At 72.0% G+C, this 57201-nt stretch carries 48 protein-coding genes, 1 tRNA gene, 1 rRNA gene and 1 pseudogene; 23 read left to right on the top strand and 28 right to left on the bottom strand.

Annotation, left to right across the window (positions count from 1 at the left end; genetic code table 11):
- Positions 1-430 precede the first annotated feature (430 nt).
- Both IH25_RS0114750 and IH25_RS0114745 read left to right on the top strand, forming a co-directional pair.
- Positions 431-952 (top strand): regulator component, encoded by a 522-nt coding sequence (locus tag IH25_RS0114750; RefSeq protein ID WP_030608948.1) that lies wholly within the window; start codon positions 431-433, stop codon positions 950-952.
- The gene (locus IH25_RS0114745; RefSeq protein ID WP_245172792.1) at positions 939-2111 is read left to right on the top strand and encodes an MAB_1171c family putative transporter; all 1173 of its coding nucleotides are present in this window, start codon (positions 939-941) and stop codon (positions 2109-2111) included. The genes IH25_RS0114750 and IH25_RS0114745 overlap by 14 nt, the downstream gene beginning before the upstream one ends.
- A gap of 90 nt (positions 2112-2201) precedes the next feature.
- On the opposite strand, the gene IH25_RS0114740 is transcribed toward IH25_RS0114745, so the two are convergent.
- Positions 2202-3020, bottom strand: coding sequence for an SDR family NAD(P)-dependent oxidoreductase (locus tag IH25_RS0114740; RefSeq protein ID WP_030608941.1), 819 nt, complete (start codon positions 3018-3020; stop codon positions 2202-2204).
- Positions 3021-3561: 541 nt separating this feature from the next.
- Between IH25_RS0114740 and IH25_RS0114735 the strand changes: the two genes are divergently transcribed.
- The 4 genes from IH25_RS0114735 (at position 3562) to IH25_RS0114720 (ending at position 8880) form a co-directional block, all read left to right on the top strand.
- A complete protein-coding gene (locus tag IH25_RS0114735) occupies positions 3562-4584 on the top strand; it encodes a LacI family DNA-binding transcriptional regulator (protein ID WP_030608937.1) in 1023 nt (340 codons plus the stop codon).
- 438 nt (positions 4585-5022) lie between these two features.
- Positions 5023-6150, top strand: a complete 1128-nt coding sequence (locus IH25_RS0114730; RefSeq protein ID WP_030608936.1) for a GH12 family glycosyl hydrolase domain-containing protein — start codon at positions 5023-5025, stop codon at positions 6148-6150.
- Positions 6151-6271: 121 nt separating this feature from the next.
- Complete coding sequence (locus tag IH25_RS0114725; protein ID WP_030608933.1) at positions 6272-7396, top strand: lytic polysaccharide monooxygenase; 1125 nt, start codon at positions 6272-6274, stop codon at positions 7394-7396.
- Positions 7397-7620: 224 nt separating this feature from the next.
- Entirely contained in the window at positions 7621-8880 is a 1260-nt protein-coding gene (locus IH25_RS0114720; RefSeq protein WP_030608930.1) for a cation:proton antiporter domain-containing protein, read from the top strand.
- A 36-nt stretch (positions 8881-8916) separates the two neighbouring features.
- Here IH25_RS0114720 and IH25_RS0114715 read toward each other — a convergent pair whose 3' ends face one another.
- Entirely contained in the window at positions 8917-9459 is a 543-nt protein-coding gene (locus tag IH25_RS0114715) for a hypothetical protein (protein ID WP_030608927.1), read from the bottom strand.
- 266 nt (positions 9460-9725) lie between these two features.
- Between IH25_RS0114715 and IH25_RS0114710 the strand changes: the two genes are divergently transcribed.
- Together IH25_RS0114710 and IH25_RS0114705 are read left to right on the top strand one after the other, a co-directional pair.
- Positions 9726-10085: a DUF6204 family protein gene (locus tag IH25_RS0114710; RefSeq protein ID WP_030608924.1), complete on the top strand. Its 360-nt coding sequence runs from the start codon at positions 9726-9728 to the stop codon at positions 10083-10085.
- Between the two features lie 53 nt (positions 10086-10138).
- Positions 10139-10585: a MarR family winged helix-turn-helix transcriptional regulator gene (locus tag IH25_RS0114705; protein ID WP_030608921.1), complete on the top strand. Its 447-nt coding sequence runs from the start codon at positions 10139-10141 to the stop codon at positions 10583-10585.
- Positions 10586-10791: 206 nt separating this feature from the next.
- Here the strand turns inward: IH25_RS0114705 and IH25_RS0114700 are convergent, their stop codons facing one another.
- The gene (locus IH25_RS0114700; RefSeq protein WP_030608918.1) at positions 10792-11202 is read right to left on the bottom strand and encodes a pyrophosphohydrolase domain-containing protein; all 411 of its coding nucleotides are present in this window, start codon (positions 11200-11202) and stop codon (positions 10792-10794) included.
- 99 nt (positions 11203-11301) lie between these two features.
- On the opposite strand from IH25_RS0114700, the gene IH25_RS0114695 reads away from it, so the two are divergent.
- The gene (locus IH25_RS0114695; protein WP_030608914.1) at positions 11302-12300 is read left to right on the top strand and encodes a TAXI family TRAP transporter solute-binding subunit; all 999 of its coding nucleotides are present in this window, start codon (positions 11302-11304) and stop codon (positions 12298-12300) included.
- Between the two features lie 28 nt (positions 12301-12328).
- Here the strand turns inward: IH25_RS0114695 and IH25_RS0114690 are convergent, their stop codons facing one another.
- Entirely contained in the window at positions 12329-13759 is a 1431-nt protein-coding gene (locus tag IH25_RS0114690; RefSeq protein WP_030608911.1) for a sensor histidine kinase, read from the bottom strand.
- A gap of 9 nt (positions 13760-13768) precedes the next feature.
- Entirely contained in the window at positions 13769-14455 is a 687-nt protein-coding gene (locus IH25_RS0114685) for a response regulator transcription factor (RefSeq protein ID WP_030608908.1), read from the bottom strand.
- A 295-nt stretch (positions 14456-14750) separates the two neighbouring features.
- Here IH25_RS0114685 and IH25_RS0114680 point away from each other — a divergent pair, with 295 nt between their 5' ends.
- The 4 genes from IH25_RS0114680 to IH25_RS0114665 all read left to right on the top strand — a co-directional run bounded on the left by IH25_RS0114680 (position 14751) and on the right by IH25_RS0114665 (position 18274).
- Positions 14751-15527 (top strand): amino acid ABC transporter ATP-binding protein, encoded by a 777-nt coding sequence (locus tag IH25_RS0114680; protein ID WP_030608906.1) that lies wholly within the window; start codon positions 14751-14753, stop codon positions 15525-15527.
- A 74-nt stretch (positions 15528-15601) separates the two neighbouring features.
- On the top strand, positions 15602-16519 hold the full coding sequence (locus IH25_RS0114675) for a glutamate ABC transporter substrate-binding protein (protein ID WP_030608903.1): 918 nt from the start codon (positions 15602-15604) through the stop codon (positions 16517-16519).
- A 166-nt stretch (positions 16520-16685) separates the two neighbouring features.
- Positions 16686-17333, top strand: a complete 648-nt coding sequence (locus tag IH25_RS0114670; RefSeq protein WP_030608901.1) for an amino acid ABC transporter permease — start codon at positions 16686-16688, stop codon at positions 17331-17333.
- Positions 17330-18274, top strand: coding sequence for an amino acid ABC transporter permease (locus tag IH25_RS0114665; RefSeq protein WP_030608899.1), 945 nt, complete (start codon positions 17330-17332; stop codon positions 18272-18274). The genes IH25_RS0114670 and IH25_RS0114665 overlap by 4 nt, the downstream gene beginning before the upstream one ends.
- 114 nt (positions 18275-18388) lie before the next feature.
- Here the strand turns inward: IH25_RS0114665 and IH25_RS0114660 are convergent, their stop codons facing one another.
- The gene (locus tag IH25_RS0114660) at positions 18389-18802 is read right to left on the bottom strand and encodes a hypothetical protein (protein ID WP_030608897.1); all 414 of its coding nucleotides are present in this window, start codon (positions 18800-18802) and stop codon (positions 18389-18391) included.
- A 94-nt stretch (positions 18803-18896) separates the two neighbouring features.
- Entirely contained in the window at positions 18897-19382 is a 486-nt protein-coding gene (locus tag IH25_RS41185) for a hypothetical protein (protein ID WP_157846974.1), read from the bottom strand.
- 426 nt (positions 19383-19808) lie between these two features.
- Between IH25_RS41185 and IH25_RS0114655 the strand changes: the two genes are divergently transcribed.
- The 5 genes from IH25_RS0114655 to IH25_RS0114640 all read left to right on the top strand — a co-directional run bounded on the left by IH25_RS0114655 (position 19809) and on the right by IH25_RS0114640 (position 23596).
- On the top strand, positions 19809-20327 hold the full coding sequence (locus IH25_RS0114655) for a response regulator transcription factor (protein ID WP_157846973.1): 519 nt from the start codon (positions 19809-19811) through the stop codon (positions 20325-20327).
- 202 nt (positions 20328-20529) lie between these two features.
- Entirely contained in the window at positions 20530-22206 is a 1677-nt protein-coding gene (locus IH25_RS0114650) for an FAD-dependent monooxygenase (protein WP_030608891.1), read from the top strand.
- 232 nt (positions 22207-22438) lie between these two features.
- Complete coding sequence (locus IH25_RS43085; protein ID WP_358262244.1) at positions 22439-22552, top strand: putative leader peptide; 114 nt, start codon at positions 22439-22441, stop codon at positions 22550-22552.
- Between the two features lie 67 nt (positions 22553-22619).
- Positions 22620-23159, top strand: a complete 540-nt coding sequence (locus IH25_RS0114645) for a cupin domain-containing protein (protein ID WP_078844244.1) — start codon at positions 22620-22622, stop codon at positions 23157-23159.
- Complete coding sequence (locus tag IH25_RS0114640) at positions 23156-23596, top strand: rhodanese-like domain-containing protein (protein WP_037654952.1); 441 nt, start codon at positions 23156-23158, stop codon at positions 23594-23596. Before IH25_RS0114645 ends, IH25_RS0114640 begins: the two co-directional genes overlap by 4 nt.
- Positions 23597-23644: 48 nt before the next feature.
- Here IH25_RS0114640 and IH25_RS39405 read toward each other — a convergent pair whose 3' ends face one another.
- The 5 genes from IH25_RS39405 to IH25_RS0114610 form a co-directional block, all read right to left on the bottom strand.
- Positions 23645-23818, bottom strand: coding sequence for a hypothetical protein (locus IH25_RS39405; protein WP_394298431.1), 174 nt, complete (start codon positions 23816-23818; stop codon positions 23645-23647).
- Positions 23819-24031: 213 nt separating this feature from the next.
- Complete coding sequence (gene recX, locus IH25_RS0114630) at positions 24032-24967, bottom strand: recombination regulator RecX (protein ID WP_030608885.1); 936 nt, start codon at positions 24965-24967, stop codon at positions 24032-24034.
- A gap of 3 nt (positions 24968-24970) precedes the next feature.
- Entirely contained in the window at positions 24971-26101 is a 1131-nt protein-coding gene (gene recA / locus IH25_RS0114625) for a recombinase RecA (RefSeq protein ID WP_030608882.1), read from the bottom strand.
- A gap of 538 nt (positions 26102-26639) precedes the next feature.
- A complete protein-coding gene (locus tag IH25_RS0114615) occupies positions 26640-27890 on the bottom strand; it encodes an AI-2E family transporter (RefSeq protein ID WP_209445317.1) in 1251 nt (416 codons plus the stop codon).
- 188 nt (positions 27891-28078) lie between these two features.
- Positions 28079-28273 carry a DUF3046 domain-containing protein gene (locus IH25_RS0114610; RefSeq protein WP_030608876.1) on the bottom strand — a complete coding sequence of 65 codons (195 nt, stop codon included), beginning with the start codon at positions 28271-28273 and terminating at the stop codon, positions 28079-28081.
- A gap of 80 nt (positions 28274-28353) precedes the next feature.
- On the opposite strand from IH25_RS0114610, the gene IH25_RS0114605 reads away from it, so the two are divergent.
- Complete coding sequence (locus tag IH25_RS0114605) at positions 28354-29298, top strand: hypothetical protein (RefSeq protein WP_030608873.1); 945 nt, start codon at positions 28354-28356, stop codon at positions 29296-29298.
- Between the two features lie 49 nt (positions 29299-29347).
- On the opposite strand, the gene IH25_RS0114600 is transcribed toward IH25_RS0114605, so the two are convergent.
- Genes IH25_RS0114600 through IH25_RS0114590 form a run of 3 tightly spaced genes read right to left on the bottom strand, consistent with a single transcriptional unit; the run spans position 29348 to position 31364 of the window.
- The gene (locus IH25_RS0114600) at positions 29348-29656 is read right to left on the bottom strand and encodes an AzlD domain-containing protein (protein ID WP_030608870.1); all 309 of its coding nucleotides are present in this window, start codon (positions 29654-29656) and stop codon (positions 29348-29350) included.
- Complete coding sequence (locus IH25_RS0114595) at positions 29653-30462, bottom strand: AzlC family ABC transporter permease (RefSeq protein WP_051753930.1); 810 nt, start codon at positions 30460-30462, stop codon at positions 29653-29655. The genes IH25_RS0114600 and IH25_RS0114595 overlap by 4 nt, the downstream gene beginning before the upstream one ends.
- Positions 30459-31364 carry an AraC family transcriptional regulator gene (locus tag IH25_RS0114590; protein WP_030608863.1) on the bottom strand — a complete coding sequence of 302 codons (906 nt, stop codon included), beginning with the start codon at positions 31362-31364 and terminating at the stop codon, positions 30459-30461. The genes IH25_RS0114595 and IH25_RS0114590 overlap by 4 nt, the downstream gene beginning before the upstream one ends.
- Before the next feature lie 137 nt (positions 31365-31501).
- Between IH25_RS0114590 and IH25_RS0114585 the strand changes: the two genes are divergently transcribed.
- From IH25_RS0114585 to IH25_RS40660, 3 genes and pseudogenes are all read left to right on the top strand, one after another.
- Positions 31502-36622 carry an ATP-dependent helicase gene (locus tag IH25_RS0114585; protein ID WP_030608859.1) on the top strand — a complete coding sequence of 1707 codons (5121 nt, stop codon included), beginning with the start codon at positions 31502-31504 and terminating at the stop codon, positions 36620-36622.
- Between the two features lie 62 nt (positions 36623-36684).
- Complete coding sequence (locus tag IH25_RS0114580; protein WP_030608856.1) at positions 36685-37536, top strand: Fpg/Nei family DNA glycosylase; 852 nt, start codon at positions 36685-36687, stop codon at positions 37534-37536.
- Positions 37537-37586: 50 nt separating this feature from the next.
- Positions 37587-38166 (top strand): annotated as a pseudogene (locus IH25_RS40660) (SDR family NAD(P)-dependent oxidoreductase).
- Here the strand turns inward: IH25_RS40660 and IH25_RS0114565 are convergent.
- The 10 genes from IH25_RS0114565 to IH25_RS0114520 form a co-directional block, all read right to left on the bottom strand.
- A complete protein-coding gene (locus IH25_RS0114565) occupies positions 38114-38392 on the bottom strand; it encodes a hypothetical protein (RefSeq protein WP_030608848.1) in 279 nt (92 codons plus the stop codon). The pseudogene IH25_RS40660 and the gene IH25_RS0114565 overlap by 53 nt on opposite strands.
- A 127-nt stretch (positions 38393-38519) precedes the next feature.
- Complete coding sequence (locus IH25_RS0114560) at positions 38520-38990, bottom strand: Dps family protein (protein WP_030608845.1); 471 nt, start codon at positions 38988-38990, stop codon at positions 38520-38522.
- 194 nt (positions 38991-39184) lie between these two features.
- Positions 39185-39550, bottom strand: coding sequence for a helix-turn-helix domain-containing protein (locus tag IH25_RS0114555; RefSeq protein WP_030608842.1), 366 nt, complete (start codon positions 39548-39550; stop codon positions 39185-39187).
- A 109-nt stretch (positions 39551-39659) separates the two neighbouring features.
- Positions 39660-40205, bottom strand: a complete 546-nt coding sequence (locus tag IH25_RS0114550) for a CinA family protein (RefSeq protein ID WP_030608838.1) — start codon at positions 40203-40205, stop codon at positions 39660-39662.
- Positions 40202-40963 (bottom strand): CDP-diacylglycerol--glycerol-3-phosphate 3-phosphatidyltransferase, encoded by a 762-nt coding sequence (gene pgsA, locus IH25_RS0114545; RefSeq protein WP_030608836.1) that lies wholly within the window; start codon positions 40961-40963, stop codon positions 40202-40204. The genes IH25_RS0114550 and pgsA overlap by 4 nt, the downstream gene beginning before the upstream one ends.
- Complete coding sequence (gene rimO, locus IH25_RS0114540) at positions 40960-42432, bottom strand: 30S ribosomal protein S12 methylthiotransferase RimO (RefSeq protein WP_078844243.1); 1473 nt, start codon at positions 42430-42432, stop codon at positions 40960-40962. Before rimO ends, pgsA begins: the two co-directional genes overlap by 4 nt.
- A 92-nt stretch (positions 42433-42524) precedes the next feature.
- On the bottom strand, positions 42525-43367 hold the full coding sequence (locus IH25_RS0114535) for a helix-turn-helix domain-containing protein (protein WP_030608830.1): 843 nt from the start codon (positions 43365-43367) through the stop codon (positions 42525-42527).
- Positions 43368-43646: 279 nt separating this feature from the next.
- Positions 43647-46418, bottom strand: a complete 2772-nt coding sequence (locus IH25_RS0114530; RefSeq protein ID WP_030608828.1) for a DNA translocase FtsK — start codon at positions 46416-46418, stop codon at positions 43647-43649.
- A gap of 123 nt (positions 46419-46541) precedes the next feature.
- Positions 46542-47222, bottom strand: coding sequence for a response regulator (locus tag IH25_RS0114525; protein ID WP_030608824.1), 681 nt, complete (start codon positions 47220-47222; stop codon positions 46542-46544).
- 284 nt (positions 47223-47506) lie between these two features.
- The gene (locus tag IH25_RS0114520; RefSeq protein WP_107058381.1) at positions 47507-52960 is read right to left on the bottom strand and encodes a HAMP domain-containing protein; all 5454 of its coding nucleotides are present in this window, start codon (positions 52958-52960) and stop codon (positions 47507-47509) included.
- Positions 52961-53368: 408 nt separating this feature from the next.
- On the opposite strand from IH25_RS0114520, the gene IH25_RS0114515 reads away from it, so the two are divergent.
- Entirely contained in the window at positions 53369-56128 is a 2760-nt protein-coding gene (locus IH25_RS0114515) for a SpoIIE family protein phosphatase (protein ID WP_037654948.1), read from the top strand.
- Positions 56129-56175: 47 nt separating this feature from the next.
- Here the strand turns inward: IH25_RS0114515 and IH25_RS0114510 are convergent.
- The 3 genes from IH25_RS0114510 to rrf form a co-directional block, all read right to left on the bottom strand.
- Positions 56176-56248: transfer RNA gene (locus IH25_RS0114510), tRNA-Thr, on the bottom strand.
- Positions 56249-56331: 83 nt separating this feature from the next.
- Positions 56332-56994 (bottom strand): DegT/DnrJ/EryC1/StrS family aminotransferase, encoded by a 663-nt coding sequence (locus tag IH25_RS0114505; RefSeq protein ID WP_037654962.1) that lies wholly within the window; start codon positions 56992-56994, stop codon positions 56332-56334.
- A gap of 115 nt (positions 56995-57109) precedes the next feature.
- Positions 57110-57201: ribosomal RNA gene (rrf, locus tag IH25_RS38555) — 5S ribosomal RNA — on the bottom strand; the annotation flags it as partial.

Raw genomic sequence — 57201 nt, 5'->3', positions numbered from 1 at the left:
GTAGGCGGTCCGGGGCGGCCGGTGTCCCGGGAGTTCCCAGGTGGCACGGCCGCCCGGCACGGCGGACAGGGAGGATGACACACCCGCCCCGGCACCTGTGACGGCAGTCACAGAGGTTTACCGGAGCCACGTCCGTGAAGGCCGCGAGGGCAGGAGAGGTTTTCCGCCAAAGGGCGTCCGAAAGCCCGGGCAGGCGTGTGCAAAAGGGCGGACGACCTGCTTAGGTGGGTCGGCAGCTTGCCCCCGGGGCACGGCCCGTCTCCGTACCGGCAAAGCCTTCCGGGGCCACACACCGGACCACTTCACCGACGAGGAGGTCTCCGAGCGAGTGAGACGCCTAAGCGAGTCCGCCGTCGCCCCCGACGCGTCCGGGACGGGGAGCCGCCGCAGCCGTTCCGGCCGGTGAGAACAGCGAACGGGGTGACGTCAGGTGAGGAGAACGAGCGAGTACGCGGCGCTGCAGCGCAGGTGTGCCGCGATTCTGCGGGACCTCGGGGTGGATCGGTCGCTCACCCTGGAGGAGCTCCGCGCGCGGGTCGAGGAACTGAGAGGCCGTCCGCTGGTGCTCCGGGAGCTGCCCGAGCAGGCGGCGGCCACCGGGGCGTGCGGGCTGTGGCTGGGCACCGAGGACGCCGACTACGTGTTCTACGAGACCAGGACGGCCCCTCTGCACCAGGAACACATCATCCTGCACGAGATCGGCCATGTGCTGTGCGATCACCACAGGAGCTTCACGGACGACGGTGAGCGGTCGGCCGGCCGGCTCCAGGAGGCTCCCACGCCCCGTCTCGTCAGGCGGCTGATGGCCAGAACCAGCTATACGACCATCGAGGAACAAGAAGCCGAGATGATCGCCAGCCTGATCCAGAGCGCCGGGAAGACCGGCCGGGTGGCGGGTCCCCTGGGACGCCTCGGCGCGTTCCTGGGGGTGACCGCCGATGCCGGTGAGTGAGCTGGCGGCCCGGGTCGGACTGGCCAGCGTCGTCGCTCTGTGGTGCGCCCTCGTCTGGCGGGCGCGCCCGGCGCTGCGCGAGCCGCGGCTGCGCGGGCTGTGGATCACCGTGCTGGCGACGACCACCGCCATCACGCTCTTCCAGCGGTGCGTGGTCAGCGCGCTGACGTCCACCGGCATCGACGTCCACATGGTGTCGCTGGTGCGTAATCTGATCGGCGTCCTCAGCGCGGGACTGGTCCTGCTGTTCGTGGTGGACTGCCGGCGCTCCCCGCGGCTGCGCCGCTCGGTGGTGGCGGGGCTGACGGCGGCCCTGACGGCGCTGCTCGTGATGGATCTGCTGGGGGCCGGTCAGCCGATCGGGGCGGCGTCCGCGCAGCGGCCCGCGTCCGCGACGACCGCCTACTGGCTGATCCTCAGCGTCGCCCACCTGCTCGGCGACGCCGTCGCCGTGGTGGTGTGCTGGCGCTACAGCCTGCGTACGACGGAACGCGACCTGGTGTGGTCGCTGCGGCTGTTCGCGGTGGGCAGCGTCCTCGCCCTGGTCTTCTGGTGCGGCTACCTCGGCCACCTGTACGGCCTCGCCCCGGCCCTGCTGCCCTGGCTGTCCATGGTGATGGGGGCGCACGGCTTCCTGCGGGCGGCGTCGCTGCTGGTGCCCACCGCGACCGCGCTGGCCCGGACGGCGACCGCGCTGCGGACCTCCTGGCGGCTGTGGCCGCTGTGGCGGGACCTGGTGACGGCGGTCCCCCACGTGGCGCTCGCCAGCCCCCGGAGCAGCCGGCTCCAGGAGGTGCTCCGGCCGCGCTACCCACCGGTGCTCAAGGCACACCGGCAGACCATCGAGACGTACGACGCGCTGCTGACGCTCCAGCAGTACGTGCGGCCGGACGCGTACGAGCAGGCGCACCGGCACGCCCGGCGGGCCGGGGTGCCGGAGGACCGCCTCGCCTGCGCGGCACTGGCCGGTGCCGTGGGCCAGGCCCGCCGTGCCGTGCTCGTCGGCGTGCCGCCGTCCGACCCGCACCCGCTGCCCGGGGTGACGCACGGCAGCTCCGAGACCCTGCTGGGAATCGCCCGCATGTGGCCCACCATGACCGACGCGCTCCCCTGCCACGCCCAGCCCTCCGCGGCCGGCAGCCGCGCCGAACCGCGCTGACGGGACCGGGAGCGGCCGGACCGGCGCTGGAGGCGGTCGGTCCGGCCGGAGCGAGTCGGTGGCGCGGGGCTCAGGCGGGCGGAACCGGGCTCAGGCGAGGGTGGTGCCGCGTGGCGTGATCCGGTAGTCGAACCCGAGCGTCCCGGGGTCGAGGGCCGTCGCCCCGCCGTCCACGGTGAGGACCGCTCCGTTGACGTAGGACGCCGCCGGGGACAGCAGCCAGGCGATCGCCTCCGCGACCTCGCGGGGCTCGCCGGGGCGGCCCTGGGGCAGCAGCCTGGTGGCCTCCGCGTAGGCGTCCTCCAGGCCGCCGGGCAGCCGCTCCTCCTCGGCGAAGCGGGCCATGCGCCGGTCGGCCATCTCGGTGCGCACCCATCCCGGGCACACGGTGTTGGCCCGCACACCCTGCCGTCCGTAGTCCACGGCGACGGAACGGCACAGCTGGAGCAGGGCCGCCTTGGAGGTGGCGTACGGGGCGTTGCTCGTGCCGTTGCGCAGCGCGGACACCGAGGCGACGGCGACCACCGCGCCCTTGGACTCCAGCAGGTGCGGGATCGCCGCGCGCAGCAGGAGCAGCGGGCCGGTGAGGTTGGTGCGCATCACGTCGTCCCAGTCGCGCAGCGACATGTCACCGACGGCTCCGCCGCGCCCGATGCCCGCGTTCAGCACCACTCCGTCGAGCCGCCCGTGCGCGTCCAGGGCGGCCCGGACGAGTCCCTCCACCGCGTCGGGGTCCCCGATGTCCGACGGATGCGCCAGCGCGCCGGTCTCCTTCGCGAGACGCTCCAGGGGCTCGGTCCGCCGGCCGGAGACGACCACGTGGTGCCCGGCCTCGGCGAGCAGCCGGGCCGTGGCCTGTCCGATGCCCGAGCCCGCGCCGGTCACGATGACAACCCTCTTGTCCTCCACCAGTTCCGGCCCCTTCCATCAAGATCGACGAGTGCGCCCAGCGGGTCCGAGCTTAGGGCCAGGTGATCTTGGGGTGACGACTTCCGGCCAGCACCCGGGGAGCGGCAGGACACCCCCTCGGTGCGGCCGGTTCGGAGCACCGGCGCCGGTACCCCGGCGTCGCGGGCGGGCGACCCGGGTACGGTGCGGTGCGGTTCTTCGAACGCCCGGCGGCCTGCCGGACACCGGGTCCGGTGACCGCCCGGCCGGCCGTCGCACACCGCGTCCGGTGACCCCGCGGCCCTCCGCCCGGCCCCGGTTCCGACACCGGCACCGGGAGCGCCCGCGTCACCACCGAACCGGCGAGTTCGCGCCGAGTTGGTGGTCCGGACCACCGGGCGTCCGCGGCGGCACCGGACGCGCCGCCGTGCTCCTGGGCAGCGGTCGACGCCGCCGCAGGTCCCCTGCGCGGTGGGCGCCATACCGGTCGTCGTCGGGAGAAGCCGTGCGCGCGATGCCCCCCGACTCGTAAGATCGGGGATCTCGTCGGGGGAGGTGGTCAATGGGCAGGCGGCGCCCTGACACGCCGACACTGGAGGAGGTGGCCGCCCGCGCAGGAGTGGGCCGGGGCACGGTCTCCCGCGTCGTCAACAACGCGGCGGGGGTGAGGGAATCGACCCGCCGGGCCGTGCAGCAGGCCATCGCCGAACTCGGGTACGTGCCCAATCTCGCGGCCCGGACCCTGGCCGGCCGGCGTGCCGACGCGGTGGCGCTGGTCGTGACGGAACCGGACTGGCGGCTGTTCGCGGAGCCCTTCTTCTCGGAGATCGTCAGCTCGCTCGGGGACGCACTGGCCGACACCGGGATGCAGTTGCTGCTGACGATGGTCCGCTCGGACACCGAACGCAAGCGCTTCCTGGAGTACGCGCGCGGCGGCCGGGTCGACGGCGCCCTGCTGGTGTCGGTGCGCGCCGACGACACCCTGCCGGACATGCTCGCCGAGGCCCGGTTGCCGACCGTCATGCTGGGCCGCCGCTCGGGCGACGAACACGTCAGCTACGTCGACGCGGACAACGCCGGCGGCGCCCGCAGCGCGGTCACCCATCTCCTCGCCACGGGCCACAAGGCGATCGCCACGATCACCGGGCCGCTGGACATGTACGTCGCCCAGTCCCGGCTGCGCGGCTACCGGCAAGCCCTCGCGGCGGCCGGGCTGAGCACCGACGAGTCCTGGATCGCCGAGGGCGACTTCACCGAGGAGAGCGGCCGGCGCGCCATGGCCCGGCTGCTCGCGCGGCACCCGGAGATCGACGCGGTGCTCGCCGCGTCGGACACCACGGCGGCCGGTGCGCTGCGCGAGCTGCGCGCGACGGGGCGCCGGGTGCCGGATGACGTCGCCGTCATCGGTTTCGACGACTTCCCGCTGTCCGAACAGACCGAGCCCCGCCTGACCACGGTCCGCCAGCCGCTGGCGGAGATCGGCCGGGCGATGGTCCGGCTGCTGCTGGAGGAACTGGAGGAACCGGCCCTGGCCTGGCGCCATGTCATCCTCCGCACCGAGCTGATACGACGCGACTCGGCCTGACGCCGACGCCGGGCCCCGGACCACGGTGACAGGGCAACGCCGGACGCCCGGGGCTCGCCCCGAGGGCACGGCTGAGCAGCAACGGGGCTGGGCGACCCGACGGCACGGCTGAACGACGGGAGTCCGGCCCAGCGGCACGGCTGGGCAACGGGGACCGCCCGGGAAACCCCGTCGCCCCCATCGCGTAAAACCCCGTCGCCCCACCCCGGAACCGGCCGTCGCCCCCGCTTTCGGGAGCGCTCCCAGCGACCCGCACCCCCGAAACTATCGGCGCACCCCCCGCCTACCTGCGCCTTCGAAACCTCTTCGACACATTGCCGCCCAACACCTTGTCAGGGACATGAACTCTCCCTACAGTCCCTGCCCAACGGAGGTAATGGGAGCGCTCCCATCTGCGCGGGAGCGCTCCCGCATCCGACCGTCCCCGAGAGGACCCGCATGCGACCGTCAACGCACCCCGTCCGTGGAGCGAGTGGTCTGGTCGGCGCGCTGCTCGCCGCGCTCGCCGCACTGGCGGCCCTGCTCACCACGGCCCCGGCGGCCCAGGCCGACACCGCGATCTGCGAACAGTACGGCTCGACGACGATCCAGGGCCGCTACGTCGTCCAGAACAACCGCTGGGGCACCAGCGAGACCCAGTGCATCAACGTCACGGACAGCGGCTTCCGGATCACCCAGGCCGACGGCTCCGTCCCGACGAACGGCGCCCCGAAGTCGTACCCGTCCGTCTTCAACGGCTGCCACTACACCAACTGCTCGCCCGGAACGAACCTTCCGGCCCAGCTCAGCACCATCTCCAGCGCGCCCACCAGCATCTCGTACTCCTACGTGAGCAACGCGGTGTACGACGCGGCGTACGACATCTGGCTCGACCCCACGCCCCGTACCGACGGCGTCAACCGGACCGAGATCATGGTCTGGTTCAACAAGGTGGGCTCGATCCAGCCCGTGGGCTCGCAGGTCGGCACGGCCACCGTGGCCGGGCGCCAGTGGCAGGTGTGGTCCGGCAACAACGGCTCCAACGACGTGCTGTCCTTCGTCGCCCCGTCGGCGATCGGCAGCTGGAGCTTCGACGTCATGGACTTCGCCCGGCAGGCCATCGCCCGCGGGCTGGCGCAGAACAGCTGGTACCTGACGAGCGTGCAGGCCGGCTTCGAGCCCTGGCAGAACGGCGCCGGGCTCGCCGTGAACTCGTTCTCCTCCTCGGTCAACACGGGCGGCAGCGGCCCGGGCGGCCCCGGGACCCCCGCGGCCTGCGAGGTGACGTACGCGACGAGCGTCTGGCCGGGCGGCTTCACCGCCGACGTCACCGTCACCAACACCGCCGCGACCCCGGTCGACGGCTGGCGCCTCGCCTTCACCCTGCCCTCCGGACAGCGCGTCACCAGTGCCTGGAACGCCGGGATCACGCCGTCGTCCGGCGCGGTCACGGCCACCAACCTGGCCCACAACGGGCAGATCGCGGCCGGCGGCCGGGTGACCTTCGGCTTCCAGGGCGCCTACAGCGGCACCTTCGCCAAGCCCGCCGGGTTCAGCCTCAACGGAACCGCCTGCACCACCGCGTGACGCGCTCCCCCGCGTCCCGTCGTCCCCCACGCACCCAGCCCGAGGAGCGCACATGAGACGCCCACCGGACGGCACCCTCCCGGGGCGCACCGCCCCTTCGATCCCACGGAAGGAGAGAATCGTGGCCCGACGCGGCAGGCTCCTGTCGGTCGTGGCGGCCTTGTCGACCCTGCTGGCCGCGCTCGGCCTGGCCCTGCTGGGACAGGGCAGCGCCAAGGCGCACGGGGTGGCGATGCTGCCCGGCTCCCGTACCTATCTGTGTTACCTGGACGGCCACACGGGGACCGGCGGGATGAACCCGACCAACCCCGCCTGCAAGGACGCGGTGGCCAAGAGCGGGGCGACCTCGCTGTACAACTGGTTCGCCGTGCTCGACTCCAACGCCGGTGGGCGCGGCGCCGGTTACGTCCCGGACGGCACCCTGTGCAGCGCCGGTGACCGCTCGCCGTACGACTTCTCCGCGTACAACGCCGCTCGCTCGGACTGGCCGCGCACCCACCTGACCAGCGGGGCGACGATCCAGGCGCAGTACAGCAACTGGGCGGCGCACCCGGGCAGCTTCCGGGTGTACCTCACCAAGCCCGGCTGGTCGCCGACCAGTACGTTGCGCTGGGCCGACCTCGACCTGATCCAGACGGTCACCAACCCGCCCCAGCAGGGCTCGGTCGGCACCGACGGCGGCCACTACTACTGGGACATGCAGCTGCCCTCCGGGCGCTCCGGCAACGCCCTGCTGTTCATCCAGTGGGTCCGCTCGGACAGCCAGGAGAACTTCTTCTCCTGCTCCGACGTCGTCTTCGACGGCGGCCACGGCGAGGTGACGGGCATCGGCGGTTCCGGCACCACGCCCACCCCGACGCCCACGCCCACCCCGACCCCCACCCCGACACCGACCCCGACGCCCACCCCGACGGACCCGCACACCGGTTCCTGCATGGCCACCTACTCCGTGGTCAGCGCCTGGAACGGCGGCTTCCAGGCGTCCGTCGAGGTCATGAACCACGGCACCGCCCCCCTCGACGGCTGGGCCGTGTCCTGGACGCCGGGCACCGGCACCAAGATCAGCAGCTTGTGGAACGGGACGCAGACCACGGCCGCCGACGGCACGGTCACGGTCCGCAACGCGGACCACAACCGGGTCGTCGCGGCCGACGGCAGCACCACGTTCGGCTTCACCGCCACCTCCACCGGCAACAACCTGCCCGCCGGATCGATCGGTTGCGTCACGGCACAGAGCGCTTCCTGAGAACCGTGCGCCAGGCGCCGCCTCCCCGGCCCGCACCCGGGGAGGCGGCGTCTTTCCGTCTGCCGACGGCCTCGACCCGCCCATCGGTACCCGCCGTCCGGATCCGGTCAGCCGAATGGGGACATTGACAAGGCGGGCGTACACCACAAAGCATTGCTGGGCACGTCTACGGCACCTCAAGAGTTCCGGGCGGCCTACGCGGCCCGTCGTCAAGGCAGGTACCGATGACCACGAACCAGCTGTTCGCGCTCTTTTGCGACCTCGCCCTCATCATCGTGCTCGCCCGGATACTGGGCGCCGTGGCACAGCGCTTCTCCCAGCCCGCGGTCATCGGCGAGGTGCTCGCGGGAATTCTGCTCGGCCCCACTTTCCTGGGCCATTCCGTGCCGGAGTTCCTGTTTCCCCCCGGGGTGCGGCCGATGCTCACCGCGCTCGCCGATGTGGGCATGGCCGTCTTCATGTTCATCGTGGGTCTGGAACTGGACCGGAAGATCCTGCGCGGCACCGGACGACTGGCCGTCACGGTGGCGGTCTCCTGCACCGTGCTGCCGTTCGGACTCGGCACGCTGCTCGCCCTGATGCTGGCCGACGACCACGCCCAGGGGCACCGGCTGGGCTTCGTGCTCTTCATGGGCACGGCGATGTCGGTGACCGCCTTCCCGGTGCTGGCGCGGATCCTCACGGACCGGAAGATGCAGCACACCCCGATCGGCGGGCTGGCGCTGGCCTGCGCCGCGATCGGTGACGTACTCGCCTGGTGCATGCTCGCCGCCGTGGTGGCCCTGGTCGGCGGAGGGGGCGGTGACCAGTGGCTCCTGCTGCTGCTCGTGCCGTACGCCGGTGTGATGGTGTGGGTGGTCCGTCCGCTGCTGCGCAGGCTGGTCGCCGGCGGCGGGGCCCGGCTGACCCCGGCGGTGCTGACGGTCGTCCTCGCGGGGCTGCTCGTCTCGGGGGCGGTCACCGAACGGATCGGTCTGCATTTCATTTTCGGTGCTTTCCTTTTCGGTGTGGTGATGCCGAAGGAATCCACCGAGCGGCTCCGCGCGGACATCATCGACCGGATCGGCGATGTGAGCGGTCAGTTGCTGCAACCGGTCTTCTTCATCATCGTGGGTTTGAAAGTCGACCTGTCGGACATGGGCAGTTCCGGTTGGCTGGACTTCGCGCTCATTCTGCTCGTCGCGGTCAGCGGGAAATTCGTCGGCGCGTTCCTGAGTGCCCGGGCCTTCCGCGTCACGGCGCGCCAGTCGGCGGTTCTCGCCACGCTCATGAACACACGGGGGCTCACCGAACTGATCATTCTGACCGCCGGCCTGCAACTCGGCGTCCTGGACGAGCGGTTGTACTCCCTGATGGTGGTGATGGCGGTCGTGACGACGGCGATGGCCGGTCCGCTGCTCGCCGTCCTGCGGCCGCGTGCCCTGGCCGGCCAGGACCCCGTCCTCCCGGTCCAGGACGCCCAGTCGCCGGCCACCAAGCGCTGAGCCCCCGTACGCCGCAACCCCTACGGGCCGGTTCCCTCACCTCCCCGGATCCGCCGCGTACGCGGCCAGTTCGGCCCGCATCTCGCGCCGGGTCCGCCGCAGCCGGCCCCACAGTTCGTCGATGCTCTCCCGTACGGCCTCGGGCGAGTCCCCGGCGCGCGGGAGTCCGTCGTCCAGGCGCCGGACCATGCCGTACACCGACCCCAGGTCGTGGCTGAGGCCCGCCACGAGGTCGAGCACCCGCTCCGGCAGCCGCATCTGGGCCTCGGCGTACACGTCCCGGTACTGGTCGCGTGCCTGGGTGAGCCGCTGTCGTACGACCCTCAGTTCCTCGTCCCGGCCCAGCGCGTGCACCTGGTCGGTGAGGGCGGCCAGATACTGCCGGGCGGAGGCGTTGAGGGCCACGGAGCACGCGCGCAGTTCCTGGGCGTGCCGGCGCCGCTCCCGTACCTGCTCGACGCGGTCCAGTTCGCGCTGCCGGCCGCGGTCGGCCGCGCGCTGGGTCAGCAGCGCGGACAGCAGCGTCCCGACAACTCCGACGACCGCGACCAGGGGCGCGGTCGCTTCCCCGAGGTCCACCCCGCCTCCACCCCGTAGTTCCGCCATGTTCAGGTAAGCACCGGTGTCCGGCGTGGTGAACGGCCGGCCCGGACCTCGCCCGGTGTTCGCCCCGCCACCGACCGGCCGGACGGCCGCACCGGCACCCCGGCCGGATCCCGGCCGCCCCCGGAGCCGTGCGGGTGCGTGACCCGTCCCTTTGCCGTGCGACTCCGTGGCCCGTCCCTGCCCCACGGCGCCCGGAAACCGGGTGGAGGTCCGCGCTCCGCCCCGCCTACAGTCGCGGGATGACCACACGGACCTTCCGCATCACCGTCCGCGGCGCCTTCGACGGCCTCACCGAGGCCCAGCGCGCCGCCCTCCTCGCCGACGCCGCCGAACACGACGTCCTGCGCGCCGCGTTCACGCCCGAGGGGACCCTCACCTACGACATCGCCGCCCGGCCCGCCTTCGTGTTCCGCTTCTCCGCCACGGGCGAGAAGGAGGAGGACATCCTGGAGGCGACCGAGCGGGCCGAGGCGGCGGCCGCCTCCTGGCTCACCGGGCGCGGCTACGGCTACAAGCACCTGCGCTCCACCGCCGAGGACCTCTCCCAGGCCCCCTTGGGCAAGCGACAGCGCCGCGCCGCCCGGGCGACCGGCTCCTGAACCGCGGGCCTAAACTTGAGCACTCAAGGAGTCGGCAAGGGAAGGCGGACGCGATGAGCGAGGAGGCGCTGGACGCGGCGCTGCGGCTGGTACGGGCCCAGACGGCGCTGGTACGGCGCTTCGACGCGCGGCTCGGCGGGCTGCACGGCGTCAGCCTCGCCGACTTCACGCTGCTGCTCCGGCTCGCCCAGGCACCCGGCGCCCGGATGCGCCGGGTCGACCTGGCCGAGGCGCTGGGGCTGACCGCGTCCGGGGTCACGCGCGGACTCGCTCCGCTGGAGCGGATCGGGCTGGTGACCCGGGAGCCGGACGCCCGGGACGCGCGCGTGGCGTACGCGGCGCTGACCGGCACGGGCCGGCGGCGGCTGACGGAGATGCTGGCCACGGCCCGGGAGACGGCCGCCGAGATCTTCGCCGCCCCGGACTGGGCCCCGGCGGACCTCGCCCGCCTCACGGCCCTGCTGACCCGCCTGGGCGGCACGGGGCTGAAGGGGCCCTGACCGACATCGGCCGAACGCGTCCCCGGTCCGGCGGATGTACGCCGACGGGGACGCGGCCTACCCCGGCCAATGCTCCCCGCACCCCGCAGGCGTACGTCGCCCGGGCCCGGGCACGGACCTACCTGGCCCGGAGCTCCCCGATCCCCCGCGGCCAGCTACGAGGTACCGGCCCACCCGGCCCGGCGCCTCGTAGCCGACCGCGCGCGTCAGGCGCCGTCGCCGCCCGGTATCCAGCCCTGGCGGCGCAGGACGGCGGAGACGTCCGGGGCGCGGTAGTGCTCGCCCTTGAGCACCTTGCCGTCGGCCCGGCGGGCGATCTGTCCGTCCGGGCCGAGCTTGCTCATGTTGGCGCGGTGGATCTCGGCGATCACCTCGTCCAGGTCGATGCCGTGCACGAGGGCCGTGCCGTAGGCCACGTACACCACGTCGGCCAGCTCGTGCGCGAGCCGGTCCAGCGGGCCCTCGACCGCGACCTCGGCGACCTCCGCGGCCTCCTCGGCGAGCAGTTCGCCCCGGTGGGCGGCCAGGCCGGGGTCCACCTCCGTCGGCGTGTCGCGGACGTCGAGGCCGAAGGCGCGGTGGAACTCGTGGACGAGACGGGCGGGCGAAGTGCTCATGCGGCGACTGTAACGGGCGGCACCGACAACGCCCGCCGGCCGCGGCCTCTGTGACCCGGGCCCTGGTCACCGCCGTGGCCCTGCTGGCAGGATCGCCGCATGTCCAAGAGGTTCCCCCGGGTCGGCAGGCGCGCGGCGCTGCGCGGCGCGGCCGTCGGTGTCGTGGCCCTCGGGCTGCTGGTGTGGTGGCTGCTGCCGCTCGGCGAGAAGCCGCCGGGCGGGACGATCGTGTTCAGCACCGGCACGCCCCGCGGGGTGTACCAGGAGTACGGCGAGCGGCTGCGCACCGAGATGGGCAAGGACATGCCGGGGCTGACGGTGAAGCTGCTCAACAGCGCCGGTTCCCAGGAGAACGTGGAGCGGGTGGCGACCGGGCGGGCGGACTTCACCATCGCGGCGGCCGACGCGGTGGCGGCGTACGGGCTGCGGCAGGGCGAGGGCGCCGGACGGCTGCGCGGGGTGGCCCGGCTCTACGACGACTACGTGCAGCTCATCGTGGCCCCGGGCTCGGACATCAGCGACGTTGCGGACCTGCGGCACAAGCGGGTGGCGATCGGGTTGCCGAATTCGGGGGTGCGGCTGATAGCCGAGCGGGTGCTCCGGGCCGCCGGGATCGATCCGCGCAAGGACATCACTCCGGCGGGGGACGGCATCGACACCGGGCCGGCGCGGCTGCGGGAGGGGAAGATCGACGCCTTCTTCTGGTCCGGCGGGCTGCCCACGAAGGGGCTGGCCACGCTGGCGCAGCAGGGAGCCTTCCGGTTCGTGCCGATCGACGACGCCCTGGTCGCCCGGCTGCACGGCCAGGGCGAGTGGGCGCGCTACTACCGGTCCACGAAGATCCCCGAGTCGGCCTACCCGAACGTGCAGCGGGGTGCCGAGGTGCCGACGATCGCCGTGTCCAACGTGCTGATGACCCGTACCGACGTCGATCCCCGGCTGACCGAGTGGGTGACCCGCACGGTGATCAAGAGCCGGGACGGCATCGGCGCCCATGTCCACTCCGCGCAGCTGGTCGACCTGCGCACCGCCATCTACACCGGCCCGCTGCCGCTCCAGGAGGGCGCCCGGCGCTACTACCGGTCGGTCAAGCCCTGACGGACGGCCACCGGCTTGCGCGACGCGCCTAGCGGGCGCCCTGAGCGGCCTCGATGGCCGGCGGGTGCCGTGGCACGCTGACGGTGACCCGTAGTCCCCGCGGCTCGTGGTGGGCGAAGTCGACCGAGCCGCCGCCCGCCGCGAGCAGGGCGCGGGTGATGGACAGGCCCAGGCCCGAGCCCTTGACGTTCTGGTGCCGGCCGCTGCGCCAGAACCGGTCGCCCACGCGCGCGAGTTCCTCGTCGGTGAGGCCGGGACCGGTGTCCGTGACGACGACCGTGGTGGTGTCGCCGTCGGCGCAGACGGCGACCTCGACCGTGCCGCCCTCGGGGGTGAACTTCACGGCGTTGTCGATCACCGCGTCCAGGGCGCTGGACAGGGCGATCGGGTCGGCCCAGGCGGTGGTGGGCGGGCAGTCGCCGGTCAGGCTCACACCCTTGGCCCGGGCGGCCGGAGCCCAGGCGGCCACCCGCTCCCCGGCCAGCGCGCCGATGTCGGTCAGCCCCAGGTCGGCCTCGGCGTGCTCGGCCAGCGCCAGGTCGAGCAGGTCGTCCAGGACCTGCGCGAGGCGCTTGCCCTCGGTGCGGACCGAGGCGATCTCCGCGTTGCCCTCGGGGAGTTCGAGGGCGAGCAGTTCGATCCGCAGCAGCAGCGCCGCGAGCGGGTTGCGCAACTGGTGCGAGGCGTCGGCGACGAAGGCGCGCTGCTGCTCCAGCACGGCCTCGACGTTGTCCGCCATCTCGTTGAACGACCGGGCCAGCCGCCTGAGTTCCGGCGGCCCGCCGGCCACCGCGACACGGGACTTGAGCCGCCCGGTGGCGATGTCGTGGGTGGTGGCGTCCAGGACCCGGACCGGCTTGAGGACCCAGCCGGTCAGCCGGAGCGCTGCGCCGACGGCGAGCAGCATGGCCGCGATCTCGCCGGCGCCGATGACCAGCCAGCCGCGCAGGATCCGGGACCGCAGCTGCTCGGTGGGCGAGTCGGTGACCACGACCGCGACGACGTCCCCGTCCCGGATCACCGGTGAGGCGACGACGAGCCGGCTGTGCTGCCAGGGCCAGGCCTGCGGCGGGTCGTGGCTGCGCCGGCTGAGCAGCGCCTCGTCGAACGCCCGGCGTACCTCACCCGCGCGCGGGACGAACCAGTCGCCGGGCGCGTTGGCCATCGCCTCCGTACCGTTGCGGTAGAAGACGCCCGCGCGTATGCCGTAGACGTCGTGGTAGCTCTCCAGCTCGCTGCGCAGACCGGCCCGGCGTTCGTCCGTGGTGGTGCGCCGCGACCCGCCGGGCCCGTCGGTGACGAACTGGGCGAGCGCGGCGAACCGGGCCGCGTCGTCCATCCGGTCGACGACGACCCGTTGCTGCTGGGCGGCGGCCAGGCTGCCGGCGAGCGGGATGCCGAGCGCCAGCAGGACGGCCGCCAGCAGCACGATGAGCAGCGGGAGGAGACGTGTGCGCACCCGTCCCCGCTAGACGGCCGGGGCGACGAGCCGGTAGCCGACGCCGCGTACGGTCTCTATCAGCGCGGGCAGGCGGAGTTTGGCGCGCAGGGAGGCGACGTGCACCTCCAGGGTGCGGCCGGTGCCCTCCCAGCTGGTGCGCCAGACCTCGCTGATGATCTGCTCCCGCCGGAAGACCACGCCGGGCCGCTGCGCGAGCAGGGCGAGCAGGTCGAACTCCTTGCGGGTCAGCTGGACCACCGCGCCGTCCACGCTGACCTGGCGGGTGGGCAGTTCGATCCGGACCGGGCCGAGCAGCACGGCGTCCTCGCCGCCGGTGACGGCGTCCTCCTGGACGGTGCGCCGGCTGACGGCGTGGATCCGGGCGAGCAGTTCCCCGGTGTCGTACGGCTTGACCACGTAGTCGTCGGCGCCCAGGTTGAGGCCGTGGATGCGGGAGCGCACGTCGGCGCGGGCGGTGACCATGATCACGGGAGTGCTGGTGCGCTTGCGGATCTTGCCGCAGACCTCGTAGCCGTCCTGGTCGGGCAGGCCGAGGTCGAGCAGGACGACGCCGAAGCCGTTGCCCTCGGGGACGAGCGCCTGGAGGGCCTCCTCGCCGCTGCGCGCGTGGGTCACCTGGAAGCCGTGGCGCGCGAGGACGGCGGACAGGGCCGCGGCGACGTGATTGTCGTCCTCGACGAGCAGCAGTCTCATTCCGGCCCCCTCCGGTTCAGCGGTCGTACGGTCTCGGTTTCCGTCGGCCTTGTAGATCAGCGGCACGCGCGCGTGCACCATGGCAGTGACGCCGATGGATCAGGACGGAGTCAAGAGGCTTCGGGTTGCCCGTCTCTTCCGTTATCCGGCCGATACGCGCGCGGAGCCAAGTGCTACGACACGTGTCCGATTGCTACCGGATCGTGATGCTCAAGTCTCCCTCAGATGTGATGACGCAGGTCACAGCCGCTCACTACTGTCCTCGGAAACCCGAGGAGGACGGAGCCTGAGAGCGATGACCAAAGTAACGGTGGCCAAGGAAGACGTGGCCACGTCCGACGAACTGGTCGTCCTGAAGAGCGTCAACAAGCACTTCGGCGCGTTGCACGTGCTCCAGGACATCGACCTGACGATCGCCCGCGGCGAGGTCGTCGTGGTCATCGGGCCCTCCGGGTCCGGTAAGTCGACGCTGTGCCGCACCATCAACCGCCTGGAGACGATCGACTCGGGCACGATCACGATCGACGGCAAGCCGCTGCCGCACGAGGGCCGGGAGCTGGCCCGGCTGCGGGCGGACGTCGGGATGGTGTTCCAGTCGTTCAACCTGTTCGCGCACAAGACCGTGCTCGAGAACGTGATGCTGGGTCAGGTCAAGGTCCGCAAGGCGGACAAGACGAAGGCCGAGGAGAAGGCCCGGTCGCTGCTGGACCGGGTCGGCGTGGGCACCCAGGCCGACAAGTACCCCGCCCAGCTGTCCGGCGGCCAGCAGCAGCGGGTCGCGATCGCGCGGGCCCTGGCGATGGACCCGAAGGTCATGCTGTTCGACGAGCCGACCTCCGCGCTCGACCCCGAGATGATCAACGAGGTCCTGGAGGTCATGCAGCAGCTCGCGCGCGAGGGCATGACGATGATCGTCGTCACGCACGAGATGGGTTTCGCGCGGTCGGCCGCGAACCGGGTCGTCTTCATGGCGGACGGGCGAATCGTCGAACAGGCCGAGCCCAACCAGTTCTTCAACAACCCGCGCAGCGACCGGGCCCGCGAGTTCCTCTCGAAGATCCTTCACCACTGACCCCGCCGCCGGCGCCCGCTTCACGAGCGTCCGGTCCCGTGCACCACGAACCGCCGACTCCAAGGATGTCCACGATGAAGCTCCGCATGGCCGCCTCCGCGGCAGTGCTCACCACCCTGGCCCTGGCCCTGACCGCCTGTGGCGGCGACTCCGGCAATGCCGGGGACCAGACCACGGGCGACGGCACCGGGAAGAACGCCCCGAAGCTGCCGACGTACTCCGTCGCCACCGGCGTGAAGATCGACTCGTCCACGCTGAAGAGGGCGCAGCAGGCCGGCAAGCTCGTCATCGGCGCCAAGAACGACCAGCCGTTCCTCGGCTTCGAGGACACCACCGGCAAGCGGTCCGGCTTCGACATCGAGATCGCCAAGATGGTCGCCGCCGACCTCGGCTTCAAGCCCGAGCAGATCGAGTTCAAGACCGTCGACTCCAACGTCCGTGAGACCACGATCTCCAAGGGAGAGGTGGACCTCTACGTCGGCACGTACACGATCAACGACGAGCGCAAGAAGCAGGTCGGCTTCGCGGGCCCGTACTTCCAGGCCGGCGCGGACCTTCTCGTCCGCAAGGACGAGAACGGCATCACGGGTGCCGACTCGCTGAAGGGCAAGACGGTCTGCTCCATCAAGGGTTCGACCCCTCTGCAGGAGATCAAGAAGCCCAAGTACGGTGCGAAGACCATCGAGCTGTCGAAGTACTCCGAGTGCGTCCAGCAGCTGCTCAACAACGAGGTCGACGCCGTCACCACGGACGACGCCATCCTCAAGGGCTACGCGGCCCAGCGCCCCACCAAGCTGAAGGTGGTCGGCAAGCCGTTCACCCAGGAGCCGTACGGCGTGGGCATGAACAAGGACGACAAGGCCCTGCGTGACGCCGTCAACGACGCCTTGGAGAAGCACGAGAAGAACGGCGACTACAAGAAGGCGTACGAGGCGACCCTCGGCCTTTCCGGCTCCGCGTACCCGGAGCCGCCGGCCGTCAACCGCTACTGACGTGCCGCTGAGGCGTCGCCCGCGCGCGACGCCTCGTCAGCCGGCCGCCGCCGACCCGGTGCCCTGCGGGTCGGCGGCCGCCGTCCGGTCCGTCCCGGCGCCGCCGTCCCGCGCACCGCCCCGGGAACGGACTTCCCTGCCCGTACACCGCCACGAGGACCTCCCCGTGAACGTATTGCTCGACCATCTCGCGGACTTCCGCGAGGGGTTCATAGGCACCGTCCTGCTGACCCTCGCCAGCGGGCTCCTCGCGATGATCCTGGGTGTCGTCATCGCCGGGTTCCGCGTCTCCCCGGTACCTCCGCTGAGGATGTTCGGCACGGCGTGGGTCACCCTGTTCCGGAACACCCCTCTGACCCTGCTCTTCCTCATCGCGTGGTTCGTCGTCCCGGTCATCTTCGTGCCGGGTCTGAGCCCCTGGACGAAGGCGCTGCTCGCCCTGGGCTTCTACACCTCGGCCTTCGTCTGCGAGGCGGTGCGCTCGGGCATCAACACGGTTCCCATGGGCCAGGCGGAGGCCGCCCGCTCCCTCGGCATGTCCTTCTCGCAGACCCTGCGGCTGATCATCCTGCCGCAGGCGACGCGTAGCGTGATCGCGCCGCTCAGCTCGATCTTCATCGCCCTGACCAAGAACTCGGCGATCGCGGGTGCGTTCAGCGTCACCGAGCTGTTCGGGGTGCAGAAGCTGCTGAGCGACAAGGGCTTCCCCATCGCCTGGATCTTCCTGTGGGTGGCGCTGGGCTATCTCGTCGTCACCTTCTCGATCAGCGGTCTGTTCCGGCTGCTGGAGCGGCGCCTGGGGGTTGCCCGATGACTGCAAGCGTTCTGTACGACGCGCCGGGTCCGAAGGCCCGCCTGCGCAACCGCGTCTACACGGTGCTCGGCTCCCTGGCGTTGATCGCCCTGCTCGCCTTCGTCGTGTACCGCCTCGATGCCAAGGGCCAGCTGGACCCGAAGGTCTGGGACATCTTCAACAACGCCGGCGTGCGCACGAACATCCGCGACGGTGTGCTGACCACCCTGAAGGTGTTCGCCGTGGCGGGGGCGCTGTCCCTGGTCCTCGGGCTGCTGCTCGCCGTCGCGCGGCTGTCGGAGCACCGGCCGGTCCGCTGGCTGGCGACCGGCTTCATCGAGCTGTTCCGTGCCGTCCCGCTGCTCATCACGATCTACGCCCTGTGGGTGCTGTTCCTCACCTACAAGACCGATCTCGGCGTGATCGGTGACTACACCGCGTTCTGGGGTCTCGTCATCGGCCTCACCGTCTACAACGGCTCGGTGCAGGCCGAGGTGTTCCGCGCGGGCATCAACGCCGTGCCGAAGGGGCAGGTGGAGGCCGCCTACGCGCTCGGCATGCGCAAGTACCAAGTGATGACGATGCTCCTGCTGCCGCAGGCGATCCGGTCCATGCTGCCGACGATGATCAGCCAGCTGGTGGTCACGCTGAAGGACACCTCGCTCGGCTACGTCATCACCTACACCGAGCTTCTGTTCGCCACCCGGACGATGGCCAACAACATCATCGTCAACGGGGAGAACCCGTTCACGGCCGTCACCATCGTCGTCGGCGCCATCTACATCGCGATGTGCCTCGCCCTCTCCTCGCTCGCGACCTGGATCGAGCGGCGGGGACGCCGGGCCAAGACCGGCGTCGCCGTGGCCGCGGCGGCCGAGCCGGCCGAGCAACCCGGAGTGCTCGACACCACGGGAGCCCCCTTGGGGCCGGTCGACGGACGCACGGAACGCCCGGGGGACTAGCCGCGGGGCATGCGCGCCGGCGCCGGTCCCGGAGTTCGGCTCGCTGGACAAGACGAAGCGGGGTGTCGCGCCCTTCCCGATCGGGTGGGTGCGACACCCCGGTGGACTGTCCGATCAGCCGACGGGCTTGATGGAGGCGGTCCCCGTCATATCGGCGGGAGTGGAATGAATGGTCAGCGTGACGTTCGCATTCATATCGCCCATCGGCGTGAGCAGAACGGACTCGTTGCAGCCGGAAGCAGACGCTTCGACGGTGTCGACCGTCGACCCCCACTTCACAGAAGCGCGTGCCTTCCACTTGCCGCACTGCGGGTGGGTGACACGAATCGAGTGCTTACGAAGGTTCGGAAGCGAGGTGCTGCGGTACTGCTTGTCAACCCACTTGTACAGGTCGGCACCTCCGGTCGTGGTGATGCTGCCCGAGCGCTTTCCGAGGTAGATCTCGGACGGACCGTCCGCCAATGCCGAAGGCGCCGACAGGATGGACACCAACAGCACTGCACCAGCCAGCGTCGAGGTACGCCGCATGATTCTCTCCTTTTCGTCGTCTCGCCCGGAAGAAATTTTCCGGCGAGCGCGGTTCGTGCACCGCTCCAGGGCTCTTCCCTGCGGGCGTCAGCTGTCAGGCGGGGTAGTCGCCCCACTTCCACTGCCACGTGTCCTTGTACGGCTGAGTCCACCCGCGGTAGAGAATGCTGCCCTCGGCATAGAAGGATTGACACTTACTTTTCGGGGGCAGCGCCTTCACTATGGTTTCGACCGGCGTACCACCTGATACGCGTTCGCGGTAGACGCGTCCCCCATTGGGTTTGCAATAAATTGTCCCGGAGAGGTTCTCGACATGCCTGACGCCCCTGGGGCAGCGCGGATCCGACCTGAAATACGCCTTCAGGTAGGTGCCGAATTGGTCTGAGTCGTACCAAACCTCGAGCTTGGGAGCGCCGCAATGTACCGTGGCGCCGGAAGCACCGGCGGGAGACGCCGCTGCCGGCATGACGCCGGCCCCGACGGTGAGCAGGGAGCCGACTGCGCCCACCACGAGACTGCGCCGAACGTTGTGAGTCATCGAATGACAGGTCCTCTCGTACAGAGCTTCGCTGGCGCTCATCATCATGCATTCTCGAGCGAGAAGACGTATCCCCCCAAGGGGGGTAACGAACGGCCTTCCCCCCTGATTCGGGGATTGATATAGCGCCATCCTGTGGAGCGGCTCACCGCAGGGAAAGTCGTCCATCTATTCACGCGTGCAAAATCAGGAGCCGAAACCTACGTTCAGAAGTAGGCTTGACGGGCGCGTGCAAGCGCCACAGGATCGGACGGTGCTCTCGTCGTGACCAGTCGAGAGTGATGTCACAAGTGCCGCCAAGGCACGGAACCACACGGGGACCGCATGCTACGGGTGGGAATCATCGATGATAGAGCGCTCAGCCGCGCAGGGCTGCGACAGGTATTGCACGGCCTGGATTCGGAGGGGGGCCCGAATCCGCGCACGAGCATAGTCGCAGAGGGGAAAAGAGCCCAGGCGGCAGCACTGGTGAACAGGACCCGTCCAGATCTGCTGATCAGTGGTGATGCGCACGGCAAGGACTCGCTTCCTCTGGTGGAGATCATCGCTCGCCTTCCGGCAGCACCTGCCGTTCTAGTGATCACCGAACACATCACAGAAGCGGATGCCCGCATCCTCCTCGCCCGGGGAGCCGCCGGCATTCTCTTGCAGCGCTCGGCAATGCAGCACCTCGCCTGGGCTCTCACCGCTGTCACCGAAGGCAGCCGCGCGCTCTCCCCTGAGATCGCCGACGCGTTCATCCAGCGTTTCTCCGCCCCACCCCCCTGCCGCCGCGGCGTTTGCGAGCGCGTCGCCAGTCTCAGCACACGCGAACGTGAGGTGCTGGTGCTGCTCAGTGACGGCCTGCCCAACCGCGCCATTGCCCAGGCGTTGCATATAAGCCCGGAAACGGTCAAAGACCACGTGCGTAGCCTGTGCGGCAAACTGCGCGCGGACAGTCGCATTCACGCCGCGCGCATCGCCTGGCAGGCCGGCCTCGTCGCCTGACGCCATCCGGTCCTGACCGGCACTCGGTCTCCCGTGTCCGGCGCTGTCACCGTTTCGTCCAACACTCAGTCGCTGAGTGCCACCTTCGCTTGACGCAAACTCTGCCAATGGGTTGCATACGTTTTGTGATCGTGCACCCCGCTCCTCCTTCCTGTTCACTTGTCTCCGTCAGGGCATCGTCACGGGCAGGGGGCGTCGCACCATGGACCCGGTGATCATCGTCGGAGCGGGGCCCGTCGGACTCACGCTCGCCCTGCTGCTGACCCGTCAGAACGTGCCCGTCGTCGTCCTCGACGAAGGCCCCGGCAAGGACGAAGCCCGCCTGGCGCGCACCGTCGTCCTGCGCGAGGACACGGCCGCCCTGCTGGAACGGCTCACCGGGGTGGCGCTCGGCGAGCACGGTGTGCGCTGGGCCGGATGGCGGTCCGTCAGGCGCAAGCAGGTGATGACCGAGATCGCCTTCGCCGAGGACGACCCCGCCGCCCCGCTGCACATCGCCCAGCACATCGTGACGAACGCCCTGCGCGCGGCCCTCGCCGGCGAGCCGCTGGCGAAGGTGGTCACCGACAGCCGCCTGGACGCCGTCGAACAGGAGCGGACCGGCGTCACCGCGCACACCCGCGGCCCGAAGGCGACCTGGTGGCGCGGCAGTTACCTGGTGGGCTGCGACGGCCCCCGTTCGACCGTGCGCAAGCTCCAGGACATCCGCTTTCCCGGCCGTACGGCGGTGGAACGGCACGCGGTCGCCGCACTGCGGACGGAACTTCCGTGGGAGGGCCACGCGGTGCTCCACCGGATGCCGCCGTGGCGGTCGTCCGGGCCCTCGGCCGGGGAGGTGACCGCCCGCCCCCTCCCGGACGGCGCCTGGCGCCTGGACTGGCTGCTGCCGCCGGGCAAGGAGCTGATCACGCCCGAGATCGTGCTGGCCCGGATCAGCGAGACTCTCACGGGCTGGACGGGCGGCGACGCACCGGCGTACGACCTGCTCGACACCGGTGTCCACACGGTGCACCACCGGCTGGCCCGCCGGTGGCGCGCCGGCCGGGTCTTCCTCGCCGGGGACGCGGCCCATCTGCTCGGCGCGTTCGGCACCCAGGGGCTCGACGAGGGCCTGAGGGACGCCGACAACCTCGCCTGGAAGCTGGCCACGGCCTGGCACCACGGCCCGCACGAGGCCCTGTTGGACAGCTACCAGACCGAGCGGCGCGCGGTGGTCGCCGCCCGGCTGCGCGCCGCCGACCAGGCGCTGCCCGTCCTGCGCGGCGGCGGTCTGCGCGGCATCGTCCCGGGTGCGGCGCGCGGCCAGGACGCGCAGTTCACCGACGGCCACCTCGGGCGCGGTGCGCTGGGCGCGCCCGGCGACCACGCCGGTTCGCCGCTCACCCCCCGGCACCTGGAGGCGGCGATCCCCGTCGACACCCCGCCCGGCGCCCAGGTGACAGACGTCCGGGTCACGGCGGAGGACGGCTCCTTCGTCCGGCTGCGGGACCGGCTCGGCCGCGGCGCGCTGCTGGTCGTGCTGATCGCGCCGGGTACGGGGGTGTGGGACCGCAAGCACTGGGTGTCCGCCGGCGTGATGCCCCGGCTCGCGGCGGCCGTGACCGCGCTGCCGCACCCCGCCGAGCTGCTGGTCGCCGAGAGCTACCCGGGCGCGCCGGCGCACAGCGTGCTGCTCGTACGCCCCGACGGCTACCTGGTCACCGCGCTGAGCGGGGTACGCCCGGCCGACCTGTACACGGCTGCGGAGACCACGCTGGGCGGCTCGGCACCGGAGGCGGAGCCGGTGGCGGAGGAGGCGCGGGAGCCGGAGCCGGAGCAGGAAGAGCAGCGGGTGGGTGAGCGGGCGGCGACGGCGGAAGCGGGCTCGGGCCTGCGCTGACGCTCCGCGCGTGCGGCCGGGAGAAATCCGGCCGCGGCGGGACCACCGGGCCGGACCCGCGTGCGGACGCCCGTTCGCCAGGAACGCGCCCAGCCCCTGGCCGCGCCAGGCGTGAACGCAGGTGCCCCGTCCCCGGCCGCGCCGGGCGCCGCCCGGGTGGCGTTCGCCTCCGGCCTGCGCCGATTCCGCGCTCCCGTCCCTCCGTCCACGGTGTGACACTCGGTTGACCGGGATGGGCCGGCATGCTGTACTCCCGATCGTGACCGACACCTACGTGCGCCTGTGGCGGAGGGTCCACATGGACCTCGTCCGCTACGCGGGCTGCGTGTGTCGTCCGTCCTGCTGAATTCGCCTTCCTTTCCTCACCGGGCGCCGTCGCGCGCCCGTTTCCGCGAACCTCCAGGACGGTGCCCGTGTCTGTCCCCTCCTCCCTGCCCGCCCCCGTGTCCACCGCCGGCACGCCGCCCACGCAGGCGGACCTCCTCGACTTCGTCCGGCGTACGGCAGCCGACGCCGAGCTGATCGCCTCCCTCCCGCTCGACCCGGAGGGCCGCACCTGGGTGCGGCTCGAGGGGCCCGGCGGCAGCGAGGCATGGCTGATCGGCTGGCCGCCCGGCACCGGCACCGGCTGGCACGACCACGCCGATTCGGTCGGCGCCTTCCTCACCGCCTCGGGCGAGCTGACCGAGAACTCCCTCGCCGCCCGGCTGCCCAGCGACGGCTGGAAGACCCTGGAACTCACCGACGGCGTGGACCGCGTACGCCGGCTGTCCGCCGGACAGGGCCGCGCCTTCGGCCGCCACCACGTGCACGAGGTGCTCAACGAGTCCACGGAGCGACACGCCATCTCCGTCCACGCCTACTACCCACCGCTCCCCCACATCCGTCGTTACAGCCGCACCGGCCAGGTCCTGCGCCTGGAGCAGGTCGAACGCCCGGAGGACTGGCAGTGAGCGACACCGGCGAACAGCTGACGGCGACCGGAGCGACCGGCGAACGGCCGCCCGGCATCGACGAGGTGCTGGAGCGGGTCCGCGCGGGCTACCGGCGCATCGAGGCGCGGGAGGCGCACAAGGCGGCTCTCGACGGTGACGCGCTGCTGGTCGACATCCGGTACGCGGCCCTGCGGGAACGGGACGGGCTCATCCCGGGTGCCGTCGTGGTCGAGCGCAACGAGCTGGAGTGGCGCCTCGATCCCCAGGGCAGCCACCGTCTCCCCGAGGCCACCGGACACGACCTGCGTGTCGTGGTGATCTGCAACGAGGGGTACGCCTCCAGCCTCGCCGCCGCCTCCCTCCACCAGCTGGGCCTGCACCGGGCGACGGACCTGGTGGGCGGTTTCCAGGCGTGGCGGGCGGAAGGACTGCCGGTGAAGCCGGCGACGGCCTGAGGGCAGCGGCAGGCGCCGCGGTCTCACGTCCGCGACGGCCTGCCGCTGTCACTCCTTCGCCGTGGCGACCGTCACCGCCCGCACCCGCAGCGCCGCGCGTCCCGGCACGGCGCCGGACACCAGCGCGAGAACGCCGGCGAACCCGACGACGCAGACGTAGAGCAGCGGGGTGACCGCGGGTGTGGCCCTGCCCGTCATGCCGAGGCTGAACGCGGTGAGCACGGCGAGGGCGATCCCGCTGCCGAGTCGCTCGCATGCGCTGAGCGCGCGTAACAGAGTCGCCGGTCAGGGGGTGGGAAGGCACTGCGGCGACCAGGCGTCTCGGCAGGGGGCGCCCCACCCTCGCGGGGCGGGGGCTAGCCCCACCCCGGCCCCGACACCGGAACCCACACCGGCACCGGCACCCACATCCGGACACCCGGTCCGTCCCCTGGGTCAGAAGTCCCCGTCCCCGAGGAACTCGGTGTCCTCGCCCTCTTCCTCCAGCGCCTGGCGGACGACGCGGAGGGCCATGCCCTCGGGATAGCCCTTGCGGGCGAGCATGCCCGCGAGGCGGCGGAGCCGCTTGTCGCGGTCCAGACCCCGGGTGGCGCGCAGCTTACGGGCGACGAGTTCCCGGGCGGTCGCCTCCTCCTGCTCGGAGTCGAGCTGGGCGACGGCGTCCTCGATCAGCGCCGAGTCGACTCCCTTGGTCCGCAGTTCCCGGGCCAGGGCGCGGCGGGCGAGTCCCCGCCCGTGGTGCCGGGACTCCACCCAGGCGTCCGCGAAGGCGCCGTCGTCGATGAGCCCGACCTCCTCGAACCGGTCCAGCACCTCCTGGGCGACGTCCTCGGGGATCTCCCGTTTCCGCAGGGCGTCCGCGAGCTGCTTGCGGGTACGCGGGGTCCCGGTGAGCAGGCGCAGGCAGATCGCCCGGGCCCGCTCAGCCGGGTCCCCTGAAGACTCCCCCCGCTCGTCCCTCGCCGAGGAGGGGGCGCCTTCGTCCTCACCGGGCGCGTCCCCGAAACCGCGCCGCCGGCCACGCCCGCGGCCCCCGCCCCGCGCGCCACCGGTTCCTCCGGAACCCCGGCCGCGGGGTGAACCGCCCCCGTACGACTCACCCCTCGCGTCGCCCGCGTCCGGGGCACCGTCGCCCCCGTACCCGCCGGTGCCGTCGAAGGGACCGGAGCTTCCGTAGGCGTCGGGTACCGCGTGCTCCCGCCGCCCCCGGTACCGCTCGCGCCTCCCCGGCTCGCCGGGCTCGCCGTACTCGCCGTCCCGGTGTCCGTCGTCACCGTCCGGGGCGGAGTCCGGGTAGCCCCCGGTGCCCCTCCCCCGTGAGGCACCGGGGGTGGCGTACTCGTACTCGGCCCAGTCGGTTCGCCGTGTCACGGGTCAGCTCTTGGCCGCGGCGGCCTTGGGCTTGGTGGCCTTGGCGGCTGCCGGGACGGCTGCGGACTTGGCGGCGTCCCCGGCCGCCGCGGTGGTGACCGCCGCGTCGGCGCCCGGCTCGGCGGCGGGCTCCTCCGGCCGGACCCCCACGCCCAGCTTCTCCTTGATCTTCTTCTCGATCTCGTTGGCCAGGTCGGGGTTGTCCTTGAGGAAGTTGCGCGCGTTCTCCTTGCCCTGGCCGAGCTGGTCGCCCTCGTACGTGTACCAGGCGCCGGCCTTGCGCACGAAGCCGTGCTCCACGCCCATGTCGATCAGGCCGCCCTCACGGCTGATGCCCTGGCCGTAGAGGATGTCGAACTCGGCCTGCTTGAAGGGCGGCGCGACCTTGTTCTTGACGACCTTGCAGCGGGTGCGGTTGCCGACCGCCTCCGTGCCGTCCTTCAGGGTCTCGATGCGGCGGATGTCGATGCGCACCGAGGCGTAGAACTTCAGCGCCCGGCCACCGGTCGTGGTCTCGGGGGAGCCGAACATCACGCCGATCTTCTCGCGGAGCTGGTTGATGAAGATGGCGGTGGTCTTGGACTGGTTGAGCGCGCTGGTGATCTTCCGCAGCGCCTGGCTCATCAGACGGGCCTGCAGACCGACGTGGCTGTCGCCCATCTCACCCTCGATCTCCGCGCGCGGGACGAGCGCGGCGACCGAGTCGATGACGATGAGGTCGAGGGCGCCGGAGCGGACCAGCATGTCCACGATCTCCAGCGCCTGCTCGCCGTTGTCCGGCTGGGAGAGGATCAGGTTGTCGATGTCGACGCCGAGCTTGCGCGCGTACTCGGGGTCTAGGGCGTGCTCGGCGTCCACGAAGGCGACCTGTCCGCCGGCCTTCTGCGCGTTCGCCACGGCGTGCAGGGTCAGGGTCGTCTTACCGGAGGACTCCGGTCCGTAGATCTCCACGACACGGCCGCGCGGCAGGCCACCCACACCGAGGGCGACGTCGAGCGCGGTCGAGCCGGTCGGGATGACCTCGATGGGCTCCTTGGACCGCTCGCCCATGCGCATGACCGCGCCCTTGCCGAATTGCCGTTCAATCTGCGCGAGCGCGGCGTCGAGCGCCTTCTCGCGGTCGGTTCCTGCCATGGGTTCCACCCGGTTTGCTTGAGTCGATCGCTTCACGTCAAAGACGCTAACGCCTGCCACTGACAATGCGCCCCGACGCAGGCCCGGCCTGTGGATAACTGAGGGACATTTCCCGGCATGTCGGGGCGAATACCCCAGTCAGCAGCCTCGCCTGAGCCTCCATAAGAATGGATGTTCGATTTTCGTGTCAAGCGGACCACCGGCCCCTCCCGACTCAAGGTCGGAGGGCCGGCACGGAGCACACCAGCACGGCGCAGAGCGCGAGCTGAACCGCCCCGAGACCACGGTGCCCGAGCCGCAGCAACACGCCGCCCGTCACCCCGACCGCCAGGGCCAGGGCACCGAACGCCCACACCGGCGTCCAGTCCGCGGACGGCTCGTCCGGTCATGGCCATACGGTCATACGGAGCACCCACCGCCGTCCTGCCCGTGGCAGACCCGCGCCCCAGACGCACTCCGGTCCTCATGAACGCGGAGCGACGGGCGCCGCTGCCCCGCGCGTCCCGCAACGAGCGGGCGCGGCGCCGGTCCGCGCGGCCTACGCCCCTTCCCGCCCGCCGGGGCGGCGGGCGGCCCACAGGCGTCGCGCGCGCGTGAGGGGGCCGGGGCCGGACGGCGTCCTGCTGCGGTGCCCGTGCACCCGGGGGTCGTCCGTGACGGCGTACCGCTTCACGTACGCCCCGAGGAACGCCTGGAGGGTGGCCACCGCCGGGATGGCGATCAGCGCGCCGACCGCGCCCAGCAGCGCGGTGCCCGCGATGACCGAGCCGAAGGCGACCGCCGGATGGATGTCGACGGTCTTGGAGGTCAGTTTGGGCTGGAGCATGTAGTTCTCGAACTGCTGGTAGATCACGACGAAGCCCAGCACCCACACCGCGTACCAGGGGTCGACGGTGAACGCGATCAGCATCGGCAGCGCGCCCGCGAGGTAGGTCCCGATGGTGGGGATGAACTGGGAGACCAGGCCCACCCAGACCCCGAGCACGGGCGCGTACGGCACGCCCATGACCTCCAGCAGGATGTAGTGCGCGACCCCGGAGATGAGCGCCATGAGACCGCGCGAGTAGAGGTAGCCGCCCGTCTTGGCGACGGCGATCTCCCAGGCGCGCAGCACCTCGGCCTGGCGCGCGGGCGGCAGGACGGAGCACAGGGCGCGGCGCAGCCGGGGGCCGTCCGCGGCGAAGTAGAACGAGAACAGGCCGACCGTGAGCAGCTGGAAGAGCCCGCCGAGCACCTGGGCGGACACGTCGAGGACGCCGGCCGCGCTGTTCTGCACGTACTTGCGCAGCCAGTCGGAGTGGAGCAGGCCCTCCTGGATGTCCACCCGTTTGAGCTCGGTGTGGAAGGTCTGGTTGATCCAGTTGATCAGCGAGTCAAGGTACTCCGGGAAGCCCTCGATCATCTTGATGATCTGGCCGGCCAGCATCGAGCCGAGCAGGGTGACGAACCCGGCTATGACGATGGTCAGCCCGAAGAAGACCAGGAAGGTGGCGAGCCCCCTGCGTATGCCACGGGCCGCCATCCGGCTCACCGCCGGCTCGACGGCGAGAGCCAGGAAGAACGCGATCAATATGTTGATCAACAGACTGGTCAGCTGGTGGAAGGCCCAGCTGCCCAGCTGGAAGGCGGCGATCAGCGCGAGCGCGAGCACCATGGCGCGGGGCAGCCAGCGCGGCATCCGGCCGCCCGGCGCGACGGCGTCGGCGAGCGGGGGCCGGCCGGGCGGGGTCGTCGCGGCCGGTGCTGCCTGTCGGACGGACGGCTCGCCGTCCTCGGCGGTGGGTGCCAGAAATTCCTCGTCAGTGGGTGCCACTCGCCCAGTCTCGCCCACGCCACCGACAACCGGGGCCCGTGCGAGGGCCTCGTGACTGATCGGAACCGTACTGTCGATTTTCCGGCCGACGCTTGGCGACAAAACAGGCGTTTCGGCGTCTGCGGCACCCCCTTGTGGCACACCCCGTGCCCCCGGGCGGCCCGTCAGCGCCTCTCGCCCGGCACGTCCATGACCGCGCAGACCACGCGCCACACGTCCTTGGCCTCCCAGCCCGCGTCCAGCGCCTCGTTCACCGTGCGTCCGCCCAGTTCGGACATCACGTGATCGCGCGCGAAGGTTTCGGCGTACCCCGGACCGAAGTGTTCCGCCATTCGCTGCCAGAAGACCGTCAACCGCATGACCCCAGTATCCCGCCCCCGGGGGTGGAGCCTGCCCCGGAGCGCCTGCCGAGACCGCTTTCCGCCCTACGGTCTGACCCATGGAAGATTCAGGAGTCTCCCCACTCCCCTCCACGCCCCCGGCGCGCTCCCCGCTCTTCCGCGCCGAACAGTTCATCTGGCTCACCGCGCGCGTGCTGGAGCAGCGTCTCTTCGCCTACCACTTCCTGCACGGCTGCCCGCAAGCCGTGGAGGCGGCGCTGGACGCCTACCGCAACGAGGACGGCGGGTACGGGCACGCGCTGGAGCCCGATCTGCGCGGGCCGGTCAGCCAGCCCCTGCACACCGCGCGCGCCCTGCGTGTGCTGGACGCCCTGGGGCGCTGCGGCGGGCAGCGGGTGGAGCGCGTGTGCCGCTATCTGACCTCCGTCTCCACCCCGGACGGCGCCCTGCCGGCGGTCCACCCCGGCCAGCGCGGGTATCCGACGGCGCCGTTCCTCACGGTCGTCGACAACCCGCCCAGCGAGCTGCTGACCACCGGTCCGGTGGTCGGGCTGCTGCACCGCAACGAGGTGTGGCACGCCTGGCTGTTCCGGGCCACCGACTATTGCTGGCAGGCGGTGGAGAGCCTGGAGAAGTCCCACCCCTACGAGGTGCAGGCGGCCGTGGCCTTCCTGGACTCCGCTCCCGACCGACCGCGCGCCCAGGCCGCCGCCGACCGGCTGGGCCACCTGGTGCGGGAGCAGCGGCTCGCGGCGCTGGACCCGGACCACCTCGACGCGTCCCCGGTCGCCGCCGGCTACGCCCCCGGGGAGCACCACTTCCCGCACGACTTCGCCCGGAGCCCGGACTCGCTCGCGCGCGCGTGGTTCACGGACGACGAGATGACACGCTCCCTGGACCACCTGGCCGCCGGGCAGCAGGAGGACGGGGGCTGGCCCGTCACCTGGCGGCAGTGGGCCCCGGCGCCCACGCTGGAGGCGCGCCCCATGGTGACGATCGAGGCCCTGCGCACCCTGCGGGCCTATGGCCGCTTCGTGGGCTGAACCACCGCCCCGGGCCCTGCCCCGCCAGGGCGGGCCGGGCCCGGCCGGCTCACCCGCCGAGGGCCCGCAGGCCCGCCGTCACCACCACGGCCGCCGCCACGACCAGCAGGAACGGCGCGCGCAGCAGCAGTGCCACGGCCGCGGCGCCGAGCCCCGCGGCCCGGGCGTCCAGCATGAGCGTGTGCCCGTCGGCGAACGTCTGCTGGGCCGTGAGCGCGGCGAGCAGGGCGACCGGCAGCAGGGCCGCCAGCCGCCGCACGTACGGCCGCTCGACGGCGTGGCCCGGGACGAGCAGTCCGGCGAGCTTGACGGCGTAGCAGCCGACGGCGGTCCCGATGATCGCGATCCAGATGTTCACCGGCCCTCCTCCGCGCCGCTCGTCCCGCCCGTGTCCTGCGGTGCGCGCCGGCCGTCCGGTCCCGGCGGATCGGCCGGGGTGTCCCCGTCGGCGCGGTCGCCGCGCCGGGACTCGGCGACGAGGGCGAGCGGCGCCGCCAGTGCCGCCACCAGCACCGGCACGCCGGCCGGCAGCACCGGCAGCAGACCGAGGCCCAGCAGGACCGCGAGGCCCGCCACGGCGCGCTCGGTGGCCGTCTTCAGCATCGGTGCGAGCAGGGCCAGGAAGACGGCGGGTCCCGCTGCGTCCAGGCCCCACGCGCGCGTGTCGCCGATCGCCTCGGCTCCGAGTGCGCCGAGCAGCGTGGTGAGGTTCCACAGCGCGTACAGGCTGAGCCCGGTGACCGTGAAGCCGATGCGCGCGGCCCGCCGGGTCGGCTGGGCCAGGGTCACCGCGGTGGTCTCGTCGATCACCCAGTGGGCGGCGAACGGCCGTACCGCGCGCGGGAGGGCGAGCAACTGCGACAGCCGCAGCCCGTAGAAGGCGTTGCGCACGCCCAGGAAGAAGGCGCCGGCCGCGGCCGTGAACGGGTTGCCGCCGGCGGCCAGCGCCCCGACGAGGGCGAACTGCGAGGCGCCGGTGAACACCAGGAGACTGAGCGCGCAGGTCTGGAGCAGCCCGAGTCCGCTGCCGGCCGAGGTCACCCCGAAGGCGAATCCGGACAGGCCCACCGCGACGCCGACCCCCAGGGCGTCCCGTACGACGGCCGCGTCCGGCTTCTCGGTGCCCTCGGCTGTCTGGTCCGTGAATGCTATGTGCTGTGTCACGCCCGGGACGGTACGGACGACGGCCGATCCGCGTCTTGTACGTTCTTGCGCTCGCCTGGCACACGCCCCCGCCCGCCCGGGTTCGCGTGCTCCCGCTGGTACGCGCCCGGAGGCACACCGACGATCCGGGTGAAGTGCCGGTTGAGGTGGGGCTGGTCGGTGAAGCCGACGGCGACGGCCGCCTCGGCGGGGGCCGTCCCCGCGTCCAGCAGCAGCCGGGCGCGGCGTACCCGCGCGTCGGTCAGCCAGGTGTGCGGCGGCATGCCATAGGCGGCGCGGAACGCCCGCAGCAGGGCGAACGGGCTGGTCCCCAGATCCCGGGCCAGCCGTTCCAGGGTCGGCGGCCGGGCCATCCGCTCCTCCAGCACCGCACGCGCGCGTGCGGCGATCAGCGCGCCGGCCGAACGGGTCCGCCGCTCGGGCAGCGGGCCGCCGTTCAGCCGCAGCAGCCTGGTCACGGCGACCCGCAGGAGCGTGTCGGCGGCCAGCGCGTTGCCCTCGTCGGTGGCGCGCAGCACCTGGTGGACCAGGCGGGCGGCGTAGGGATCGTCGAGGACCGGGCTGACGAAGCCGGGCGTGCCCCGCAGGCTGGTGGTCTCGGCCGCGATCTCCGCGACCACGTCGGGCGAGGGGTACACCGCGCCGTACCGCCAGCCCTCGGGCACCCCCGCCCGGCCGGTGTGCGGGGTGTCCGGGTTGACCAGCGCGAGCGCGCCCGCGCCCGCGGAGACGTCCGAGCCGCGGTGGTGGAAGACCTCGACTCCGTCGGCGATGGCCGCGATCACGAAGTTCTCGTGGGTGTGCCGGATGAAGTTCTTGCGGATGTACCGGGCCCGCAGCAGGTCGACTCCGGGCAGCTCCGGGTACCGCCAGTGCCGTGCCCGCTCGCTTGAACCCGCCATGGGCCCATTGTCCCGGCCGTCCCGCCACCTCACCGCTTGGCCCGCCACCCCACCGTCGGACCCGCCCCGCCGCCCTCCCCACCACCTCGTTTGCCCAGGTCACGGCGATTGTCAGTGGGTGGGTGCACGATGGACGCATGGTCAGCTCCGCACACCGAGCCCTCGACGGCTTCTCCCCCGCGACCCGCGGCTGGTTCACGGGAGCGTTCTCCGCGCCCACCGCCGCCCAGGCGGGCGCGTGGCAGGCCATCCGCGAGGGCTCGGACGTGCTGGTGGTCGCCCCGACCGGCTCGGGCAAGACGCTGGCCGCGTTCCTCGCCGCCCTGGACCAGCTGGCGTCGGCGCCGCCCCCCGCCGACCCCAAGAAGCGTTGCCGGGTGCTGTACGTGTCCCCGCTGAAGGCCCTGGCCGTCGATGTCGAGCGCAATCTGCGCAGCCCGCTGACCGGGATCCGCCAGGAGTCGGTGCGGCTGGGCCTGCCCGAACCCGAGGTCAGGGTCGGCATCCGCTCCGGCGACACCCCGGCCGCCGAGCGCCGCGCCCTGTCCACCCGTCCGCCGGACATCCTGATCACCACCCCCGAGTCGCTGTTCCTGATGCTGACCTCGGCCACGCGCGACGCGCTCACGGGCGTGGAGACGGTGATCCTGGACGAGGTGCACGCGGTCGCGGGCACCAAGCGCGGCGCGCATCTCGCGCTCTCCCTGGAGCGGCTGGACGAGTTGCTGCCGAGGCCCGCCCGCCGGATCGGCCTGTCGGCGACCGTGCGCCCGGTGGACGAGGTGGCCCGCTATCTGTCGCCGCGCCGCAAGGTGGAGATCGTCCAGCCGGAGTCCGGCAAGGAGTTCGACCTCTCCGTGGTCGTCCCGGTCGAGGACATGGGCGAGCTGGGGGGATCCCCGGCCGCCGACGCCGCCGAGGGCGGGGAGCGGCCGTCGATCTGGCCGCATGTGGAGGAGCGGATCGCCGACCTGGTGCAGGCCCACCGGTCCACGATCGTCTTCGCCAACTCCCGCCGCCTGGCGGAGCGGCTGTGCAACCGGCTCAACGAGATCGCGTACGAACGGGCGACCGGCGAGCCCCTCGGCGAGCACCACTCCCCCGCCCAGCTGATGGGCGGCTCGGGCGCGGCCCAGGGCGCGCCGCCGGTGATCGCCCGCGCGCACCACGGCTCGGTCTCCAAGGAGCAGCGTGCCCTGGTCGAGGAGGACCTGAAGGCGGGCCGGCTGCCCGCGGTGGTGGCCACCTCCAGCCTGGAACTGGGCATCGACATGGGCGCCGTCGACCTCGTCGTGCAGGTCGAGTCCCCGCCGTCGGTCGCCTCCGGCCTCCAGCGGGTGGGCCGCGCCGGCCACCAGGTCGGCGCCGTCTCGACCGGTGTCGTCTTCCCGAAGTACCGGGGCGACCTGGTCCAGGCGGCCGTGGTCACCGAGCGGATGCGCTCGGGCGCCATCGAATCCCTGAAGGTGCCCGCCAACCCGCTGGACGTGCTCGCGCAGCAACTGGTGGCCATGACGGCACTGGACACCTGGCAGTTCGACGACCTGCTGGCCGTCGTCCGCCGCGCGGCCCCGTTCGCCTCACTGCCCGAGTCGGCGTTCACGGCCGTGCTGGACATGCTCGCGGGCCGCTATCCGTCCGACGCGTTCGCGGAGCTGCGCCCGCGCGTGGTGTGGGACCGCGTGGCCGGCACGGTCACCGGCCGCCCGGGCGCCCAGCGCCTGGCCGTCACCTCCGGCGGCACGATCCCGGACCGCGGTCTGTTCGGTGTCTTCCTCGCCGGTTCCGACCCCAAGAAGGGCGGCGGCCGGGTCGGCGAGCTGGACGAGGAGATGGTCTACGAGTCCCGCGTGGGCGATGTCTTCACGCTGGGCACGAGTTCCTGGCGGATCGAGGACATCACGCGCGACCGGGTCCTGGTCTCGCCCGCGCCGGGCGTGCCGGGCCGGCTGCCGTTCTGGAAGGGCGACCAGCTGGGCCGCCCGCTGGAGCTGGGCCGCGCGGTGGGCGCGTTCCTGCGCGAGGTCGGCTCGCTGCCCCGGGACGACGCGCGGCCGCGGCTGCTGGCGGCCGGCCTGGACGCGTGGGCGGCGGACAACGTGCTGGCGTACCTGGGCGAACAGCGCGAGGCCTGCGGTCACATCCCCGACGACCGCACGATCGTCGTGGAGCGGTTCCGCGACGAGCTGGGCGACTGGCGGGTCGTCGTGCACTCGCCCTTCGGCGCCCAGGTCCACGCCCCCTGGGCGCTCGCCCTCGGCGCCCGCCTGTCCGAGCGGTACGGCATGGACGCGCAGGTCATGCACGCCGACGACGGCATCGTGCTGCGCCTGCCCGACGCCGATCTGCTGGGCCTGGACCTGCTCGACCAGGAACCGGCGAAGGCGGGCACCCCCCTCGACACGGCGGTCGACAGCGAGCAGGCCCCGGTCGGCGCGGCGGACGTCGCCTTCGACAAGGGCGAGGTCGACCAGATCGTCACCGACCAGGTCGGCGGCTCGGCGCTGTTCGCGGCCCGGTTCCGGGAGTGCGCCGCCCGCGCGCTGCTGCTGCCGCGCCGCAACCCCGGCAAGCGCACCCCGCTGTGGCAGCAGCGCCAGCGCGCCGCCCAGCTGCTCCAGGTGGCGAGCGAGTTCGGCTCGTTCCCGATCGTCCTGGAGGCGGTCCGCGAATGCCTCCAGGACGTCTTCGACGTGCCCGGGCTGGTCGAGCTGATGGGCGACATCGAGTCCCGCAAGGTGCGCCTGGTCGAGGTCACCACCCCCGAGCCGTCCCCGTTCGCCCGCTCCCTGCTCTTCGGGTACGTCGCCCAGTTCCTGTACGAGGGCGACTCCCCGCTGGCCGAGCGCCGCGCCGCCGCGCTGTCCCTGGACTCGCGGCTGCTGGCCGAGCTGCTGGGCCAGGCGGAGCTGCGCGAACTGCTCGACGCCGACGTGCTGACCGAGCTGGAGCACGAGCTGCAGTGGCTCACCGAGGACCGCCGGGTCAAGGACGTCGAGGGCGTCGCCGACGTGCTCCGGCTGCTCGGCCCGCTGACCGACGCGGAGCTGGTGGCGCGGGGCGCGGACGCGGAGTGGGCGCGGGAGCTGGCCGGGGCGCGCCGGGCCATCAGGGTGCGGATCGCGGGCGCCGACCACTGGGCGGCCGTGGAGGACGCGGGCCGGCTGCGCGACGCGCTCGGCACGGCGCTGCCGGTCGGGGTGCCGGAGGCGTTCACCGAGCCGGTCAAGGATCCACTCGGCGACCTCCTCGCGCGGTACGCCCGTACGCACGGCCCCTTCACCTCGGCCACCGCGGCGGCCCGGTTCGGGCTCGGCGTCGCGGTCACCGAGGGCGCGCTCCAGCGGCTGGCCGCGGCCGGCCGGGTCGTCCAGGGCGAGTTCCATCCGGCCGGCATCGGCCAGGAGTGGTGCGACGCGGCCGTACTGCGCCGGTTGCGCCGCCGCTCGCTGGCGGCCCTGCGGCACGAGCTGGAGCCGGTGCCGCCCGCCGCTCTCGCCCAGTTCCTGCCCCAGTGGCAGCACATCGGCAGGGGCCACGAGGTGCGCGGGATCGACGGCCTGGTGCGGGCCATCGAGCAGTTGCAGGGAGCCTCCGTGCCCGCCTCCGCGCTGGAGAAGCTGGTCCTGCCCTCCCGCGTGGCGGGTTACACGCCCTCGATGCTCGACGAGCTGACCGCCGCGGGCGAGGTGGTGTGGGCCGGTGCGGGCGCCCTGCCCGGCAAGGACGGCTGGGTGTCCCTGTATCTGGCGGACGCGGCCCCGCTGCTGCTCCCGGCACCGCATCCGCTGGAGCTGACCGCGCTCCACCAGTCGGTCCTGGACGCCCTGTCCGGCGGGTACGGCCTGTTCTTCCGGCAGATCGCCGACCAGGTCCGTGCCACCACCCACCCGGAGGTCACCGAGCCCCAGCTGGCCGATGCCCTGTGGGACCTCGCCTGGTCCGGCCGGCTCACCAACGACACCCTCGCGCCGATGCGCGCCCTGCTGGGCTCGGGCCGTACGGCGGGCTCGACCGCGCACCGCGCCAAGCGCGCCGTCCCGCGCGGGCGCTACGGCTCCCTGACGGCCGCCGCGCGCACCGCCTCCCGCACCGGCCCGCCGACCGTCGCGGGCCGCTGGTCGCTGCTGCCGGCGGCCGAGCCGGACGCCACCGTGCGCGCGCACGCGCTGGCCCGTACGCTCCTGGACCGGCACGGCGTGGTCACCCGGGGCGCGGTGGCCGCGGAAGGTGTCGAGGGCGGCTTCTCCGCGGTGTACCGGGTGCTGTCGGTGTTCGAGGAGAGCGGGCAGGCCCGGCGCGGTTACGTGGTGGAGGGACTGGGCGCGGCCCAGTTCGCGATGGACGGCGCGGTGGACCGCCTGCGCGCGGTGGCGAACGCCCGCGAGCGCACCGAGGGCCTGCCCGCCCCGGCCGACGGCAACGGCTTCCCCACCCCGGGCACGGCGAGTGCCTTCGGCACCGGGGGATCCCCGAACGGCTTCGGCACCGCGGGAACCGCGAACGGCTTCGCCGAACAGGGCTTCCCGGGCCCCTTCGACGGACCCCGGGGAGCCCGCGCGCCCCACCGCACCGACGGCGGCCCGTACGACCACGCCGCCGTCCCCGGTCCCTTCGAGACGGCCGACGGAGGCTTCCCCCACCCCGGTCCGGACGGCGACTTCACCTGGCCGCCGGACGACCACACCGGCGCCGACGGCGACCCGTTCTCGTCCCGCGGCCCCGCGGACCCGTTCGCCTCCCCCGGCTACGGCGGCCCCCGCGGCGGCGGCCCCGCCCACGGCCCGGGCGCCTCCCCCGGCGCGGTCCCGTACCGCTCCCGCGACGGCTACGGCCATGGCTACGGCCGTACGGGCACCGCCCCCGGCTCCCGCGCCGTGGTCCTCGCCGCGGCCGACCCCGCGAACGCCTACGGCGCGGCGCTGCCCTGGCCGGAGCCGCCGACCGGCGCCGGGCACAAGCCGGGCCGGAAGGCGGGTGCGCTGGTGGTGCTGGTGGACGGCGAGCTGACGCTCTACATGGAGCGCGGCGGCAAGACGCTGCTGGTCTGGCCCGCCACCCCGGACACCGCCGCGACGGACGACCCCCGTCTGCGCGCGGCCGCCGAGGCGCTGGCGACGGCCGCCCGCGCGGGCTCGCTCGGCACGGTCACGGTGGAGCGGATCAACGGCGCCCAGGCCCTGACGTCCCCCACGGGCGCCCTCCTGGAGACGGCCGGGTTCGTGGCGACACCGCGCGGCCTGCGCCTGAGACCGTGAGGCCGCCCCGGCCCGCCACGACGGCACCCGCGCCCCCGACACCCGCGTGGCAGGCTTGAGGCATGCCCGAAGGTGACACGGTCTGGCAGGCCGCGCGGCGGCTGCACGAGGCCCTCGCCGGCAAGGTGCTGACCCGCAGCGACTTCCGCGTGCCCAAGTACGCGACGGTCGACCTGGCCGGCCGCACGGTGCTGAACACCGTTCCGCGCGGCAAGCACCTGCTGACCCGCTTCGAGGACGGCCTGACCCTGCACACCCATCTGCGGATGGAGGGCGCGTGGAAGGTGTTCGGCGCGGGTGAGCGCTGGCGGGGCGGGCCGGCCCACCAGATCCGCGCCGTCCTGTCCACCGCCGACCGCGCGGCGGTCGGCTACCGCCTCCAGGTCCTGGAACTGCTGCGCACGGCCGACGAGGAGCGGGTCGTCGGCCACCTCGGCCCCGACCTGCTCGGCCCGGACTGGGACCCCGAGCGCGCCCTGGCCAACCTCCTGGCGGATCCAGCCCGGCCGCTCGGCGAGGCCCTGCTGGACCAGCGCAATCTGGCCGGGATCGGCAACGTCTACAAGAGCGAGCTGTGCTTCCTGCTCGGCGTGACCCCGTGGCTGCCCGTCGGCGCGCTCCCCGCCGACCGCGCCGAGAAGCTGCCCGGCCTGGCCAAGCGGCTGCTGGAGGCGAACCGCGAGCGCCCGGTCCGGCAGACGACCGGCGTGCACCGGCACGACCTGTTCGTCTACGGCCGCGCGCCCCGGCCGTGCCTGCGCTGCCACACCTCGGTGCGGGTGGCCGATCAGGGCGACGGTTCCCAGGAGCGCCCCACCTACTGGTGCCCCACCTGCCAGCCTGGTCCCGCCCCGGCCCCCGGCTCCCCGCAGCGCTGGCGGGAGAAGTACCCGCGCCGCCCTCGCACCCCCTGAGCGGACCCACCAATCGACGACCCGTCAGACATGCTCGTACCGCCCCCCCCATGGCTCTGAGCGCGTACGACCTCAGCGGACGCACCGCCTTGGTCGCCGCAGCCGCCGGTGGCATCGGCCGGGCCTGTGCCGTGCTGCCCGCCGAGGCGGGCGCGACGGTGCACCGCGCCGACCGGGACGCGGACGGCCCGGACGGCACCGCCGCGCTGATCGAGGACCACGGCGGCACGGCCAGCGGGCGGCACGGCTGATGCTCACCCACCGGACGCGCGGGAGCATCGTCACCATGGCCTCCGGCGCGGTCGACACCGGCGGCGCCGGGCTGCTCTGCTACGGCGCGGCCAAGGCGGCCGTGGTGCAGCCGACCAGGACGCCGGCCACCGAGCTGGGCCCGCGCGGCGTCCGGGTCAACGCGGTCGCCCCGGGCTGGATCCGCACCCCGTGACCGCCCGTCACGACCGCGCGGCCCAGGCACACAACGAGGCCGTGATGACCCGTATGACACCGCTGGGCCGGGGCGGTGAGCCGGACGACGTGGCGCGCGCGGTGCGGTACCCGGCATCGGACGCGTCGGGATTCACGACGGGTCGGAGACTTCGCCCGAACGGGGATGTGGCGACGCCCTGGTGAGCTCCCCGGCCCGCCAGGCGGCCCCCCAGCGCCCCGCCGGCACGGCCCCGGTCGCGCGCGCCTTGGGCACACAGTGCACGGGCAGCAGGCTCAGCCCCCAGCCGCCGGCCACGACGGCCGCTTCCAGCACGCCCGAGTCCTCCCCCACGGCCAGCCGCAGCACGGCCCACCACCACAGGGCCCCGAGCCCGAGCGCGGCCCCCCAGCGCACTATGCGTCCCGCCATGCCCGCCATCACCTCCAGCCGGACGCTAGACCGTCGCCCGCCCCGCGCGGGAGGCGCACCACGGGCTCACCGATGCACCACCGGGCCGCACGGCGCCGGAAACCCGGGGAATGCCCCGGCCGCCGCGCTACGCGTTCTCCGCCTGGAACATCCAGTGGTGCTTCTCCAGGTCCGCGGTGATCGCGATGAGGAGGTCCTGGGAGACCGGGTCGGGCGCCTCGGTCGCGGTCACCCGTTCCCGCATCCGGGTGATCACCGAGCCCAGCGCGTCCACCATCGCCGAGACCGCGTCCGTGTCCTTGATCCAGCCCGCCGGAGCCGTCTTGATGCCGCTGCCGGAGGCCACCGTGGTGGCGCGGCCGTCGGGCGGTACGCCCAGCGCCGCCGCCCGCTCGGCGACCGTGTCGGAGTGGGCGCGGGCCGAGGCGACGACCTCGTCCAGCTGGAGGTGGATGGAGCGGAACCTGGGGCCGACGATGTTCCAGTGGATCTGCTTGCCGGTCAGCGCGAGGTCCACCAGGTCCATCAGGGCGCCCTGGAGCGCCTCGGACACGGTCTTCAGGTCCGCGTCGGCCAACGGGCTCTTCACGACGTACATCCGCTTCCTCCGTGCTTCGGCGCCGTCACGTCCCTCTCACGATGACCGCACGGCACGACCCCGGCAAACGGGGAATATGAGGGCAAAAGCCACCACGGGCAGACGAGAAGCCCCGGCCGGGCTGTCCGGAGGGATCCGGAGAGGCCCGGCCGGGGCCTCGTTCGTTCGGGGTTGTCAGGCCGCGCGCGCGGACCTCACGCGGCGACCACGTCCGCGGGCGCCTTGATGGTCACCCGTTCCGGTGGCACACCGGTCACCGACACGGAACCCAGCATCGGCCGGACCGGCGTGGGCACAGGCTCGGTGGCGCGGGCGGACTGGGCCAGTTCGGCGAGCGCCAGCTCGTCGCTCACTTCCCGCATGAGTTCCGACATCCGTACGTCCAGCGCGTCGCAGATGGCGGCGAGCAGCTCGGAGGAAGCCTCCTTCTGCCCCCGCTCCACCTCGGAGAGATAGCCGAGTGAGACTCGGGCGGACGAGGAGACTTCGCGCAGAGTACGGCCCTGGCGTTGGCGCTGCCGACGCAGCACGTCACCCAGCAGGCGACGGAGCAGAATCATCGGTGGCTCCCTCCTCGGACCGCGTAGCCGCATCCTTCTCGCCCCACCGTACCGCCTCGCGCCGCGGCCGTGCGGGGAGCGATGTCGTGTTCACTCAGGGCTGCAAACATCAAAACCCCCCGTTCCGTTCCGTATCCTGTGCCCGCTCATTCCCAGTCTGTTCGCCCGCAAGCTGCTCCAGAAGCACTGCGAGTACGCTCCGTACACTCTCCATACGAATTTCCGCACGGCCGCCGTTCAACCGCAGCGCCCGGACTTTTCCGCCACCGGCAGAACCGGATGGACCGGTGAGGGGTCCGTCCACGGCCACGAAGACCGTTCCGACGGGCTTGCCGTCCTGCGGATCGGGCCCGGCCACTCCGGTGGTCGCGATGCCCCAGTCGGCACCGAGAAGCGCGCGGACTCCGGCCGCCATCCGGCCCGCGACCTGCGGATCCACCGCACCCCGCCGGGCCAGCAGGGATCCGTCGACGCCGAGCAGCCCGTGCTTGAGCTCGGTGGCGTAGGCGGTGACCGAGCCCCGGAACACCCGGGACGCCCCGGGTACCCCGGTGATCTCCGCCGCCACCAGGCCACCGGTCAGCGACTCGGCGACGGCAAGGGTCTCGCCCCTCACGGTCAGTAGTCGCACCAGTTCGGTGGCCTGGGAGCTCACGCGTCCTTCTCCTCCAACGCCGCCGCGCGCTCGGCGATTCCCCGCCGGCGCAGCACAATGGCTTGTCTTATGTAGTCGAGGCCCGTCACGACCGTGAGGACGACCGCCGCGGCCATCACCCAGAACCTCAGGGTGGCCAGCCAGCCCGTCAGCGCCAGGACGTACATGCCCACTGCCACGCCCTGGGTGAGGGTCTTCAGCTTGCCGCCGCGGCTGGCGGGGATCACGCCGTAGCGAATGACCAGAAAACGCAGCAGGGTGATGCCGAGTTCCCGGCCGAGGATCACGGCCGTCACCCACCACGGCAGGTCGCCCAGGGCCGACAGACAGGTGAGCGCCGCCCCCATGATCGCCTTGTCGGCGATGGGGTCGGCGATCTTCCCGAAGTCGGTGACCAGGTTGTACGTCCGCGCCAGATGCCCGTCGAACAGGTCGGTGATCATGGCGATGGCGAAGGCGGCCCAGGCCAGCGAGCGCCAGGCCGGGTCGTAGCCGCCGTCCGCCAGCATCAGCGCCACGAAGCCGGGCACCAGCAGCAGCCGCAGCATGGTCAGCAGATTGGCGACGTTCCAGACACTGGCCTGGTTGACGGCCGCAGCCGTGATCTTGCCGCCACGGGCGGCCTTGCCGCCCTCGTCGGCGGGACCTGGAGCAGAACCGGAGACCTCGGACCGGGCGCCGTCGGCAGCGGCGGCGGTGCCCCGGGCACGGTGCGCGCCGGAGGAGCCGCCCGCGGCGGATGCCGGGACTCCGGTCATCTGCCCGCCTCCTCACTACACGCGAGCGAGCCGGCCAGCGGCTCGGCCACCAGGTCGACACCTTCCGTACCGACCACCTTCGCCTCGACCATACGTCCGACGGTCAGGCCCTCGCCGCTCGTGAGCAGCACCTGGCCGTCGGTCTCCGGCGCCTGGTGCGCGGCACGGCCGTAGACGCCCTCCTCCTCGTCCACCGACTCCACCAGGACCCGGACCGTCTCGCCGACGCGCTCCTCGGCGCGCTGCGAGACCAGTTCCTCGGCCAGCCGGGAGATGTGGGCCAGGCGCTCGGCGACGACGTCCTCGTCCAGCTTGGTGTCGTACGTCGCCGCTTCCGTGCCCTCCTCGTCGGAGTAGCCGAAGACACCGATGGCGTCCAGCCGGGCGCCGTTCAGGAAGCGCTCCAGTTCGGCCAGGTCGGACTCGGTCTCGCCGGGGAAGCCGACGATGAAGTTGGAGCGCACGCCGGCCTCGGGGGCCTTGCTCCGGATGGTGTCCAGCAGCTCCAGGAACCGGTCGGTGTCGCCGAAGCGGCGCATGGCGCGCAGCACGTTCGGCGCGGAGTGCTGGAAGGACAGGTCGAAGTACGGGGCGACCTTGGGCGTCGAGGTCAGGACGTCGATCAGTCCGGGGCGCATCTCGGCCGGCTGGAGGTAGCTCACCCGGACCCGCTCGATGCCGTCCACGTCGGCCAGCTCCGGCAGCAGGGACTCCAGCAGGCGGATGTCGCCCAGGTCCTTGCCGTAGGAGGTGTTGTTCTCGGAGACCAGCATGATCTCCTTCACGCCCTGCTCGGCCAGCCAGCGGGTCTCGTTCAGGATGTCGCTGGGGCGGCGGGAGATGAAGGAGCCGCGGAAGGACGGGATGGCGCAGAAGGAGCAGCGCCGGTCGCAGCCCGAGGCGACCTTCACCGAGGCGACCGGGGAGCCGTCCAGGCGGCGGCGCAGCGGCGCGCGGGGCCCGGAGGCGGGGGCGACGCCCTCCGGCAGGTCGGCCGGGGCGTGGCCGGGCAGCGCGACGGACGCGGCCGACTCCTGTCGCTCGGCCGGGCTGATCGGCAGCAGCTTGCGCCGGTCGCGCGGGGTGTGGGAGGCGTGGATGCCGCCGGACAGGATGGTCTGCAGGCGGTCGGAGATGTCCGTGTAGTCGTCGAAGCCGAGCACGCCGTCGGCCTCGGGCAGCGCCTCGGCCAGCTCCTTGCCGTACCGCTCGGCCATGCAGCCCACCGCCACGACGGCCTGGGTTCTCCCGTGGCCCTTGAGATCGTTGGCCTCCAGCAGGGCGTCGACGGAGTCCTTCTTCGCGGCCTCCACGAAGCCACAGGTGTTGACCACGGCGACGTCGGCGTCCGCGGCGTCGTCCACGAGCTGCCAGCCGTCCGCCTCCAAACGGCCTGCGAGCTCCTCGGAATCCACCTCGTTACGAGCGCAGCCGAGAGTGACGAGTGCGACGGTACGGCGTTCAGGCATGTGCTCAAGACTACTTTGTCTCGCCGACAGCCCATGTCGACGGGGTTGGCCGGGCCCGGCCGACTCCGTCACATCCCGCGAGGGGCGGCCCGTCAGCCCGCCACCGGGTCGCCCTTGGTGTAGGTGAGGCGCTCCACCGCGCCGGGCCGGAAGGTGTCCTCGATCTTCTTGCCGTTGACGTACAGCTCGATCGCGCCCGCGTCGCCGAGGATGAGGTTGATCTTGGAGTTGTCCTGGAAGGTCTTGGACTGGCCCTTCTTCAGCAGCCCGTCGAAGAGCATCCGGCCGTTGTGGTCCTTGGCGGAGATCCAGCTGCGTCCGTTGGGCGCGCTGACCTGGACGGTCACCTTGTCCTGGGGGGCGGCGGCGATGGCGCTGTCGGAGGGCTCGCCGGTCGGCTGGGCCGGCTTGTCCTTCTTCGGCGGGACCGAGGCGCTCGTGCCGGCGCTGGACGGGCTGCCCTCGGCGACCTGGGACTTGGAGTCGCCGGAGGAGGAGCCGCCCTTGAACGCGGTGAATCCGACGAACCCGATCACGACGACGATGGCGGCGACCATCGCCGCCGTCCAGTTCGGGCCGCGCCGCTCGGGCCGGATCCGCTCCGCCTCGAACAGGGGCGCGGCGGGGGTGGGCGCGGGACGGCCGCCGTGCTCGGCGTCGTACTGGGCGATCAGCGGCTCGGGGTCGAGGTGGACGGCCCTGGCCAGGGTGCGGATGTGCCCACGGGCGTACACGTCGCCGCCGCAGGGGGCGAAGTCGTCCGCCTCGATGGCGCGCACGATGGCGATACGGACCCGAGTGGCGGTGCTGACGTCGTCCACGGTCAGCCCGGCCGCGATCCGCGCCTGCTTCAGGGCGCGGCCCACGGAAGGTCGGGCTTCCTGGGACTCGTCTCGGAACGGACGCTCGTCTTCAGGGGAGTTGCCGAGGGACACGGGGGCGCCTTTCGAGCGTGTAGCCACCTGTGCTGGAAGCTCAGTCTAGGGGGGTGACGAAAGGGTGGGGCAACCGGACGGTATGACTTTGTACGCCAACGGATTGGCACGACATGCCGATGGTCGGACAAGCAGGTACCCCAGGGCGAGGCCCTTACCTGACCTTTCGCTCAACTGGACGTACGACAAACCCGAACGGTTGCCCCGTCCCCCCTAACGGGTGGGTCACGGCCGCTCGGCCACCCGGCGCAACCGGGCTGGACCGAACGGCCCTTCGTGTCACCCCTCGGTCTCTCCGCGGATCATCGCGAGCACACCGTCCAGCTCGTCCGGTTTCACCAGGACGTCCCGCGCCTTGGAGCCCTCACTCGGTCCGACGATGTTGCGGGACTCCATGAGGTCCATCAGCCGCCCCGCCTTGGCGAAGCCGACGCGCAGCTTGCGCTGGAGCATGGACGTCGACCCGAACTGGGTGGAGACGACCAGCTCGGCGGCCTGGCACAGCAGGTCGAGGTCGTCGCCGATGTCCTCGTCGATCTCCTTCTTCTGCTTGGAGCCCACGGTGACGTCGTCCCGGAAGACGGGCGCCATCTGCTCCTTGCAGTGCCGGACGACGGCCGCGACCTCCTCCTCGGTCACGAACGCGCCCTGCATACGGGTCGGCTTGTTCGCGCCCATCGGCAGGAACAGGCCGTCGCCCTTGCCGATCAGCTTCTCGGCGCCCGGCTGGTCGAGGATGACCCGCGAGTCGGCCAGCGAGGAGGTGGCGAACGCCAGCCGGGAGGGCACGTTGGCCTTGATCAGACCGGTGACCACGTCGACCGACGGGCGCTGGGTGGCGAGCACCAGATGGATGCCGGCCGCGCGCGCGAGCTGCGTGATGCGCACGATGGCGTCCTCGACGTCGCGCGGGGCGACCATCATCAGGTCGGCCAGCTCGTCCACGATCACCAGCAGGTACGGGTACGGCTGGAGCTCGCGCTCGCTGCCCGGCGGCGCCTCGGCCTTGCCCTCGCGCACCGCGCGGTTGAAGTCGTCGATGTGCCGGTAGCCGTAGGCGGCCAGGTCGTCATACCTGAGGTCCATCTCGCGGACCACCCACTGCAGCGCCTCGGCGGCCCGCTTGGGGTTGGTGATGATCGGTGTGATCAGGTGCGGGATGCCCTCGTAGGCGGTCAGCTCCACGCGCTTGGGGTCGACCAGGATCATCCGGACGTCCTCCGGGGTCGCCCGCATCATCACCGAGGTGATCAGGCAGTTGATGCACGACGACTTGCCGGAGCCGGTGGCGCCGGCGACCAGCATGTGCGGCATCTTCGCCAGCGAGTGCATGACGTACCCGCCCTCGACGTCCTTGCCGAAGGCGACCAGCATGGGGTCGTCGTCCTCGGCGGACTCCGCGAGGCGCAGCACGTCGCCGAGGTTGACCATCTCCCGGTCGGTGTTGGGGATCTCGATGCCCACCGCGGACTTGCCGGGGATCGGGCTGATGATCCGCACGTCCGGGCTGGCCACCGCGTAGGCGATGTTCTTGGTCAGCGCGGTGATCCGCTCGACCTTCACGGCGGGGCCCAGCTCCACCTCGTAGCGGGTGACCGTCGGGCCGCGGGTGAAGCCGGTGACGGCCGCGTCGACCTTGAACTCGGTGAAGACCTGGGTGAGCGAGGCGACGACCGCGTCGTTGGCGGCGCTGCGCGCCTTGCCGGGACCGCCCCGCTGGAGCAGGTCCAGGGAGGGCAGCGCGTAGGTGATGTCCCCGGACAGCTGGAGCTGCTCCGCGCGCGCGGGCAGCTCACGGGGCGCCTCGGGGGCCTTCTTGGTCAGGTCGGGTACGGGCTTGGTCAGATCGGGTACGGCCGCGGGCTCGGGCTTCTCCCGCTTCGGGCGGGCGGCGGGCACCGGCGCGGGCGCGGGTGTGGCTGTGGGGGCGGAGGCGGGGGCGGGCACCGGGGTGGTGTCCTCGCGCTCGCCCGCGCCCACCCCCTGGGTGAGGTCGGCGACCAGCGGGGAGGGCGGCATGCCGTGCAGCACGGCACCGTCCAGCGCGGCGGCGGCCGCCGCGGCGACGTCCACGGCGTCCGGGTGCCGCTGCGGGTCCGGCTGGGGCACCGCGGAGCGCCTGGGACGCCCGCGGCGCTGCGCCAGGGCCGCGGTCTCGGCGCCCTCGGGGTCGTACGCCTGGGGCGCGCCGGAGCGCCTGCGCGGGCGCGCGGGCGGCGCCTCCCGCCACTGCTCGTCGTAGGCCGCCTCCTCGGCGGCGAACCGGTCCGCCTCGTAATCGTGCAGCACGCCCAGTACGACGCCGAGCCGCCGCAGCCGCTGCGGGATCGCGTTGACCGGGGTCGCGGTCACCACGAGCAGCCCGAAGATCGTCAGCAGCACCAGCAGGGGGACGGCGAGCACCTCGGTCATGGCGTACGTCAGCGGCGTGGCCGCCGCCCAGCCGATGAGGCCGCCGGCGTCCCTTATGCCCTGCATGCCGGCGCTGCGCGCGGGCGAGCCGCAGGCGACGTGGACCTGGCCGAGCACGCCGACGACGAGCGCGGACAGGCCGATCACGATCCGCCCGTTGGCCTCCGGCTTCTCCGGGTGCCGGATGAACCGTACGGCGATGACCGCGAGCAGTATCGGCACCAGCAGGTCGAGCCGGCCGAAGGCGCCGGTGACCAGGATCTCCACCAGGTCGCCGACGGGTCCGCGCAGGTCCGCCCAGGTGCCCGCGGCGACGATCAGCGCGATGCCGAGCAGCAGCAGCGCGACGCCGTCCTTGCGATGGGCCGGGTCGAGGTTCTTCGCGCCCTGCCCTATGCCGCGGAAGACGGCGCCGACGGCGTGCGCGAGGCCCAGCCAGAGGGCGCGCACCACTCGGTAGAGGCCCCCGGTGGGGCTGGGCGCCGGCCTCGGGGGCGCGGGCTTCCTCGCCACGGCCTTCTTGGCGGGCGCCTTCTTGGCCGGGGCCTTCTTCGCGGCGGCCTTCTTCGCCGGAGCCTTCGCGGGAGCAGCGGCCTTCTTGGCGGGCTGCTTCTTGGCTGCGGAGGGACGTGAGGCCATGGGTGTGAGGTTACCGGGGGAGACGACGGCGGACACGTGCGCCCACAGCTTCACCCGTTCGTGTCGTGCCTGCCGGGGAGCGAAATTGACGCACGCTCATCCGCATCTGCGGAGGGGGCTCGGTCAGTTCTGCGACGGCACCGAGGCACCGCTGCCGCCCGTGCCCGGCTCCAGCGCGTCCAGGGCACGGCGCAACCCGGTGAGTTTGCGCTCCAGATGGGCCGCCGTCGCCACCGCCGCCGCGTCCGCGGAGTCGTCGTCCAGCTGCTTGGACAGCGCCTCCGCCTGCTCCTCCACGGCCGCGAGCCGCGCGGACAGCTCGGCGAGCAGCCCGGCCGACTCCTTGCCGGCCACCGCGCCCTTGCCGCCGCCCTCCAACTGGAGCCGCAACAGCGCCGCCTGCTCCCGCAGCTGGCAGTTCTTCATGTACAGCTCGACGAACACCGAGACCTTCGCGCGCAGCACCCACGGGTCGAACGGCTTGGAGATGTAGTCCACCGCGCCCGCCGCGTAGCCCCGGAAGGTGTGGTGCGGGCCGTGGTTGATGGCCGTGAGGAAGATGATCGGGATGTCCCGCGTCCGCTCCCGCCGCTTGATGTGCGCGGCCGTCTCGAAACCGTCCATGCCCGGCATCTGGACATCCAGCAGGATGACCGCGAAATCGTCCGTGAGCAGTGCCTTGAGCGCTTCCTCCCCGGACGATGCCCGCACCAGTGTCTGATCGAGCGCCGAGAGGATCGCCTCCAGCGCCAGCAGATTCTCCGGCCGGTCATCGACCAGGAGGATCTTGGCCTTCTGCACCATGGCCCGCCCTCCTCGCCCCGGCGGTACACCGGGCGCCGCCCCAGGGGACGACTCCCTTTCGCCGCCCGTCCTTGTGCCGGTCATCGTAGCCGCACCCCGCCTGTCGCCACACCCTGTCACCGCGATGTCACTGTGCACGTACCGGAAACGCGGCGACATCCCGGATGGTTCCCGGAATCCCGTATTCCCACGTGTTCCCGGCCCCCATCATGCAGCAACCCCCGCGCGCGCCGCGGGCCGCCCCGGCGTGACCGGCGCGCCGGGGCGGGCCGGTCACGCCCGGCTCACTCCGGCCGCATCCACTGGTTCATCACCGACAACAGGTGATCGGGGTCGACGGGCTTGGTGACGTAGTCGGAGGCGCCCGACTGGATCGCCTTCTCCCGGTCGCCCTTCATCGCCTTCGCGGTGAGCGCGATGATCGGCAGACCCGCGAACTGCGGCATCCGGCGGATCGCCGTGGTCGTCGCGTACCCGTCCATCTCGGGCATCATGATGTCCATCAGCACCACCGCCACGTCGTCGTGCTGCTCCAGCACCTCGATGCCCTCCCGGCCGTTCTCGGCGTACAGCACCGACAGCCCGTGCTGCTCCAGGACGCTGGTGAGCGCGAACACGTTGCGGATGTCGTCGTCGACGATCAGCACCTTCTCGCCGCCGAACCGCGCCGTGGGCGGCGCCGGCTGCTCCTGCTCGGGAACGGCCGTCCACTGCTCGGCCCGCTGCGTCTCCGTGGGCAAGGCCCGCCGCCGGCGCCGGAAGAGCGCGGCGGGCCCGTTCTGCGTCTCCTGGTACGACTTCACCTCGGCCGGCGTCTCGATCTCCACCGCGGACAGCTCCGAGGAAAGGTGCGCCTCCGAGGCCACCAGGTCCCCGGCCTCCAGGGCGGGCGCCGACTGCTGGTAGCCCTGCGGCGGCAGTTCGCTCATGTGCAGCGGCAGGTACAGCGTGAACGTCGAGCCGCGCCCCGGCTCGCTCTGCGCGTGGATCTCACCGCCGAGCAACTGCGCGATCTCCCGCGAGATCGACAGCCCGAGACCGGTGCCGCCGTACTTGCGGCTGGTGGTGCCGTCCGCCTGCTTGAACGCCTCGAAGATCACCCGCATCTTGCTGGCCGCGATGCCGATGCCGGTGTCCGTCACCGAGAACGCGATCAGCTCGCCGTCCGGATCGGCCAGCGAACCGGCCTCCAGCAACTGCTCCCGGATGGTCTCCGGCACATCCGTGCCCGCGGGCCGGATCACCAGCTCCACCGAACCGGAATCGGTGAACTTCACCGCGTTGGACAACAGGTTGCGCAGCACCTGCAGCAACCGCTGCTCGTCGGTGTGCAGGGTCGCCGGCAGCTCCGGGGAGACCCGCACGGACAGGTCCAGGCCCTTCTCCGCGGTCAGCGGCCGGAAGGTGGCCTCCACGTAGTCCACCAGCTGGACGAGCGCGATCCGGGTCGGCGAGACGTCCATCTTGCCCGCCTCGACCTTCGACAGGTCCAGGATGTCGTTGATCAGCTGGAGCAGGTCGGAGCCCGCGCCGTGGATGGTCTCGGCGAACTCCACCTGCTTGGGCGAGAGATTGCCCTCGGCGTTGTCCGCGAGCAGCTTCGCCAGGATCAGCAGCGAGTTGAGCGGGGTGCGCAGCTCGTGCGACATGTTGGCGAGGAACTCGCTCTTGTAGCGCATCGACACCGCGAGCTGCTCGGCGCGCTCCTCCAGGACCTGCCGGGCCTCCTCGATCTCGGTGTTCTTCACCTCGATGTCCCGGTTCTGCCGGGCCAGCAGCTCGGCCTTCTCCTCCAGTTCGGCGTTGGAGGCCTGCAACGCCTTCTGCCGGTTCTCCAGTTCGGCCGACCGCTCCCGCAGCTGCTCGGTCAGCTCCTGCGACTGCTTGAGCAGCTTCTCGGTCTTGGTGTTGACCGAGATGGTGTTGACGCTGGTCGCGATCATCTCGGCGATCTGGTTGAGGAAGTCCCGCTGGATCTGCGTGAACGGCGTGAACGACGCCAGCTCGATCACCCCGAGCACCTTGCCCTCGAACAGCACCGGCAACACGATCACCTGCGCGGGCGGGGCCTCGCCGAGCCCGGAGGAGATCTTCAGATAGCCGCTGGGCGCCTTGTCCACCAGGATCGTGCGCTTCTCCTGGGCGGCCGTGCCGATCAGCGCCTCACCGGGCCGGAACGACGTCGGCATCGAGCCCATCGAGTAGCCGTACGAGCCCAGCATCCGCAGCTCGTAGTCGTCCTCGCCGTTGCCGACGCCCTTGCCCTCCATCAGCGGCATCGCCAGGAAGAACGCGCCGTGCTGCGCGGACACCACCGGCGTCAGCTCGCTCATGATCAGCGAGGCCACGTCCTCCAGGTCCCGGCGGCCCTGCATGAGGGAGGAGATACGGGCCAGGTTGCCCTTGAGCCAGTCCTGCTCCTTGTTGGCGATCGTGGTGTCGCGCAGGTTGGCGATCATCTTGTTGATGTAGTCCTGCAACTCCTGGATCTCGCCGGCCGCGTCCACGTTGATCTTCAGGTTCAGGTCGCCCCGGGTCACCGCGGTCGCCACGCGCGCGATGGCCCGCACCTGCCGGGTCAGGTTCTCGGCCATCTCGTTCACGGACTCGGTCAGGTCGCGCCAGGTGCCGTCCACGTCACGCACGCGTGCCTGGCCGCCCAGCTGCCCCTCCGTGCCCACCTCGCGGGCCACGCGCGTGACCTCCTCGGCGAAGCTGGAGAGCTGGTCGACCATCGTGTTGATCGTCGTCTTCAGCTCCAGGATCTCGCCGCGGGCGTCAATGTCGATCTTCTTCGTCAAGTCACCCTTGGCGATGGCCGTGGTGACCATGGCGATGTTGCGCACCTGGCCGGTCAGGTTGGACGCCATCTGGTTCACCGACTCGGTGAGGTCCTTCCAGGTGCCGGCCACGCCCGGGACATGCGCCTGACCGCCCAGGATGCCGTCCGTGCCCACCTCGCGGGCCACCTTGGTGACCTGGTCGGCGAACGAACTCAGCGTCTTGACCATCGTGTTGATGGTGTCGGCGAGCTGCGCCACCTCGCCGCGCGCCTCGATCGTCACCTGCCGCGTCAGATCGCCGTTGGCGACGGCCGCGGCCACCTGCGAGATGTTGCGCACCTGCATGGTCAGGTTGTTGGCCATCAGGTTGACGTTGTTGCTGAGGTCCTTCCAGATGCCCGTGACCCCCGGCACGTGCGCCTGACCGCCCAGGATGCCCTCGGTGCCCACCTCACGGGCCACCCGGGTCACCTGCTCGGCGAAACTCGAGAGCTGATCGACCATGGTGTTGACCGTCGTGACGAGCTCGAGGATCTCGCCCTTCGCGTCAACAGTGATCTTCTTCGACAGATCACCCTTCGCGACCGCCGTCGTGACCTCGGCGATGTTGCGCACCTGGATCGTCAGGTTGTTCGCCATGAAGTTCACGGACTGCGTGAGGTCCTTCCAGGTGCCGGAGACCCCCTGCACCTCGGCCTGCCCGCCGAGGATGCCCTCCGTACCCACCTCACGGGCCACCCGCGTGACCTGGTCGGCGAACGACGACAGCTGGTCCACCATCGTGTTCAGCGTGTTCTTCAGCTCCAGGATCTCCCCGCGCGCGTCCACGGTGATCTTCTGGGAGAGGTCACCGCGCGCCACGGCGGTGGCGACCTGCGCGATGTTGCGCACCTGTGCCGTCAGGTTGCCCGCCATGCCGTTCACGGAGTCGGTCAGGTCCCGCCACACACCGGCGACACCGGGCACCTGCGCCTGACCGCCCAGGCGCCCCTCCGTACCCACGTCCCGCGCGACCCGGGTCACCTGGTCGGCGAAGGCGGACAGCTGGTCCACCATCGTGTTGATCGTGTTCTTCAGCTCGAGGATCTCGCCGCGCGCGTCCACGTCGATCTTCTGCGACAGGTCACCGCGCGCCACCGCCGTCGTCACCTGGGCGATCTGCCGCACCTGCGACGTCAGGTTGCCGGCCATGAAGTTGACGGAGTCCGTCAACTCCTTCCAGGTACCCGAGACGCCGTCCACCCGGGCCTGACCGCCCAGCCGGCCCTCCGTACCCACGTCCCGGGCCATCCGCGTGACCTGGTCGGCGAAGCTCGACAGCTGGTCCACCATCGTGTTCACGGTGTTCTTGAGCTGGAGCATCTCACCGGAGACGTCCACGGTGACCTTCTGCGACAGATCACCGTTCGCCACCGCCGTCGTCACCTGGGCGATGTTGCGCACCTGACCGGTCAGGTTGCGGAACGCGGTATTGACGGAGTCCGTCAGGTCCTTCCACGTACCCGCCGCGCCCGGCACCTGCGCCTGCCCGCCCAGCTCACCCTCGACACCGACCTCCCGGGCGACCCGCGTCACCTCGGCACCGAACGACGACAGCTGGTCCACCATGCCGTTGACGGTGTTCTTCAGCTCCAGCATCTCGCCGGCCACGTCCACGGTGACCTTCTGCGACAGATCGCCGTTGGCCACCGCGGTCGTCACCGTCGCGATGTCCCGCACCTGCGTCGTCAGGTTCCGGAACACCGTGTTGACGGAGTCCGTCAGGTCCTTCCAGGTACCGGCCGCGCCCGGCACGTTCGCCTGACCGCCGAGCCGCCCCTCCGCGCCGACCTCGTTCGCCACCCGGGTGACCTCGTCCGCGAAGATCCGCAGCGTCTCGGTCATCTGGTTGATCGTCTCGGCGAGCCGCGCCACCTCGCCCCGCGCCGGAACCGTCACCTTCTGCGACAGATCACCACTGGCGACGGCCGTCGTCACCTGTGAGATCCCCCGCACCTGCGCGGTCAGGTTGCCCGCCATCGTGTTGACGGAGTCGGTCAGCTCCTTCCACACGCCGGCCACCCCGGGCACCTGCGCCCGGCCGCCCAGGATGCCCTCGGTGCCCACCTCCCGGGCCACCCGCGTGACTTCGGAGGAGAAGGCCGACAGCTGGTCCACCATCGTGTTGACGGTGTTCTTCAGCTCCAGCATCTCGCCCGCGACATGCACGGTCACCTTGCGGGACAGATCACCCTTGGCCACCGCCGTGGTCACCAGGGCGATGTCCCGGACCTGGGCGGTCAGCCGGTCCGCCATCGTGTTGACGGACTCGGTCAGGTCCTTCCACGAACCCGACATCCCGCGCACCCGCGCCTGCCCGCCGAGCTTGCCCTCGGTACCGACCTCGCTGGCCACGCGCGTGACCTCGTCCGTGAACGTCGACAGCTGGTCCACCAGGTTGTTGACGGTCCGGCCGACCTTCAGGAACTCCCCGCGCAGCGGATGCCCCGTACCGCCGTCCGGCGCCTGGGTCCGCAGCTCCATGCGCGGCGACAGATCACCCTCGGCGACCGCCGTGAGCACCCGGCTGACCTCCGAGACGGGCCAGACCAGATCGTCCACGAGCGCGTTGGAGTGCTCGATGGCGGTCGCCCAGGACCCCTCGCAGGCACCCGTCTCCAGCCGTTCCGTGAGTTTTCCCTCACGCCCCACCATGCGCCGCACCCGGGACAGCTCACCGGTCAGATGCAGATTCCGGTCGGCCACCTCGTTGAAGACGGCCGCGATCTCCGACATCACCCCGTCTCCGGAGACCGTCAGACGCTTGCGGAAGTTCCCGTCCCGCATCGCCCCGAGGGCCGCCAGCAGCCGGTTCAGGGCGGCCGTGTCCACCGTCGTGGTGCCGCCGCTCCTGCCCAGGGACGGTCCGCCTTTCGCGCGCGTCTTCGTGCCTCGCGTCGCCGCGCCAGACTCCACTGTGTCCCTCCCGGAGGGGTAGACCGTTACTGCTGTGCTCGGCCGCTTCGGCCCGGCGTGCCGGTCACCGGCATACCGATCGCGTCCGCGTACCGGTTACTTCTGCGTATGTCCGCCGGACGGGATCCGGCCACACCAGGGGCTGCTGCCCGCCGTGCGCCCGGCACACGCGGCCCGGAGCGACCTTCATCAGAAGCTTGCCCAGTGTTTCACCCCGGCCGAACCCGGCCATAACAGTTCGGCAGCTTCGCACATCGTCCGCACACCCTGGGGGCGTAAACACCGAAGACCGGCATCCGCTCGGACCGCGAAGGTAAGTAACCTTGCATGCGGCTGTCCAGCCGCACCGGTCCGACCGGCCTGGGCGGTGGCACGAGTACGAGCGGGCATCGGAGGGGCGGCCGGACAATGACCACCGGACTGATCCCCGGGGGACAGCCCCCGGAGCCACAGCCGACGGGCGAGCTGATGCCGCAGCAGCGGCTCGAGCCGGCCGGCGAGCCAGCCCTGCATGCCGACAACCGGCCGAGGAGTTCTGTGATCACCGCGCGTGCGGCCGCCAGTTTCGAACCCGTCGGGCGATCCGTCGCGACCGCCCGGTCCTTCGTCCGCGACACCCTCCAGGGCTGGGGATTCGCCGACATCGTGGACGACGCGGTCGTCCTGACCAGCGAGCTGGTCACCAACGCCGTCGTCCACGCGGGCACCCACGCGGACGTGCTGTGCCTGCGCACCGAGGACGGCGTGCGCATCGAGGTCTCCGACCGCTACCCGGAGCGCGAGGTCCCCCTCCAGAGCTCCGCCGTCTCCATGGGCAGCCCGGACCGCGAGGGCGGCCGCGGCCTCCAGCTGTGCGCGGCCCTGGCCACCCGTTGGGGCGTCGACTACACCCCCACCCACAAGAACGTCTGGTTCCAGCTCAACCTCCCCGAACGCCCCGTAGGCACCCGCACCGCCGGGCCCGCCCTGCCCGCCGACCTGCTGCCGCTGGCCGACGGCCGGGTCCGCGTCGCCGTCCTCCAGATCGACCGCAAGGGCGGCATCAGCGCCTGGAACGAGGACGCCGAGGAGCTGTTCGGCTACCCGGCCTCCGACGTCGTCGGCAAACCCCTCACCGACCTGGCGGCCTGGCCGCACACCCCGGGCACCGGCACCGGCATCGCCGAGGCGCTCCAGCTCTCCCGCTGGGAGGGCACCTACGGCATCCGCCGCGCCGACGGCCGCGTGGCCCAGGTGTACGCCTCGCACCTGCGGGTCCGCGACACCGGCGGCGAGCCCTCGACCGTGTGCCTGCTGGTCCGCGACCACGAACGCGCCGTCCTGCAGTCGCCGCCCCGCGTCCCGGCCGGCGACCAGACGCCGTCCTCCGACGGGCAGAGCACCGACCCCTTCGAGGTGTTCATCGGCTCCCCCGCCCCGGACGACCTCGACGGGCTGCTCCAGCGCACCGTGGAACGCGCCCGCGACATGCTCGACGGCGACTCCGCGTTCCTGCTGCTGGCCACCGACGACGAGACCGAACTGGAGGTCCGCGCCTCCACCGGACTGCCCTCCGCCCGCCAGCGCTTCGCGCGCGTGCCGGTCGAGGCGGGCCCCGGCCGCTACGGCTCCGCCCGCATGCCCGCCGTCCACGACGACCTGGCCGCCGTCCCCGGGGCCGTACCGCTGCTCGCCGGCACCGGTATGCGCTCCGTCGTCACCGTCCCGCTGAAGGTCGAGGGCCGCCTCACCGGCTCCCTGGGCGTCGCCGCCGAGGCACCCGGCCGGTACACCAACGAGGAGGCGCTGCGCCTGCAGTTCGCCGCCGACCGGATCGCCCTGGCCGTCGAGTCGGCCCGCCTCGGCGAGCTGGAACGGCTGCGCCGCGGCTCGCTGAGCTTCCTGGTGGAGGCCTCCGACCTGCTGGCCGGCACCCTGGACCGGGACCAGACGCTGGCCCTGATGGCCCAGATGACGGTCCCGACCCTGGCCACCTGGTGCGCGGTCTACACGATCGCCGACCAGGCGTCCGAACCGTACCTGTCCTACGTCCTGCACGAGGACGAGGAACTCATCGACGGCATCAAGTCGTTGCTGTCGAAGGTCCCACCGCCGGATCCGGTGCCGACCCCCGGCGCCCGCGTCTGGACGGCCCCGGGCGAGATCGCCCACCAGGCGGCCCTGCGCAGCTCCATGCGCAGCCTGGGCCTGGCGGGCGGGCCCACGCACCGGATCGCCTCCGGTATCGGCCCGACGCTGACGACGGCGTCCGCGGTCGGCGGCGAGACGGTGGTCCTGCCGCTCGTCGCCCGCAACCGCGTCATCGGCATGCTGACCCTCGGCAAGCCCACCGACGAGCACTTCCGCCAGGAGATCCTGGAACTCGCCGAGGACCTGAGCCGCCGGGCCGCCCTGGCCCTGGACAACGCCCGCCTGTACTCGGAGCGCACGGCCATCAGCCAGTCCCTCCAGCGCAGCCTGCTCCCGCCGGGCCTGCCGCAGATCGACGGCGTCGAGGTCGAGGTCATCTACCGCGCCGCGGGCGAGGGCAACGAGGTCGGCGGCGACTTCTACGACGTCTTCCCCATCGGCAACGGCGCGTACGGCTTCGCCATCGGCGACGTCTGCGGTACGGGCCCCAACGCGGCGGCGGTCACCGGCCTGGCCCGGCACGCCCTGCGCCTGCTGGCCCGCGAGGGTCTGTCCGGCCCGGCGGTCCTCCAGCGCCTGAACTCCGCGATCCTCGACGAGGGCGACCGCAGCCGCTTCCTGACGCTTCTGTACGGCGAGTTGCGGACGCGCGCGGACGGCAGCGCCGAGCTGAAGGTGGTCTGCGCCGGCCACCCGCTGCCGCTGCGCCTGCGCCAGGACGGCACGGTGACGGCCGCGGCCGAACCGCAGCCGCTGCTGGGCGTCATCGAGGATCTGGAGCTGTACGAGGAGACGGTCACCCTCGACCCGGGGGACGTGCTGCTCTGCGTCACGGACGGGGTCACCGAACGCCGTGAGGGCTCGCGCATGCTGGGCGACGACGGCCTCGCCGATGTCCTCACCACGTGCACGGGTCTGACGGCGGGTGCGGTCGCGGCGCGCATCATGCGCGCGGTCGAGCGGTTCGCCTCCGACGCCCCGTCCGACGACATGGCGATTCTGGCGATGCGCGTCCCGGGCATTCACCAGGAGGCGTGAGGAAGCACGAAAAAGGCCCCACCCGGAAGGGTGGGGCCTTTTGACCGAGCCCCCAAACGGAATCGAACCGTTGACCTTCTCCTTACCATGGAGACGCTCTGCCGACTGAGCTATAGGGGCCTGTCGTTTTCGAGGTTTCCCTCGCGGCGACAAAGAAACTGTACCCCGAACAGGGCTGGGTTCCCAAATTCGTTCGGGGCCGGTCAGAAGGCGGGCTGGAGCAGGCCGCCGAGGGCGTTGCAGGCGGCGGCCGTCCGCTGCATGTCGCGCTTGGTGAGCGCGGCGTCCACGGGCAGCGCGAGTGTCTCGCCGGCGGCCCGCTCGGTCTCCGGCAGCGACACGCACCGGCGGAAGGCCGGCAGCCGGTGCACGGGCGTCTTCACCGGCACCCGGCACTCCACTCCCCTGGCCCGCAGGGCCCGCGCGAAGGCGTCCCGGTCCGGCCGGCCGTTGCCCGGCACCCGCACGACGTACTGCTGGTAGGTGTGCCCGTCCCCGCCGTCCGGCGTGCGTACGCCCTTGAGTCTGGCGTCGAGATAGGCGGCCCGCTGCCGGCGCCGGGCTATCTCGTCGTACGGCGCCTCGGTCTCGCCGCGCTCCAGCACCAGCAGTCCGTGCCGCCGCCCGAGCGCGTGCAACCGCCCGATGTCGGCCCGCCGTCCGAAGCGGTGTACGACAACGACCGCCGCGGTACGGGGAGTTACGGCCGCCTCGACCGCTTCCGGGGCGAGGCAGTAGGTCACCGGGTCTATGTCGGCGAACACCGGGAGCGCGCCCGCCAGGGCCACGGCCTCGGCGACTTCGACGTTCCCGAAGGCCGGTACGACGACCTCGTCACCGACTCCGACTCCGGCGGCCCTGAGCAGCGCTGCGGTTCCCATGTCGGGGATGCTGTGCTCGGTACGTGAACGACACGTTACGCACAACAGAAAAAGGCCGGACCCCGAACCGAAGTTCAGGATCCGACCTTTATCAAAATTTGTTCGGCGGCGTCCTACTCTCCCACAGGGTCCCCCCTGCAGTACCATCGGCGCTGTGAGGCTTAGCTTCCGGGTTCGGAATGTAACCGGGCG

The sequence above is a fragment of the Streptomyces achromogenes subsp. achromogenes genome (assembly GCF_000720835.1).
In the GTDB taxonomy this organism is placed as follows: domain Bacteria; phylum Actinomycetota; class Actinomycetes; order Streptomycetales; family Streptomycetaceae; genus Streptomyces; species Streptomyces achromogenes.
Note: the sequence above shows the minus strand (reverse complement) of the source record. Positions and strands in the feature narration are given on the sequence as shown.

What these genes read in the sequence shown, in the direction of transcription:
- IH25_RS0114650 (WP_030608891.1), top strand. Translation starts at nt 20,530, where the DNA reads ATGGACCCGGTGATCATCGTCGGAGCGGGGCCCGTCGGACTCACGCTC.
- IH25_RS0114605 (WP_030608873.1), top strand. Translation starts at nt 28,354, where the DNA reads ATGGAAGATTCAGGAGTCTCCCCACTCCCCTCCACGCCCCCGGCGCGC.
- IH25_RS0114565 (WP_030608848.1), bottom strand. Translation starts at nt 38,392, where the DNA reads ATGGCGGGACGCATAGTGCGCTGGGGGGCCGCGCTCGGGCTCGGGGCC.
- IH25_RS0114680 (WP_030608906.1), top strand. Translation starts at nt 14,751, where the DNA reads ATGACCAAAGTAACGGTGGCCAAGGAAGACGTGGCCACGTCCGACGAA.
- IH25_RS0114675 (WP_030608903.1), top strand. Translation starts at nt 15,602, where the DNA reads ATGAAGCTCCGCATGGCCGCCTCCGCGGCAGTGCTCACCACCCTGGCC.
- rimO (WP_078844243.1), bottom strand. Translation starts at nt 42,432, where the DNA reads ATGCCTGAACGCCGTACCGTCGCACTCGTCACTCTCGGCTGCGCTCGT.
- IH25_RS0114665 (WP_030608899.1), top strand. Translation starts at nt 17,330, where the DNA reads ATGACTGCAAGCGTTCTGTACGACGCGCCGGGTCCGAAGGCCCGCCTG.
- IH25_RS0114610 (WP_030608876.1), bottom strand. Translation starts at nt 28,273, where the DNA reads ATGCGGTTGACGGTCTTCTGGCAGCGAATGGCGGAACACTTCGGTCCG.
- IH25_RS0114695 (WP_030608914.1), top strand. Translation starts at nt 11,302, where the DNA reads ATGTCCAAGAGGTTCCCCCGGGTCGGCAGGCGCGCGGCGCTGCGCGGC.
- pgsA (WP_030608836.1), bottom strand. Translation starts at nt 40,963, where the DNA reads ATGACCGGAGTCCCGGCATCCGCCGCGGGCGGCTCCTCCGGCGCGCAC.
- IH25_RS0114555 (WP_030608842.1), bottom strand. Translation starts at nt 39,550, where the DNA reads ATGATTCTGCTCCGTCGCCTGCTGGGTGACGTGCTGCGTCGGCAGCGC.
- IH25_RS0114745 (WP_245172792.1), top strand. Translation starts at nt 939, where the DNA reads ATGCCGGTGAGTGAGCTGGCGGCCCGGGTCGGACTGGCCAGCGTCGTC.
- IH25_RS0114660 (WP_030608897.1), bottom strand. Translation starts at nt 18,802, where the DNA reads ATGCGGCGTACCTCGACGCTGGCTGGTGCAGTGCTGTTGGTGTCCATC.
- IH25_RS0114560 (WP_030608845.1), bottom strand. Translation starts at nt 38,990, where the DNA reads ATGTACGTCGTGAAGAGCCCGTTGGCCGACGCGGACCTGAAGACCGTG.
- IH25_RS0114735 (WP_030608937.1), top strand. Translation starts at nt 3,562, where the DNA reads ATGGGCAGGCGGCGCCCTGACACGCCGACACTGGAGGAGGTGGCCGCC.
- IH25_RS0114700 (WP_030608918.1), bottom strand. Translation starts at nt 11,202, where the DNA reads ATGAGCACTTCGCCCGCCCGTCTCGTCCACGAGTTCCACCGCGCCTTC.
- IH25_RS0114685 (WP_030608908.1), bottom strand. Translation starts at nt 14,455, where the DNA reads ATGAGACTGCTGCTCGTCGAGGACGACAATCACGTCGCCGCGGCCCTG.
- IH25_RS0114730 (WP_030608936.1), top strand. Translation starts at nt 5,023, where the DNA reads ATGCGACCGTCAACGCACCCCGTCCGTGGAGCGAGTGGTCTGGTCGGC.
- recA (WP_030608882.1), bottom strand. Translation starts at nt 26,101, where the DNA reads ATGGCAGGAACCGACCGCGAGAAGGCGCTCGACGCCGCGCTCGCGCAG.
- IH25_RS0114585 (WP_030608859.1), top strand. Translation starts at nt 31,502, where the DNA reads ATGGTCAGCTCCGCACACCGAGCCCTCGACGGCTTCTCCCCCGCGACC.
- IH25_RS43085 (WP_358262244.1), top strand. Translation starts at nt 22,439, where the DNA reads ATGGGCCGGCATGCTGTACTCCCGATCGTGACCGACACCTACGTGCGC.
- IH25_RS0114525 (WP_030608824.1), bottom strand. Translation starts at nt 47,222, where the DNA reads ATGGTGCAGAAGGCCAAGATCCTCCTGGTCGATGACCGGCCGGAGAAT.
- IH25_RS41185 (WP_157846974.1), bottom strand. Translation starts at nt 19,382, where the DNA reads ATGAGCGCCAGCGAAGCTCTGTACGAGAGGACCTGTCATTCGATGACT.
- IH25_RS0114705 (WP_030608921.1), top strand. Translation starts at nt 10,139, where the DNA reads ATGAGCGAGGAGGCGCTGGACGCGGCGCTGCGGCTGGTACGGGCCCAG.
- IH25_RS0114590 (WP_030608863.1), bottom strand. Translation starts at nt 31,364, where the DNA reads ATGGCGGGTTCAAGCGAGCGGGCACGGCACTGGCGGTACCCGGAGCTG.
- IH25_RS0114580 (WP_030608856.1), top strand. Translation starts at nt 36,685, where the DNA reads ATGCCCGAAGGTGACACGGTCTGGCAGGCCGCGCGGCGGCTGCACGAG.
- IH25_RS0114720 (WP_030608930.1), top strand. Translation starts at nt 7,621, where the DNA reads ATGACCACGAACCAGCTGTTCGCGCTCTTTTGCGACCTCGCCCTCATC.
- IH25_RS0114530 (WP_030608828.1), bottom strand. Translation starts at nt 46,418, where the DNA reads ATGGCCTCACGTCCCTCCGCAGCCAAGAAGCAGCCCGCCAAGAAGGCC.
- IH25_RS0114710 (WP_030608924.1), top strand. Translation starts at nt 9,726, where the DNA reads ATGACCACACGGACCTTCCGCATCACCGTCCGCGGCGCCTTCGACGGC.
- IH25_RS0114515 (WP_037654948.1), top strand. Translation starts at nt 53,369, where the DNA reads ATGACCACCGGACTGATCCCCGGGGGACAGCCCCCGGAGCCACAGCCG.